The organism is Streptomyces sp. NPDC025793, assembly GCF_055558375.1.
In genome coordinates, this window is record NZ_JBVHMR010000034.1 from 1 (window position 1) to 57,116 (window position 57,116).

A 57,116-nucleotide genomic window follows, 5' to 3' on the forward strand; every position below is an offset into this window, starting at 1 on the left:
CGTCGACATCGAGGATGAGGCCTACACACCCGGCACCGCGAGCATCGACCGGCGCGTCCCCAGCACCCCGGCAACGTTCGTGGTCAACGCACTAGCCGCAATACGCGCGACACGACGGTGCAATCCGTCCGCGCATGGAGACGAACGCCGGAGCGATTCCCCAACGCATACCTTTCCGCCGGCCCTCGAACGACGAATTCCCGCGGCAAGGTTTGCGGAGCCTTCGAATTCAGGCGGGGTGGAGGTGGCCTCGGGCCCGGCGGGTGATGACGCAGCGTGTGCGCAGGCGTTGGTTGGTGGGGTTGGGCAAGCCGTGGGCGGCTCGCGCGGCGAGCTCCCGGTTCGGTGCCGGTCGGTGGCGCGGGAGCGTGCGAGCAGGTCACGCAGCTTCTCCTTGGCGATCCACGCGGTCAGCAGCGTCGTGCCGATGTCGCCGGTGCCGATGAGCTGGTTCCACATCGTGCTGAACTGGGTGTCGGTGGGTTCGCGGTTGTGCAGCAGGCGGCGCCGGGCCTTCCATTCCGGGTCGCCGGCCCGGCCGCGCAGGATGGAGATGGCGCGGCGGCGCACCAGGTCGAGCCTCCTGTTCGCCGGCTGGACGACGTGGAAGTGGTCGACCACCACGGTGGCGTGGGGCAGTCCGGTACGCACGGCGGCCCGGTAGCCGGGGGACATGTCGATGGCGACGTAAGCCCTGTGCTCACGCCAGGGCTCGGGGGTGGTTGCCGGCCAGGCCAGCACATCGCTGGTGGCGCGGCCTTCGACCTGGCCCAGCAGGGCCTGGATCCCGGTGGCGTCCACGAAGCCGGTGTGCCGGCGGTGCACCGGCCGGGGCCTGGCGAACCTGCTCGGGCGATGTCACCGGTGTCGCCGTCCGCCACGAGGCCGGGGGTGTGGGTGTAGGTGTCCCAGATATACAGAGCGCGGCCGTCCTCCCGGGTCGCGCCCTCGACCGGGTACGAGGCGGTCACGGCGCCGAAGACGAAGCCAGGCGGGAAACACGGGGAAGGTCACTCATGCGTGGGCTCAGCTCTGCCGGTGGACGCGGGTCATTTGACGGAGCCGCCGGTGATGCCGGCGGCGATGTACTTCTGGGCGACGACGAGGAGGATCGCCGCCGGTACCGCGGAGAGGACGGACGCTGCCATCACCGAGCCCCAGTCCCCGACGTGCGCGCCGATGTACTGGTAGATGCCCAGCGTGACCGGCTTGACGTCGTCGGTCGTGTTCAGGGTCAGCGCGAACATGAAGTCACTCCACGCGAACAGGAAGGCGAACAGCCCTGCGGTGATCAGTGAGTTGCGGCTCATGGGAACCACCACCCGCAGGAACGTCCGCACCGGGCCGGCACCGTCCAGCTGTGCCGCCTCGATCACCTCGCCGGGGATCGAGACCATGAAGGACCGCATCAGCACGATGGAGAACGGAATGCCGAGCGAGGCGTCCGCGAGCATCAGGCCGAAGTACGAGTTGACCAGTCCCAGGTCGACGTAGGAGGTGTACAGCGCGTTCGCGATGACGATGCCCGGGACCATCTGCGTGATCAGGGTGCCGAACACGAGGGTCCGTGTGCCCCGCAGCCCGAACCGGGCCAGCCCGTATGCCGCCGGGGCGGCGATCGTCAGGCAGATGACGACGGCGCCGAGCGCGACTACCAGCGACGTCAGCAGGTGACCGCCCTGATCACCGAGGGCCTTGGAGAAGCCAGACAGGTCGAGGCTGCCCGGCACCGGGTCCACCTCCAGCAGACCCGACCCCGGCTGGAGCGCGGTGTTGAGCATCCAGTACAGCGGGAAGAGCATCACGCACAGGATGAGCACGCCGGTGACGGTGGAACCCCAGCGGCGCTTGGCTGTCGTGGGCGGGTGTGGGGCCATGGACGTCACTTCCCCTCGGTGCGGTTGGCCCGCAGGTAGAACACCGCGAAGACCGCGGAGACAAGGATGAGTACGTTGCCGACGACCGCGCCCGCGCCGAAGTCCAGTTGCACGAAGGAGTTCTGGTACGTCAGCGTGCCCAGGGTCTGGGTGGCGTCGGCCGGGCCACCGTCGGTGAGGGCCAGGATCAGGTCGAGGATCTTCACCGTCGACATGAATCCGAGCACCAGGACGACCGTGATCACCGGCCGGAGCATCGGCAGGGTGACGGAGCGGAAGGTCCGCCAGGCGGAGGCTCCGTCCAGGGAGGCCGCCTCGTACAACTCCCGGGGTATCTCCTGGAGACCGCCGTAGAGGATGACCATGTTGAACGGGATGCCGATCCAGATGTTGACCAGGATCACCGACAGCAGGGCCATGCCGGGGCTGGTCAGCCACGGGGGGTGGCCGCCCGCTCCGAGTGTGTCCAGGAACGAGTTCAGCACACCCGTGTCCTCGTCGAGGATCCGCCGCCACACGATGCCCGACACCACCATGGGTACCAGCCACGGGAGGAGCACGAGTGATCGCAGGACTCCGCCGAGGGGGAACCTCCGGTTGAAGAACACCGCGAGGGCGAGGCCGATGCAGAACTGGCCGACCAGTGATCCGGCGGTGAACACGAACGTGTGCCACAGCGCCTTGGCGAACAGGGCGTCCCGGAAGACCTTCGACCAGTTGTCGACGCCGTTGAACGGCGCCCTGCCGGTGAAGAAGGTCTTCGGCGTGTAGTGCTGGAAGCTCATCACGACGTTGCGGACGAGCGGGTAGCCGAAGAACAGCAGCATGAAAACGACGGCGGGCGCGACGAACCCCCACTGCGCGAGGCGGCGCCGCAGACGGAGCCGTCGGGGATCGGGGGTGCCGGTGGCCTGCCGGGTCGTGGAGCGGACCGGGACGGTGGCGGTGGACATGGTCATGGGCACTTACCTCAGTTCCCGCTCGTGGCCCGGTGCTGGGCGCGCGTCAGGGCGGCCATGCTCGACTCGCCGGTCAGAGCCGACTGGAAGGCGCTCTGGAGGGCGAGCGACACGCTCGACCATCCGGCGCCCAGCTCTGCGGTCCGGGAGCGGGCGGTGGCCACCTGGCCGGCGAGGGCGTCCAGTTCGGGCACGCGCTTGCGCCACACCGCGGCGGCCTTCTCGTCGGCCGGGACCATCCAGCTGCTGAGCGCGTAGGTCAGCTGCTCCTTCTCGCCGGCCAGACAGCCGATGATCCGGGCGGCCTCCTTCTCGCGGGCCCGGTCCCCGGTGTTCGGCACCGTGAGGACCGCACCGCCGAGCGGGCCCACCGACTTGTCGCCGGGCTTCGGCACGGGGATCCGCGCGATGCCCCAGTGCAGCGACTTCTTGGTGTCCAGCGTCTCGACCTGCCACGGGCCGTTGATCATCATCGCCGCGTTGCCCGCCATGAACTGGTCGTTGACGTCCGCCTGCGTCCAGCTGACCGTCGACTTCGACAGCGAGGCGTCCTTCAGCAGGGCCTTCCAGAAGTCCAGGGCCTCGACGACTCGCGGTCCATCGAGCCGCCTCTCGTCACCCCCGTTGGACCACATGAACGGCGTGAACTGGAAGACGCCGTCTTCGGCACCGCCCGCGCTCAGCGCCAGGCCGTACCGCCTGCCGTGGGTGAGCTTCTTGGCGGTCTCGCGCAGTTCGGCCCAGGTGGCCGGGACCTTCAGGCCCGCCTTGGCGAGGACGTCCTTGTCGTAGAACAGCGCGAGCGTGTTCACCGAGCGGGCCGCGCCGTAGTAGGTCCCCCTGTAGGAGCCGAAGTCGACGATGCCCTGGGGGATGTCGTCGGTGCCCAAGCCCAGCGTTCTGAGGTCGATCAGCCCGCCGGCCTCGGCGAACGTCGGCATCTCGGAGGCGTCGAACTGCACGATGTCGGGCAGCGACTCCGAGGACGCCATGCGCAGCGCCTTGGTCATGACCTGCGCGGCAGGGACGCTCTGCTGCTCGATGGTGACGCCGAGCCGCTTGCCGCAGCGGGCCATCGCCTGCGCGTCCCAGCGGTGGTAGGAGTCGTCGGTCGAGGAGTTCAACACGGTGTACACGGCACTGTCGCGCTGCTGGCCGCAACCACCCAGGGCCGCCCCGGCGAGCAGGACGGCCACGGTGGCGAGCGGCACCGCGGCCCTGCGGGGGCGTCGGCTGCCTGCGGCAGACGGAGCGGGTTCTGCGGCGGGTAAGTTGAAGCGCTTCGACATACTGCGGTCCTAGCTGTCATATCGCCCGGCACGTCATCGGGAAGATTTGTTTGTTGGGATGACTAATACGTCAATCGCCGATACCGCGCCACCCTCTGGACGTGTCCACCCGAACACGCTGGAAGTTCAACTGGACTGGGGAGGTGAAATAACAGCAGATCAGAGGATGTCTACGCGCCATGACAACGACCACGGCAGCCCACGCCCCGCAAATCAACCCGCTCCCCCGAGGACCCCATGACGTTCACCAACGGGTTCCGACGCATCCGTGGTGGCGTTCAGGTGGCGTGCGCCATCGAGACGCGTGGGGTGCACGGTAATCGAATCGCTTCACCGCCTATGTCACGGTGCAGAAGGTGTACGCGGAGGGACGCGCTAGACGCGCGCGTCCCAGCGTCGACCGAGGGCGTGCGTGACGGCAGTCCCGTCACGTCATGAGACCTGTGCGTACTCGTGGTCAGGGAGGCGAGATCCTCCGGTCGAAGCCGGAACGGAACCGTGATGACGAGGTGTCCGTTGAGGAGGGAGCGGACGCTGCGGTGGTTTCCCCTGCGGCGGCAGAGCCGGCGGTTCGACAACCTCGATGGACAACTCCTTGCTCCATGACTGCGTGTTCAGGCTGTTCGCCGTCCTGGCGGACAGGGGCGTGGGGCCGGAAGAGTCTGACCGGGCGGCCATGGTCAGGGCCTGGTGCGGGCTCTGGTGGTTGTAGGCGTGCACTCAGCCGTCGGTCGCTTCCCTGGCTGCGGCCAGTGACTCGAACGGCACCACGTGATCGAGGAACTGCTCCCGCAGGGTGCGACGGAAACACTCGATCCTGCCGATGGTGGGGGGGCGAGCGGGGTTTGGTCAGCCGCTGCGTGATGCCGTGCTCCCGGCAGATGCGCTCGAACAGCACCTCGACGGGCTGAGGTCGGGTAGGACGGCCGGTGAACTGCTTGCCATTTGTCCGTCAGCGCCTCTAAGGGCACGCTGTAGCGGCGCATCGCGGCGGTGAAGGCCGGAGCACACCGCGCGGGCGCTGGGCACAGCCACGACGGAGGCGAACCCGACGCACCGGCAGTGGTCGTCGATGCCGGCGACCATGGTTTGGCCGAGACGGCCCCTGCCGTGGCCGCCGCGGCCGGCCCTGCCCGCGTGGACGGCCTCCCTGCTCAGTTCCGGCCAGTCATCGCGGACATCAGTGGCGAGGGCATAGCCCTGTTCTGGGCGCCGGCCCCAGGACGGGAGTCGGGGGACCGGTTCGTGCCGTTGGACGGGGCCCGTTCGGCCCGGAGGACAGCCGATCGTGCGCCGTACCCTGCAAGGGCGGCGGGGACGGGCTGGAAGAAGGTCTGGCCGCCGTTGGTGCAGTCGCCGCTGCCGCCGGAGGTGGGGCCGAGGGCGCTGTCGCCGTCGAAGAGGGCGCCGCCGCTGTCGCCGGGCTCGGCGCAGACGTCGGTCTGGATCAGTCCGCTGACCGTGCCTTCCCGGTAGTTGATGCCGGCGTTCAGCGCGGTGACGGTGCCGTCGTGGACCTGGGTGGTGCTGCCGCTGCGCTGCACCATCCAGTGCACCGGCCTGGAGGACGGGACCAGCGGCAGCCCCTGGCTCGCCGACTACGACTCCAAGTGCCACACCGGCACGGTCATCCGGGTCTTGGGCGGCCACGAGAGCGGCGGCGACCAGGACGACGTCTCCTACGCCTCGTACTTCGACGATGACATCGCCCAGCTCTACCAGCGCACCCAGAACGCGGACTGAACCCGTCTCATCCGCACCCGCTCACGCCGAAGGGCCGTGACCGCGAAGCGTGCCGGGGAGGGGTCAGGGCTTGTGTCCAGTTGTGATCAAGCCGGGGCGCGACACCTTGTGTCTTCAACTCCAGAAGCCAGGAAACGATCCGCGCCGCGCATCTTGTCAAACATTGAACGGACTCCTAGAGTCCGGCGTTGAAGGGAGTGTGGGACCGCTCCCCCGCCTCATGTCATCCGAGCAATGGAACCGCGATGTCATCTGCACTTCTCAGGCCGGGACGCCTGATGGTTGCCGCCCTGGCGGCGCTGTCCCTGCTTCTCCTGGGACAGCCGCAAGCCCACGCGGCGTCCTGGGGAGCCCCTCAGACCATCAACTCGTGGAACACCATCAACGGACGGTGGACCGCCAACAACGAGTTGGAGACCTACACTCCCGATTGCGTCTGGTACGAGGGCAGCACCCTCGTCATCAAGACCTACAAATCGGGCAGCACATACTACTCCGGCCGCGTGGAGTCCAAAGCCCTCTACGGCTACGGGACTTACAGCTTCACCGCGAACATGCCCAACGGCCAGGGCCTCCTGCCTGCGGTATGGGCGGCCTACCTGAATCCGTGGCTGCCCGAGTTCGACGCCGCCGAGATCGTCGGCCAGAACCCGAACTCCGTCTACCAGACCTCCCACGACTCCAACAACGCCCAGACCCAGTTCTCGAAGACGAATTCTGCGGGCTGGACCAACGCGTACCACACGTACTCGTTCACCTGGTGGCCCGATCACATCGACTTCGCCGTGGACGGCACCATCACCGGCACCAAGTGGTACACCACGGCACCGGGTGTCGGGATGCACTTCATCGTCAACACCGCCGTCGGCGGCGACTGGCCGGGCAACCCCAACGACTCGACATGGGCCACAGCAGACGGCGCGAGGTACCTGAAGGTCTCCTCGATCACGTACACCCCGTACCAACCGTAAGGGCTCCGCTTCAGGACCCGAACTCGGAGGATTGCCGAGAACGTGCCTGCCGGGCCGGGTCGCAGAGTTTCACTACGGCGACTCGGTCCAACGGGAGTGCTCCCAACGTCAGTCTGCGGCCCTTCCGGTGTGCGTCCCGGCGGAAGCGCCCTCGGCACATGAGGGCGTCGTACCACCGCATTTCCTCAGCGCGTCGCACGCTCGGGATGAGCCTGCGGCGCATCCCTGTCAGGAAACCGAGGACCCGTCATGCGCTGGCCGGCACCATCTCCATCCGGCATCAGACCGGCTCCAGCCCTACTGGTGCGGCATCCAGGCGATCGGCCACCTCAATCCGGCGGCCGCGCTTGAGGTCCGCACCGCGGATGGCCGGCGGCAGCTGCCGCGTACCGACTACGACCACTTCCTCTCCGCCGACGGCGGCGAGTGCGGCGGCGCGTTCAGAATCACGGACATCTACGGTGAACGGCCGGCCGTCACCGGGATCGCGCCGCGGCCGAACCTCGTGCAACCGACCGGGGTCCAGTTCTCACGGCACTGATCGCACCGTCGTCACCTGGCCGAGCGGTTCGACTGGTCGCTTGCCGCAGGCACGGCGACCAGTCGGCGACGCATTCCCGGAAACCCGCCGGTCGGCCGCACACCGTCCGGCGCCGGGCCGTCAGTCCTCGCGAAGCTCCGCGAGCTTCTCGAAGAAGAACTCGTGCTTCAGAAACGACACGTCGTACTCGTGCCCCGGATACGGCGGGATCAGCTGGGACGCCTGGATCAGGCGCCAGCCGTCGCACAGGGCGGCCACGCCCGTCGCGTAGGGAGGCTCGTCGCTGTCGCCCGTGGTAGGGCACGTGCGGCCGGTACCGTCGTAGAGTGCCCAGCCGATGACGTCGGAGTCCAGTGCGGACGTGCCCAGATACAGCACCAGAAGTTGCTGGCGGACGACCGAGGAGGTCGGGGCGGGGGCGGGGTCGATCGCGGTCATGCGGGCACCTCCTGCGGTCGGTTCGAGACGCGGGTGACCCAGTGGTCCAGGTCGAAGTCCGCGTCGCCGGTCAGCGCCCGCCACAACAGGACGCGGTTGTAGAGCTCCAGGCGACCGGTCGCCCCCTCGTACCAGGGGAAGCCGGTGTTCAGTTCCGACGCGACGCCCGGGTCCGCCAGGTCCGAGGTGTCCCACAGCCGCCGCTGCCGTACCGTCGGATTGAAGCGGATCTTGAACATGTAGCGCAGGATGTCGCTGTCGTTGCGCCGGCCGCCGTGCCAGAGACCGTGGTGCAGAAACACCACGGTGCCCGCCGGACAGACCAGTCGGTGCTGGCCGCGCAGATTCTGGTACCGACCGGTGTCGCTCTCGTTCGTGCGCCGCAGATGACTGCCGGGCACGCTCAGTGTGCCGCCCATCTCCAGGGTCACATCCTGCGGGTAGTACATGAGCTGCACATCGAACGCGTCGGTCCGTGCGTCGATGATCGCGTCCGCGTGCAGCGGCTGCGCGCGGCCCTCGCGTGGCTCCCGGACGTGGACGAAGTGGTGGTCGATGTTCGGATCGGGGCCGACGAGACTGTGCAACGCGCCCGCGACCTCAGGCAGGTCGACGAGCCTGCGCATGAAGGAACCCTCGGGATAGGCCTCGGCGACCGGCGTGCCGTACGGTACCGGAGGAATGCCGGCGCCGAAGACCTCCATGGCCTCGGCGTTCATCTCCGCGGGCACCACGGCGTCCAGGCGCAGCGATCCGTGGGCGACGAAGTGCGCCATCCGCACCGAGCTGAGCAGATGCTCTCTGGTTGTCGTCATGTGCACCACGCTAGGGAAGTCATGGCGTCCGACGCGTGGGTCCGGCTCACCACCGCTGGTAGGTTTTCACCATGCTTGAGGTGGGGGTGTGCCTGGACGAGCCGCCGGTCGTGGCGAACGTCGGCGTCGGCGTCCACGGCCCGGCCGGGCACACCGACGTCTTCCGCCTGCCCGACCTGTGGCAGCTGCACCTGTACCGGTACGAGGCCGACCTCACCGTCGACGGCACGCCCCATGTCATCCGACCCGGCCGGGTCAGCCTCGTACCGCCCGCCACGACCGTCCGGTACCGCTACCGGGGCCGCTCCGAGCACCTGTACGCCCACCTGCGCCTGTCCTCCGGCGGCGCGCTCCGCTCGGTGCCCGTCGTACAGGACGCGGGTCCGGAGCTGTCCATGCTGTCCGCCCTGATGCTCCAGGCCATCGCGGCCTGGCCGAGCGCCCCGGTCCGGGCCGCGGCCGAGGTCTGGGCCGCGCTGTGGCGCGTCGGCCATCTCACCCCGCCGGCCCCGCAGGGCCCCCGGGACGGCCCGCACCAGGCCGTCACCGCCGCGATCTCCTACATCGAGTCCCGGCTGACCGACCCCCTCACCGTCCGGGAGGTGGCCCGCGCCGCCGGGATCTCCCACAACCACCTCACCCGGCTCTTCGGTGCGGCCACCGGCGAGACCGTCGTCGCCTACATCCGTCAGCGCCGCCTGGCACGCGCCCGTCACCTGCTGCGCGAATCCACCCTTTCCATCTCCGCGATCGCCGCCGCGGTGGGAATCCCCGACCTCCAGGCCTTCAACAAGGCCTGCCGCCGAGAGCTGGGAGCCTCACCCCGAGCCGTTCGCGAGACAGCGAGACCTGTCCACAGGCGATCATCTGGATGGCCCGTGGGGTGAACTGACCCGATCTGTCGAAGCGTTGTCGAAGCGCATCGACGCATCCCGGGACGGACCCAACCCCTCTCGCAGCCTGCTGCCATGACGCCCTCTCAGAGGGCTCTGCTCCGGTGCGAGCCGCACCTTGCGGAATTCGGCGAGACGGAGCCGGGGTGCCTCGTAGCGGGCATCGACCGCCCGGACGTAGAGCTGGACCACCTCGCTCCCGGACCGTGTGCCCGCGTTGGCCAGGGTCACGGAGACGCCACTGCGCCGTCCTGGGCCATGGACGGCGTGGACAGCCGCAGGTCGCGGTAGGTGAAGTCGGTGTATGACAGGCCGCGTCCGAAGGAGCACAGGGGTGCGGACCGGTGGTACTGGTACGTCCAGCCCGTCGAGGAAGCGCCCTGCAACCTGGTGGTGCTAGCACTGCTTTGAGGACCACGCCTCCTCCCACGCCGCCGCGCTGAAAGCCGGCCGGGAGTGGATGTCGGACTGAAGACAGATTGCCGAAGCGCATCGACGCTTTCATCGTCATGACGGACTGTCAATGGACCTGCGAAGAGAACCTTTCTTTATGTTCGCACTCTTGTTTCGCACGAAACATGTCCGTTAGCGTCGCGAGTCAGGTGAAGCGCTTCGACACTCCCGGCGGAAGGGGCCGGCACCATGCCGCACGCGTTGCACCGCAGAAGCTTCGTCGGCGCGGCCGCCTCGTTCCCGGGAGCGGCCGCACCGGCTCCGCCGCTGTCCGCCCACGGGGGTGGCGGACAGCGGCACACGGATACGAACACGAAGGCGGGTCCGAAGGCGGCGCTGCCGGCCTGCCCGAAGGGCATCACGGACGTGCCCCCCGCAGCGGAACTTCCGCAGCGGCCTGCGCACCGGCGCCGTCAAGGGCTGAAGCGGTACCGCGCCGACGGCACATCCCCGGACCGGGAGCGGTCCCGCTCGCCCCTCCCCGCCGACTGAAAGGGACCGCTCCCCCACCACGCCACGCCGGCCTCCACCTCTTGCGCCGGTGCCGGCCACCCGCGAGAGCACACCACACCCGACTCCCGTACCGGAGGAACACCCATGACCGCCCGCAGCGTCACCGACCGTCTGGGCGGGCTCGCCTTCGGCGGGGACTACAACCCCGAGCAGTGGGACGAGCCCGTCTGGAAGGAGGACGACACACTCATGCGCCGGGCCGAGGTCAACCTGGTCACCGTGGGCGTCTTCTCCTGGGCCCTGCTCGAACCGGAGGAGGCACGCTACGACTTCGCCTGGCTCGACGCCCACCTGGAGCGCCTGCACGCGAACGGCGTGGCCGTCGACCTCGCCACACCGACGGCCTCGCCGCCGCCCTGGTTCACCCTCGCCCACCCCGACGCGCTGCCGGTCACACCCGACGGCACCCGCCTCACCCACGGCAGCCGCGACACCTACTGCCTGGCCGCACCCGCCTACCGGAACGCGGCCCGCAGGATCGCCTCGGCCCTCGCCGCACGGTACGGCGACCACCCGGCCCTCGCGCTGTGGCACGTGCACAACGAGTACGCCACCCTCTGCCACTGCGAGCACGCGGCGGCGGCCTTCCGGGTGTGGCTGCGCGCCCGCCACGGCTCACTGGACGCCCTCAACGAGGCCTGGGGAACGTCCTTCTGGAGCCAGCGCTACACCTCTTGGGAACAAGTGCTGCCACCACGCGCGACGCAGTGGCACAAGAACCCGGGCCAGAGCCTGGACTTCCGCCGCTTCTGGTCCGACGAGACCGTCGCCGCCTACCGCGAACAGCGCGACGCGATCCGCGCGCACAGCGACCGTCCGGTGACGACCAACCTGATGCTGCCCGCCTACCAGAACCTGGACCTGTGGGCGCTGGCCCGCGAACTCGACGTGGTCACCTCCGATCACTACCCGGGGTCGCCGGGTCTCGACGCCGCCGCCGACGCCGCATTCCACGCCGACCGCGTCCGCTCCCTGAGCGGCGGTAGCCCCTGGCTGCTGATGGAACAGGGCACCAACACCGTCTACGACGGCGACCGGGTGCTGGGCAAGGAACCCGGGGAGATCCTGCGCCACACCCTCGGCCACATCGCGCGCGGTTCGGAGGGTGCCCTCTTCTTCCAGTGGCGGCAGTCCCGGGCCGGTGCCGAGACATGGCACTCGGCGATGGTCCCGCACGCGGGCCCCGACAGCCGTATCTTCCGCGAGGTCGCACAGGTCGGGGAGGCGGTCGCCCGGCTCGGCGAGCTGGCGGGTTCGACGGTCGACGCGTCCGTGGCCGTCCTGCACGACGCGGACGCCTGGTGGGCCTTGAGCGTCGACGGCCTGCCCTGCGCCGACCTCGGTTACCACGAGGAGCTGAGCCGGGCACACCGGGCGTTGTGGGACGCCGGCGTGACGGTCGACTTCGCCCATCCCGAGCACGAGTTGAGCCGCTACGCGCTCGTCGTCGCGCCGGCCCTGTTCCTCCTGTCCGACGCGGGCGCCGAGAACCTGCGCCGCTACGTCGCCGACGGCGGGACGCTCCTCGTCCAGCAGGCGAACGGATGCGTCGACGACCGCATGCACGCCCGGCTCGGCGGCTATCCCGCCGGGCCACTGCGCGAGGCCCTGGGCATCCGTGTCGAGGAGCACCGCCCCCTGCGGACGGATGAGCGGATCACCCTGTCGGACGGCTCGTACGGCTCGGTATGGAGCGAGTCCGTGCGTGCCGAGGGCGCGGAGACGCTCGCCGCCTACACCCACGGCATGCTCGCCGACGGCCCGGCACTGACCCGGCACCGCTACGGAACCGGGCAGGGCTGGTACGTCTCCACCCGCCTCGACGACACCGACTATGGCGCGCTGGTCGGCCGAGTCCTGCACGAGGCCGGTGTCGAGCCCGAGGAGTCGCCGGGTCTGCCGGACGGTGTCGAAGCCGTCACCCGGCACGCGTCCGACGGCCGTCGCTGGCAGTTCCTGCTCAACCACCGCGCGGACACCGTGCCGCTGCCGGATCCCGCTCACGACCTGCTCACCGGCGCCAGGGTCCGCGAGCTGCCCCCCGGTGGTTGCGCGGTGCTGCGCAGGACCTGACTCCGAGACCCCACCATGACCGAGGAACAGCACACGATCCCGCTGGGGTCACGACGCCCTTCGGCGCCAGATCACTCTTGATGACAACGGCAGCCCCCTCCTGACGTACCTCGGGCCGCCCGTCGGCGGTGACGCGAATCCTCATGCCTCCCTGCCCCTGGTGGAGGTGACGGCCGCGGGGCACGGCCGTGGCTGGTCGGGCAACCGCCTCGTCGACACCACGATCGGCGGGCCGCTGCGCCACCGGGACCACCACACGGCGCGCGAGGGCGACTGGCACACACTGACCGTCCAACTCCACGATCCGCGGAGCGGGTTGGTCGTAGACGTGACGTACCGTTCGCCCGACGGTGTGCCCGTCGTGCGCGGCGAGGTGACCCTGCGCAACGAAGGCCGGGAGACCGTGTTCCTGGAGTCGGTCCGCTCTCTCGTGGGCGGCCTGACCGCGGCAGGTCCGGCGGCCATCGACGCCGCGGACCTTCTGTGGGCGGACAACGACTGGCTCGCGCAATGCCGGTGGCAGCGCCGTCCGATGCGCCTTACCTCACCCGTCCTGAGCGGACGCGTGCAATTCGGCAATGGCGGAGGAGGGTTCGCTCTGACCGGGCGGGGCAGTGGTCCAGCTGCGGGCATCTACCCGTGGGTGGACTGACGGACCGTCACTCCGGCCTCACCTGGGTGTGGCGGATCGAGCACAACCGCCACCGCGCCCTACACCATCGACGCCACGTTCATGAACCGCGTCAAGCAGGTGGTCGACTGGGCGCTGGCCGCCGGCCTTTACGTCGTGATCAACGTCCACCACGACTCGTGGCAGCGAGGGCGGTGGACGGTTCCACCCCGACGCGGTGGTGCGCGGCCGACGGCGGCACCGGCCACTGGCTCGAGGTCGACCTCGGTTCGCCCCGGCCGCTGACCGGGACCCGCATGGCCTGGGAACTGGACGGGACCAACTACCGCTACACGATCGAGGGTTCCGTCGACAACCGCAGGTGGAGCACGCTGGCCGACAACACGGCCACCGCAAGCACCAGTCAGGTCCAGGTGGCCCTGTTCCGGACCCGGGCACGGTATGTGCGGGTCACGGTCACCGGGTTGCCTTCCGGGGCATGGGCCTCCATCCGCACCTTCGAGGTCTACGACCGGCCCTTCTCCGCCGAGCTGGGATCGTAAGCGCCGGCGAGCCGGCCCAGGGGGCTTCGGCCGCGACAGCCGAAGGCCCGACTCCCGGGAACACCATCAGGAGGTGACGAAGACCCGGACGTCCCAGGCGCCTAGGCTCACCGGTGTGCCGACGGCGATCGCACTTCCGTCGAGGACGTCGGTCAGCTCACCGGGTGCACGGACGGCGGCCTCCTGCCAGCTCCAGTTGTGCACCACGTGTGCGCGTCGCCCGTCGGGGCAGGTGCCGGTCGTCACGGTCACGGACGCGGGCAGGGTGCCCCATCCGCTGCCGGGCGTGGGCACCAGCCACTCGGCCAGTGCCCGGGCCGTGCCGCGTCCGGGCACGGTACCGACGCAGGTGACACGGCCCGCGCCGTGGCGGCGGGTCGTGATCGCGGGCCAGCGGCCGAAGTGCGGGTGCTCGTACTCGGCGAGCACCTCGGCGTCGACCACCGTCAGTCCGTCCACCCAGTGTGTCGCGGTCCCGCCCTCGGGCAGTGCGAGCGGGCTTCCGGGCACGGCGCGGAGCGGCAGTTCGGCGGGCAGGTTGCCGACCTCGTCGTACCAGACGCCGGCCGCCGCCACGAGGCGTGCGGGGGCCTGCTCGTGCCGCGCCCGGGCCTCGTGGTCGGCGTAGCCGGTACGGGGGCCGAGGACCAGGTGGCCGCCGGCGTGCGCGTACTGCGCGAGCCAGTCCAGGGTCGCGTCGTCGGCGATGTACAGCCCGGGGACGACCAGCACGGGGTGAGCGCGTGCGGCCTGGTCGGGTGCCATGCCGTCACTCCCCCAGCCTTCGGTCGGGGGTACCCCCACGCCACGGGGACCGTGCAGCTGGCGGACGTGGAAGATGCGCACCTGGCGGCCGGCGTCGAACGCACCCCGGTAGAAGGGGTCGAAGATGCGCTGGTACGCGGCGGAGTCCGGGCCGCCGTCGGCGGTCGCGAGCGGCGGGTACTTCTGCATCAGCCATTTGGTCGGCATCGAGTAGACCATGGCGATGTCGGCGTCCGGCTCGATACCGGCGACCAGCGCCCCGGCGGCGTCGAACTCCGCGCCGAGCCGGGCGAGTTCGCCGTACACACGCCCCGGACGGCCGCTGTGCGGCAGGATTCCGCCCCAGTGGGTCTCCGCACCGAAGTGCAGCGTGTGCCAGTGCCAGTACTCGACCATCCGCGCCCCGCGTGCGACCAGCGCCCAGGCCGCCTGCCGCCACTGGCCGTCGTAGGCGGGCTTGTTGTCCCAAGGGGCGCCGATGGCCTGGGCGTTGGTCTCGGTGACGAGGAACGGGGCCTGGCGGGAGGAGAACATCCGGTCCCCGCTCTGGAACAGCGCCCAGACACCTCTGGTCTTCCACTGCTGCTCGTGGTCGTCGGGTGTCCGGTCGGGCAGGGCGAGACCGTCCTGCATGTCGTAGTACGGGTTGCCCGCCGTGACGTCCAGGCTGTCGGTCAGCTCGTCGTCCTCCATGGCGGGGTGGCCGTAGGAGATACAGGTGGTGACGAACTGGTCGTCGCGCGCGTAGGCGCGCACGATGTCGGCCTGCCAGGCGACGAACTCGGTCGTCTGGCGCGCCTGGAACGCGCGCCAGGCGAGGTCGTACTGCGGCTGGGCGTTGCCGTCCGGTGTCCACAGGTCGGCCCAGGTCGAGAGCCGGTGCGACCAGTAGACCAGCCCCCATTCGCGGTTCAGGGTCTCCACGTCCCCGTACCGGGCGCGCAGGTGGTCCACGAACCGCTGGAAGACACCGTGGTTGTGCGGCAGCCGCAGGCCCGGCTCGTTGTCCACCTGGAAGCCGATGACCGCCGGATGGGCGGCGTACCGGGCGAGGATCTCGCGGGTGACGCGCTCGGCGTGGAACCGGAAGGCGGGGTGGGTGAAGTCCACCTCCTGGCGGGCACCCCAGCCGATGCGCTGCCCGGTGGCCCGCTCGGCGGCGATCTCCGGGTACTGCCGGGACAGCCACGGCGGCACGGCGTAGGTCGGCGTACCGAGGACGACCGAGATTCCGCGTTCGTGGGCACCGTCGAGAACCGGCCGCAGCCAGTCGAGGGCGAACGTCCCGTTCTCCGGCTCCCAGGTCGACCAGACCGACTCACCGACCCGGATGACGGTGAACTTCGCCCCGGCCATGAGATCCAGGTCGGCCTTGAGACGCTCATGGGGCTGGTACTCGTGGTAGTAGGCGGCGCCGAACAGGACGCGGGCGGGCAGGGCGGGCATGAACAGCCTCCGTCGGTCGAAGCGCCTCGACTGCAAAGCGCAGGCAGTGGAGTCGACACTAATGACGGGTTTTCCTGTGCCGCAAGGTCTCACCGAAGGAAGTGGCCCCGGGATTCGGACAGTTGGCATGTCCTTACGCGCATGGCAGCGTCGATGCGCTTCACCACCCGTCGCAGCCCGGTCCCGTCCTCGTCAGGAGGACCACCATGCCTCTGTCCGATCGAAGCTCGGACGAACTCCTCTCCTACCGGCCGGAGGTGTCCGTGCCGGAGGACTTCGACGCCTTCTGGCAACAGAGCCTGGCCGAAGCACGCGCCCGAGGCGGAGCGGTGAAGGCCGAGCGGGTCACCGAGCGGTATCTGCTGAGCACCGTCGACGTGGACGACGTCCGCTTCCCGGGCCGGAACGGCGAACCGGTGGCCGCCTGGCTGCTGCGCCCGCGCGGCGCGGAAGGGCCGCTGGGGTGCCCGGGAGGACGCGGTCCTGTCCGGTGAGACGAACGGCGCCTTCAGACCCTACGGCGGCCGTCCGGAAGAAGGCGTGCTGCTGCGCAAGGCCGGCCGGTTGGCCGGTATCCCGGGAGTCCCGGTCCACGGCCGTCAGGACATGGGCAGCTCTCTCGGCACCGCGTGGCGGCTCCATCGTGCCCGGCGCGGCCCCGAGTTGGCCGTCGTCGAGGGCGCGGGGCATCCGGGCAGCGCGACGACACGCGACCATGTGCTCCAGGCCCTCGACCGGTTCGCGGCCGTGAACCGACTCCGGCAGCGGACTCGTGCCGGCCGTCAGAACTTGCCGGAGAGTCGCCAGATCTGGTTCTTCTTGGTGCTGAGGGCGTCGGCCGGGTCGCACGTCCATTGGTGGATGAGGGCCCCCGGAGCGGTGGAGACGTCGCTGACGTCGACGCACTTGCCGCTGTGGGCGGCGACGAGTTGGTAGTCCTTGCTGTTGCCGAGTGCGGCGACGGGGTTGAGGGTGAACTGCTGGTTGGCCGCGCCGTTGCAGGTGTACTGGATGACGGCGGCGCCGTCGGCGGTGGACGCCCCTGAGACGTCGAGGCACTTGCCGCTCAGCTCGTTGACCACGGCGTAGGTGTTGGTCTTTCCGCTCACCGGCTTGAGGTCGAGCATCTGCTGGTAGCCGCCCTCGCAGTGGTACTGCTGGTACTGGGCGCCGTCGGCGGTGCTCAGGTTGGTGTCGTCCAGGCACTGGCCGCTGTTCTCGCTGACGGCGACGGTCGAGACGGTGGTGTTGGACGGCGGGAGCAGGGTGACGGTGTAGCCGTCCTTGGCGTTGTTCCAGGGGATGCTCACCGAGGCCGCGTTGTTGCTGACGCTCAGGGTGGTGTCGGAGATCGTCTCGGGCCCGGTCACCGCGGCGCCGCCGTTGTAGGGGACGCGCTGGACGACCGCACGGACCTTGCCGCTCTCCACCACCGAGGTCGTGTTCAGGCCGGTGAGGTTGACGGTGACATTGCCGGTGTTGCCGTTGCTGCCGAGCAGGATCTTGGCGTTCTTGGCGGTGTTGTCCTTGGTGGCGAGGCCGTCGGTGTTGGCGCCCGGATTGAGGCTGACGATGTTGCCGGTCTGTGAACCGTAGTAGCGGTACGTGAACCACTCGCCCAGCGGCAGGTACTGGCCGGAGCTGTTCTTCGTGAGCAGATTGGCCTCGTCGTCGTGCAGGTGCGTACCGGAGGCCCAGTTGCCGCGCAGGCCGTCGGCGCCGGCCCGCTCCAGACGGCCGATGAACCACGCGCCGCCGCCGGGGTTCTGCTGGGAGAGCGCCGCGTACTCGTTGATCTGGTACGGGCGGGTGTTGGTCAGGCCTGCCGCGGCGAGGGTGGAGTTGGCGCCGGCGACGCCCGGGACGGGGTCGGCGGGTTCGTCGTGCCAGCTGTAGATGTCGGGGGCGACGTTGTGGGCCTTGACGTAGTTGAGGTAGGTGGTCCACCAGGTGTTGGAGGAGGTCGGCTGGCCCGCCATGCTGGGGCCGACGATGAGCTGGCCCGGGAAGGCCGCCCGCACCCGGGCGTAGAAGCGCGACCACATCTGCAGGTACTGGCTCTGCGAGGGAGCCCAGAAGCCCCTGCCGTCGGGCTCGTTCCACAGGTCCCACTCGACGGTCATGCGGTTGGCTCTGACGTCGTTGATGAGCTGCGTGACGAAGTCGTCGAACTTCGTCCAGTCACCGTTGTCGCCGGGCCAGCCCTGGCTGGTGGTGCTGTCCGCGCCCCACAGGTCGTGCGGCAGCAGCACGAAGGTGCCGCCGAGGGCCGCGGTGCGCTTGTACTGGGCGAGCGTGGCGTTCCAGCGGGTCTGGTAGTCCGCGAGGCTCGTGCCGTAGCCCCCGCTGTTGAGCTGGGCGCCGCCGGCCCGCATGAAGTGCCACTTGATGTCCTTGAAGAAGTGGTCCTGCGGCAGTGACCCGTCCGGGGTCATCCCGTAGATCATGCCGGAGGCGCGGTAGGTGGGCGCGCCTCCGGCTGTCGCGAAGTCCACCGTGACGCCGGTGTCGGCGGCCTGTGACGGGGCTGCGGGCACCAGCGTCGCGGCCAGGGCGGTCAGCAGGACGGCGACGGAGGGGACCGTTCGGCGTCCGGTGCGGGTGGTGGGGCTGGGGTGCATCCGGGGCGATTTCATGATGCGGCTCCTGCATGAGTGTGCCGGCCCCCGGACGGTCCGGGGGCCATGGGGGGGGAGGGAGGCAGCCGGTCAGCGACTGTCTCGGTGTGCGTGTGCTTCGGCCAGCAGGAGATAGCTGCTGGCGGTCCAGGTGTAGGCGCGGTCGCGCAGGCCTGTGCCGGTGAGGGCGTCGAAGTTCTCGGCGAAGCCGTGGGTCTCGCACAGGGCACGGAAGCGGGCGCTGATGTCGTCCGCCAGCCGGTGGTGGCCCGCGCGGCGCAGACCGTCCTCGACGAGGACGGTGGCGGGGGCCCAGATCGGGCCGCGCCAGTAGCCGTCGGAGAGGTAGTGCGGTGAGGTGGTCAGTTCGGTGGCGAGGCCGTACGGGGTCAGATGGGCCTTGATGTGGTCGGCGAGCGCGCCGGCGACCTCGCCGGGCAGGTGCTCGCCCAGCACGATGGGCATCAGGTCGAGGAGGCTTGAGCTGCTCCAGGTGCCCCCGCCGGCGACGCCTTGGGCGACGAATCCGTCCCCGCTCCAGAGCTGCTCCAGCAGTGCCGCCTGGGTCTCCTCGGCCGCCCGCGTCCACCGGCGCGCCTCGTCCTGCCTGCCCAACTCGATGGCCAGTTCGGCGAGTTCATGCTGTTGGAGGACGAGGAAGGCGGCCAGGTCGGCGGTGACGACGACCCGCTCGGGGTCGAAGGTGGTGGCGTTGTCCCAGCCGCTGTCGTTGCCGTGCTGGTAGTGGGCCAGTTCGGCGCCGGGGGCCCGTCGTGCGGTGAGCCAGAAGTCGGTCCAGCGCTCCAACCGGCCGTACACCTCTGCCAGCTCGGTCGCGCAGGGAGGTGTCGGCAGACGGCGGCGCAGGTGGCCGAAGGCCCAGCCGTGGATGGGTGGCTTGACGAAGTTGTAGAGCACCTCGGAGTGGGTGACCGAGTCGGGCAGGGCGCCGCTGTCGTCCTGGTGGTCGAAGGGCAGTGCGAACTGGTCCAGGGCCAGTTCGGGACAACCGGGCGCCAGGGCAAGGGCGTTGAAGCAGTGGTCCCAGCTCCAGACCTTGTCCATCCAGTGCTTTGACATCAGCACGGCGGGTCGGGTGACCAGGCCGGTCGGTCGTACGGTCGCCGACCAGACGACGTAGGCGGCCAGCTCGGCGGCCGGGGTGGCGGACGAGCGCCAGGGGGCCACGGCCTCGACGAAGTCCCTGAACCCTCTCTTCGCGGCCTCCACGATCTCGTCGAAGGGCGCCGAGGACGCGTAGGGCGGACGAGAGGTGTCGAGTTCCTCGATCACCATCTCCCAGGTCCCGTCCGCCGCGGCGGTCACGGCGAGTCCGCGGTCGCCGCCGCCCAGGGCCTGGGTTCCGGTCGGGTCGGCGAGGGTGCCGGACAGCACGGTGACGCGGTACCGGCGTCCGGTCTCGTACGAGGTGAACACGTGCCCGTTCGCTGCCGGGTCGTGGAAGAAGTACGTTCCGCTGAACGGGGTCAGGGTCTGCGTGGCGGCGAGGACGCTGATGCCCAGGCCGCTCCCCCGCAGCCGCACGGTGTCCGGCGACTCGTAGGCGAGGCCGACGTGTCCGCCCTCGCCGGTCCAGCTGAGCAGGCCCGGTGTCGCCTCGACGCGGGCCGCGGCCCGCTCACCCGTCGCCGGGTCCAGCGGGACCAGGCGCAGGACGCCGTGCATGCCGTTCTGGTGCGAGACGAGGTGGAGGTCCTCGGCGTACGTCCTCTCCGCCACCACGGGCGAGATGTCGAACCAGGAGCCGTACGTGCTGAACGGTATGTCGCGGACGGAGAAGGCCGGGCCGGTAGGGGCGGCGGTCATGTGGTGTGACTCGTTTCTCGGGCAGGGGGAACCGGCCGGCTGGCGTGCAGCCGGAGCGGTCGTGACGGGAGGGAGGGGCTCAGTCCTTGACGGCGCCGGCGGTCACGCCGGCGGCGACGTAGCGCTGGGCGAGGACGAGGATCACGGCGGTCGGCAGCGAGGCCACGACGGCGGTCGCCATGATGGCGTTCCACTGCTGGTTGTTGTTGCCGATGTAGTGGTAGATGCCGAGCGTGATCGGCTCGTGGTCGCCGCCGCCCGCGAGGGTGCTGGCGAAGACGAAGTCGGACCAGGACCACAGGAAGGCGAACAAGGAGACCGTGACGACGGCGTTGCGGCTCATCGGCAGCACCACGGCCCAGAAGGTCCGCAGGGCCCTTGCGCCGTCCATCTGCGCGGCCTGGATCAGCTCGCCGGGGATACCGGACATGAACGCCGTGAAGATCAGGACGCCGAAGGGGACGGCCAGGGTGGAGTCGGCGACGATGAGGCCGGGTACGGACTGGAGCAGGCCGAGCTGGAGGTAGATGGCGTAGAAGCCCATCGCCATGATGATGCCGGGGATCATCTGGGCGGCCAGCAGCACGAAGCTCAGGATGCCGCCGCCGCGCGGGCGCAGCTTGGCCAGGGCGTAGCCGGCGGGCGCGGACAGGACGACGGTCAGGACGACGGTGCCCAGGCCGATGACGAGGCTGGTGCCGAGGTAGGGCAACTGCTCGTCGAGGACGGTGCGGTAGCCGGACAGGGTGGCGTGCACAGGGAGCAGATCGGGTGGGCTCTTGCGCATGTCCTGGTCGCGGGTCAAGGACACGTTCAGCATCCAGTACACCGGGAAGAGCATGAGCGCGGTCAGCAGGACACCGACGGTCGTCTTCCACCACGTTCGGCTGGTGCTCCGGTTCATGACAGCGCCTGCTTCCGCTGGACCCGGACGTAGACCAGGCCGAAGACGAGGGCGGCGACCACGAGCAGGTTGCCGACGGCCGCTCCCGGGCCGAAGGCGGGCAGGAGGTTGCCGAAACCGAGCTGGTAGGACCAGGTGGCGAAGGTGGTGGACGAGTCCGCGGGACCGCCCTTGGTCATGATCCAGATGATGTCGAAGACCTTGAGCGTGTAGACCAGCCCGAGCAGCAGGGTGATCGCGGACACCGAGCGCAGCAGCGGGAAGGTGACGCGCCGGAATCGCTGCCAGGCGTTCGCCCCGTCGAGGGCGGCGGCCTCGTACAGGTTCGCGGGGATGGACTGCAGGCCGCTGTAGAGCACGACCAGGTTGAACGGGACGCCGATCCAGATGTTCGCGATGATCACCGAGGTCAGCGACCAGGACGGTGAGGTCAGCCAGTTCACCGGCGCGATTCCGACGGTGCTCGCCAGGGCGTTGACGATGCCGGAGTCGCTGTTGAGCATCCACGACCAGGTGGAGGCAGAGACGATCAGCGGCAGCAGCCAGGGCACGAGGAACAGGGCGCGCAGGGTGGCCGACAGCCGGAAGTGCTGGTTGAAGAAGACCGCGAGGGCCAGGCCGATGGCGTACTGGAAGACCAGGCACACGGCGGTGAAGAGGGCCGTGTGGAGCAGGGCCGGGGCGAAGGTCGGGTCGTCGAAGACGGTCTGGTAGTTCCTCAGGCCCGTGAAGGGCGCGTTGCCGTGCACGAAGGAGCGCACGGTGTAGTGGCGCAGGCTGAGGTCGAGGTTGCGGTACAGCGGATAGGCGTAGAAGACGGCCAGATAGGCGGTCACCGGGGCGAGGAATCCCCAGGCGGCCCACTGCTGGGAAGTCGGACGGCGGCGTGTCCTGGTGCGGGCCGGGGGCGGGGCGGCGGTGGCCGCTCCGTCACGGACGCGCGCGGACCGGGGGTCCGGCGGATGGGTGGTCTGTTTCATCGGTCCCACCTCACTTGACCGCGTCCTGCGCCGAAGAGAGCGCGTCCTTGGGCGACTTGGATCCGCTGAGGGCGGACTGGACGGCCTTCCACATCTGCTCGGAGATCTTCGGGTACTTGGTGCCCAGGTCGTCGCTCGTGCGCCCCTTGGCCGACTTGACCGCCGCGACCCATGGCTTCAGCTCGGCGTTCGCCGCCACCTGTTTGTCCTGGACCTCGCTGCTGGGGGCCACGTAGGACAGGGCGGTGTCGGTGTCGTAGGCGTTGCCGTTGCTGGTCAGGCAGGTGGTGAGCTTCTGGGAGGTGGTGTAGCGGGCGGTGTCGTCCTGGACCGGGATGGTGACGAACTCGCCGCCGGTCGGGGCCGCCGCGTTGCCCCCCGTGGCGGCGGGAATGGGCAGCACCCCGTAATCGAGCCCGGCCTTCCTCGCATTGGCGAGCTGCCAGGTACCGTTCTCCGCGAAGGCGTAGTCGCCGCCGGCGAACTCCTGCCAGCTGGTGGTCTGGGTGTTGTTGAGCACCGAGTTGGGGGCGTATCCCTGCTTCAGCCAGTCCGTCCAGAGCGACAGGGCGGACACGGCCTGCGCGGAGTCGAGCCCGGTCAGCTTGGCGCCCGCGCCCCAGAACCACGGCAGGAACTGGAAACTGCCCTCCTCCGTACCGATCGCCGAGAACGTGACGCCCTTCTTGCCCGCCTTCTTGACCTTCGCCAACGCCGCCGTCAGCGACGTCCAGTCCTTGACCGAGGCGATGTCCACCCCGGCCTCCTTCAGCACCTTCTTGTTGTAGTAGAGGGCCAGGGTGTTGGCGCCGATCGGCGTGCCGTACGTCTTGCCGCCCGACTGGCCGGCCGCCAGCAGGTTGGGGTCCACCTTCGAGGTGTCCAGCCTGGTGGCCTCGGTCGTGGTGAGCACGCCCGCCTCGGCCAGGGTCGACACCACCGGGTTGTCCACGATGAGGACGTCCGGCGAGTTGCCCTGCTGCGCCGCCAGCAGCGTCTTGTTGCCCAGGTCGCTGGTGTCGAAGGCGGTCCGCTTGATCTTCACCCCGGCCTCGGTGCCGCACCGGTCCAGCAGCTTCGCCCAGGCCGAGCCCTTGTCGAACTGGGGGTACGGGTCCCAGACGGTGTACGTGCCGCTGCCGGCACCCTTGGCGTCCGTGCTGCCCGAACCGGATGAACAGGCGGTGACACTGACGGCCACGGCCAGGGCGGTCAGGGCTGCGGCGGTCAGACGACGCTGTCTGGAGGAGTGGTTCATCGTGAGTCCTTTGTTCTGAGCATGACAGTATCGGGGCCACGGGGTGACGAGGAGAGACGGGCACGGCGAACGGCACCGTTGACCGGTTCGAGCGCCCGATGGTGTGACGAGGGTCGAAAGGGGGTTACGTGGGCGCGGTCAGGGCATCGTGCCGGACGCCGCGTCCGCGGTGGGCGGGACTCCCGCGGGCCCGGTGCTGGCTCGCAGAGAGATCGGCGGCGTGAGGAGATGGTGCCGGGGCGGTGCGTCGGGATGGTCGAGCCGCTCCACCAGCAGGTCGACGGCGCGCCGACCCATCTCCGCCGCCGGTACGTCCGCCGCGGAGAGCTGCGGGGTCACCGTCTCCGCCCACCGGCCGGCCACCACCCCGGTGACGGAGAAGTCGCGCGGCACATGGCGGCCCGCCCGGGCGAGCCCCCGGTAGAGGCCGCCCAGAGCGGCCTCGTTCAGCGTGACCAGGGCCGTGGTGGCCGGGTCGTCGCGCAGGATCCGCTCCACGCATGCCTGCCCCGACGCGGCGTCGTCCCCGCAGCAGTACGTCCGCACCGTCAGCCCGCGCTCGGCCGCGGCCTTGGTGAAGCCGTCCAGGCCGCGGTGCGCGGACTCGTACCCGGCCCGCAGCAGCTGCTCGGGACGGTTGACGAAGGCGACCCGGCGGTGGCCCAGATCCGCCAGGTGGTGCACGCACGCCGCCGCCAGCGCGGTGTGGTCGAGGCCCACCCACCAGCCGTCCTCCGGGTGGGCGGTACGGCCGATGGCGACGGAGGGGAAGTCCAGCGCGGCCAGGTGATCGACCCGGTCGTCCTCCAGCCTGATCTCCATCAGGATCGCGCCGTCGACCCGCCGCTCGCCCAGCAGCCGCTGGAAGGAGCGGTCGCTGTCCACACCGCTCGGGGACAGCAGCACGTCGTAGTCGTAGGCCGCCGCGGCCTCCACCACACTGCCGATGAAGTCCAGCTGCATCCCCGTGTAGTGGTTCCCGGCCGGCGGGAAGACCAGACCGATCGTGCTGGTCCGGCCATTGGCCAGCGCGCGGGCACTGGCGCTGGGCCGGTAGCCCAGCTCGTCGACGACCTGCTGGATCTTCCGGCGGGTCTCCTCCGACACCGGGCGCTTGCCGCTGAGCGCGTACGACACGGTGCTCCGCGAGACACCGGCCCGCTTGGCGATCTCACCGATGTTCACGGGAACTCCTTGCTCGAACCGGTTCGCTGCTCCGGGAGGAACATAGCGCCGGGCGCCTGAGGCTGGGAACGGTGAAGAGGCGATCTCCGGATCGTCGAACCGGTTCGCATGAAGTGAAGGTAGGAATCGCGCGTAGGGCCTGTCAACACCCCCGACACAATCCGGTAATCCCGGGTCGGAGTCGGATCGGGAGCCGGTAGATCGCGTCGAGGGGATTGCTGGCCCGGTTGCCCGGTGCTAGCTTCGCCGAACCGGTTCGACGAGGTGTGGCGTAGATGATCTGTCGGTTCGACGTATACCGGTACTGAAGGATTGAGGACGCGATCCATGCATTCCGCTGACGGATCCGCCCGGTGCCGCGCACCGGGCGCCGTGACACCGACTCCCGGCGCGGGCCTGCCGGCCGCCCCGGCCGTCCCCGCAAAGGCGGCCGAGGCGCCCCAGCCCGCCGCCCACTACACCTTCGACCAGGGCGATCTCGCCTCCGGCGAGATCGCCGACACTTCCGGCAACGGCCTCACGGCGACCCTGGTCAACGCCTCCACAGCCCGGTCCGTCGCGGGCACGGACGGTGGCAAGGCGCTGGCCCTGCCCGGCGGAGCACTCACCTCCGACGGCGCGTACGTCCTACTGCCCCCCGAAATCCTGGACAACGCAAGCGACTTGACGGTCTCCGTCCGTGTGAAGTGGGGCGGCGACAAGTCGCCCTGGCAGCGGATCTTCGACCTGGGTACCGACACCACCCGGTACCTGTTCACGACGCCGTACGACGGCAGTGTGCTGTGCACCGCGGTGACCACAGGCGGAGGGGGCGCGCAGGCGCAGGTCTGCGGTCACGCGCCGCTCCCTGCCGACGGTTGGCGGACGCTCACCGTCACCCTCGACACCGCCGCCCGGCGAATCACCACCTACCTCGACGGTGTGGCGGTCTCCTCCGCCGAGACGATGGTCAAGGCCAAGGACCTGCTCGGCAGTTCGGCCACCACCGCCGGCTGCATCGGCAGGTCCTTCCACCAGGACCCCCTGTTCCAGGGGGCGATCGACGACTTCACCGTGTGGCACGCGGCGCTCAGCCCCGAGCAGGTCGCCGGCATGGTCGGCAACGTGCCGATCCTCCAGCAGCTCTCGCAGGTGTCCTTCGACGCCCGTACGACGACCGGGACGGCCCCGTCGCTCCCCGCCCCGATCCGCTCCTCCTTCTGCGACGGCCACGACCGCGACACACCGATCACCTGGGACGCCGTTCCGCCCGGGGAGTACGCCCGCCCCGGCAGGTTCGCCGTTGCCGGAACGGCGGCCGGGCGCGCCGTGAAGGCGACCGTCACCGTGGTCCGCGAGGGCGAACTGACCGTCGGCCTGCACTCGGACACCGGCGCGTTCCACGGCGGCGCCTCCGGCACCCTCTACGGCGTGTACGGGCCGGGCGTCCCCACCGGCAACCTCATCGAGGGCATGGGCCTGCGTACGGTCTCGACGAAGGCGCAGGACGGCCCGCAGCACCCCGGTGCCGACGCGCTGGAGGTGGTGAAACCGCTGGCCGACTCCACCGACGGCGACGTGTACATCTACATGACCGACATCCACCGCGGCTTCCCGTACGAGTGGCCGGGCGCCACCCCGCAGGAAAAGCTCAACCTCTACAAGGAGAAGCTGACCAAGCAGGTCGACCAGGTCCTGCGACTGCCGGAGCCGTACCAGGACAACATCGTCTTCGTGCCGTTCAACGAACCCGAGGGCAACATGTTCGGCACCGGTGAATGGAGCTACGACAAGGTCAGCTGGCTCGACGACGCGAATGCCTACTTCGCAGCATGGGACGACATCTACAAGCTCATCAAGGGCAAGATGCCCGGCGCCCGCATCGCCGGGCCCAACACCAGCGTCCTGTACGACCAGGTGAAGAGCTTCCTCACGCATGCCCTGGCGTCCGGCACCCTCCCGGACGTCATCACCTGGCACGAGCTGAGCCACCCGGAGGCGGTGCGCCGGAGCGTCGCCACGTACCGGGCGTGGGAGAGGGAACTGTTCAAGGGCACCGCCAAGGAGGGAACCCGGCTCCCGGTCAACATCAACGAGTACGCCTTCAACTACCACACCTCCGTCCCCGGCCAGATGATCCAGTGGATGTCCGCGATCGAGGAGTCCAAGGTGGATGCCGACATCGCGTACTGGAACGTCGACGGCAACCTCTCCGACTCCGCTGTGCAGTCGAACCGGGGGAACGGCCAGTGGTGGCTGCTGCACTCGTACGCCTCGATGAGCGGACACACGGTCAAGGTGACCCCTCCGTTCCCGGGCGAGAACTACACCATGCAGGGTGTCGCCACGCTGGACGAGACGAAGCGACAGGCCCGGCTGATCTTCGGCGGCTCCACCGGCAAGGGCCACATCACGTTCGCGGGCGTCCCGGACAAGGTCTTCGGGGACCGCGTGCACGCCTGGGTGAGGGAGATCGAGTGGAGCGGCCAGATCGGCGACAACTCCGGCCCGAAGCTGCTCGCGGAGACGAACCTGCGGGTCGGTGACGACGGCACGGTCCTCGTCGAGTTCGGCGAGGGCGGGCTGCCGGCGCTGAAGGAGTCCTCGGCGTACGAGATCGTCCTCAGCCCCGCCGGGAAGGCGAAGAGCACGCAGTCACCGCCCGTGCGATGGAAGGGGGCGTACGCGGCGGAGGACGCCGCCCACACCGGGTCCGGCTACTCGAAGAACGGCCCGGAGGGGTCGCCGCGCGACGTGTCGAAGTTCTACACCTCCGGCGGCTACGACGTGGGCGGCCTGCGCACCGGCTCGGACCTCACGCTCGACTTCACGGTGGACGTACCCGAGGACGGCACCTACGACCTCAGCGTCTTCGCCAACTCCCTCAACACCTGCGACGAGGTGCGGGAGCAGGGCCCCACCAACGTCTTCCTGCGGGTGGACGGCAAGGCGGACAGCGAGCAGGAGCTTCATCTGCCGCTCGGCTACAAGTGGGTGGTGTGGGACCACACCGGCACCGAGGTCCACCTCACCAAGGGCGAGCACGTCCTGACACTCGCTGCGAAGAGCGCCGACGGCACCCGCGCCACCAAGGGCGACGCCGTCATCGACCGCCTCATCCTGTCATTGCCCGAGGCTTCGGCCGCCACGCAGGTGTACGAGGGCGAACTGGCCTGGCTGGGCGACGGCGCGCAACCCGTCTACGGCCTGTCGGAACACGCCACGCTCCCCGCCACCGGCTCGGGCGCGGCCCGGCTCCCGGAGAAGGCAACCGCCACGTTCTGGGTCTACTCACCCGCCGATCGCGAGGCCACCCTCAAGGTCGACACCCTGGGCGGCTCGGACGCCCGGCTCGCCGTCAACGGTCATGATGTCCTGCGTCTGGACAAGGCCGGCGACAGCGTGGCGGTCTCCCTGTCCGGTGGCCTCAACAAGGTGATGGTGACGGGAGGTTCGTCCACCACCCTCGTCGACCGCCTCACGGTCACACCCACCGAGGGCACCCTCAAAGCACGTACGTACACGGCTCAGGACGCCAAGCTCACCGGCTCGGCCACGCTCACCCCGCTCTCGCTGGCCACCGACGGCACGGCGATCACCGGCATCGGCGGCGACCCGGGCAACGGCAACACGGCGACGTTCACCATCGCCGCGGACCGGGCCGGCCTGCACGCACTGCGCATCCGCTACTCCAACGCCGAGCAGTCCGAGGCCACCCACTACAACCCGGACCCACTCGCCCGCCACGCCGACCTCACCGTCAACGGCGGTGACAGGCAGCGCGTGAGCTTCCCGCACAGCTTCCATCAGAACAACTTCTGGGAGCTGACCGTCCCGGTGAAGCTCAAGAAGGGACAGAACACGATCACCTTCCGCTCCGAGGAACTCCCGAACTTCGACGGCACCACCTACGCCTCCGACACCTTCCCCGGCGTCCTGCTCCGCTCCCGCTACACACCGCTGATCGACCGGATCACCGTCGCCCCGTTCGCGCGACAGGTGCGATGAGGTGATCACCACCGGCGACACGGTGACACGCAGGGAGCGCGGGTGGGCCAGGACTCGCTGTCGAGGGCTTGGCGGGCGGCAGGGCCTGCCGCGGTGAGAGGGCCGGTGTTTCGCGCGCCCTCGATGGGGTCAGCCTCCCGATCGGATCAGTCGGACCGCGTCAAGCAGGGTCTTGTGGGCGGCCGTCGAGTCGTCCAGGTAGCCGGCTGCCACCGCGCCGTCGTAGAGCATCAGCAGTGCACCGGCGGCCGACTTGGGGTCGGTGTGGCCGAGCCGGGTGAGCAGGTCCTGGAAGAGGGTGCGGATCCAGTCCCGGTGAGCCGTCACCAGGCCGCGGACCGGGTGGGTGGCGTCCGGGTACTCGGCGGCAACCTTTTCGCTGCCTGCGGCCACTGGACGGTGCACCATCGATTCGATCTTCCGAACGGACGGACATGAAGACACCGAGGCAGGCCGCGCGGCAGCGCAGGCACAGACAGAGGCTGATGCTGGGCACCACAGTGGGGCTGACCGCCGCGGGCGTTCTCGCCTACCTGCTCATGGGGCTGCTTCCCGACCGCAAGGCGGATGCGGCGCCTGCCGCGGCCACTTCCGCCACCACCGCCCAGGTGAGAGCCGGCAACACGGCCGACGAGGACACCCCGTCCACGTCGGCGACCGCGACCGGCACCACGACGCCGACGGCTGGTGCGAGCACCACGGCAGCACGACCATCGGCCAAGGCCACCCCGCGGCCCCCGCGGACGGCGTCCACCGAGGCCGCAGCACCGTCGACGGGACGGATCCGCCCCGGGGCCACCTACCGAGGGGTCGCCACCGCCTACGAGGCCGGCGACGGAAACGGCGCCTGTCTGTTCGGCCCGAGCAGCGACCTCATGATCGCCGCGATGAACACCACCGACTACGAGACATCCAGGGCGTGCGGCGCGTACGTGCGCGTCCGCACCGACAACGGCGCCTCCATCACGGTCCGGATCACCAACGAATGCCCGGCTCCCTGTGCACCTGGTCAACTCGACCTCAGCCAGCAGGCGTTCGCCAAGCTCGCCCCACTCGAAGTCGGCCGGATACCGATCACCTGGAGCCTGCAGAGCCCCAGCACGTCCGACACGATCTCCGTCCGGTACAAGACCGGCTCCAGCCCCTACTGGTGCGCTGTCCAGGCGATCGGCCACCGCAATCCGGTCGCGCGGCTGGAGGTCCGCATCGGCAACGGCTGGCGGCAGCTGCCCCGCACCGACTACAACTACTTCGTCTCCGCCGACGGTCGCGGCTGCGGCAGCGCGATCAGACTCACGGACATCTACGGAGAGCAGCTGACCATCAGCGGGATAGCGATACGGCCGAACGTCGTGCAACCGACCCAGGTCCAGTTCGCCCGGCACTGATCCCGCCACCCACGTCCGATCCGTCATCCCGGTGACAGCCCGGCCCCTGGTCCCGGACCGGGGCCGGGGCCGACTACCGGGAGGCTCCGCCTGCGCGGGTCGCGCGCCCGGCAGATCGCCCGGGTCCGCGCGGAGCACGGGACGAGCCTGCCCGCCGCGGCCATGGCCGTCCCCGGCACGCATCCCAGTATCATCAACGTCACCCTGGGCATGCGAAACCTCGAACAGGTCGAGCGGAACGCGGAGCTTCACCATCGGCCCGTTCCCGACGGTCTGTGGGCCGGCCTTCGCGCTCGGGGCCTGACCAGGGCGGACGTGCCGGCGCGTGCCGGTCGCGGGAGGAGTGCATGGTGTCTTTGACCGACAAGGCCATCGAGCACATCCGTGAGCTGATCCGCAGCGGCGCGTTGCCTCCGGGCTCGAAGCTGCCGCCGGAGGCCGACCTCGCAGCCCAGCTGGGTCTGTCCCGCAACCTCGCCCGTGAGGCCGTGAAGGCACTGGCCGTCGCACGCGTGCTGGACGTCCGGCGAGGCGACGGAACGTACGTGACCAGTCTGGAGCCCAGTCTGCTGTTCGAGGGCCTCGGCGGAGCCGTGGAACTCCTCCAGAGCGACTCGGCCGCACTGCTGGACCTGATGGAGGTCCGCAGGCTGCTGGAGCCGGCGGCCACCGCGCTGGCCGCCACCCGGATCTCCGACGAGCAACTGGCCGAGGTCAAGCACCATCTGGACGCCATGCGCGAGGCCCGCGACGACGTCGAGCAGCTCAACGCCCACGACGCGGCCTTCCACCGGGCCGTGATCTCCGCGACGGGCAACGACTCGCTGCTCACGCTCCTCGAAGGCATATCGGGCCGTACGCTGCGTGCCCGGATCTGGCGCGGCCTGGTCGACGACCAGGCCGCGGGCCGCACACTCGCCGAACACGAGTCGATCTTCACGGCCCTCTCCACCCGCGACGCCTTCCTGAGCCAGGCCGCCGCACTCCTGCACGTCCACAACACCGAGCAGTGGCTGAGGGAACACCTGCACTCCTCGGAGTCACCGGTCACCGGTTCAGCGGGGCGTCGACGGGGTGCTCCGGCGAAGCCCCGCCACCGGGAGGGGTGAGGAGCTCCCAGGCGCGGCCTCCCTGCGGACCTGCTGCCAAGCCATGCGGTGCCGGGTTCCTGCCGCTATCGGTGGTGCGGCGGGTGGGGTGGCGGGGCCGGGATGGTGTCGATGCCGGGTGCGGGCTCGGGCCACACCAGCAGGACAGGGCACGGGGCGTGGTCGACGATGAACCGGCCGGCATGCCCGAGGCTGCGCGGCCCGAGATGGGTGCGGTCACCGTCGCGGGCGAGGATGAGCAGGTCGGCGCCCTCGGCCGCGGCGACGACCTCCCGCTCGACGCGGCCGGTCCGCTCGACGCGGGCGCACGGGCGGCCCAGACGCTGTGCGGCCTCGGCCAGGAATGTCTCGGCGGAGGCAGCGGCCAGCTGCTCCACCTGCGTGCCGGGGTCGCGTTCACCATGGCCGCGGCCGAGCAGACCGGCGAAGGCTCCGTGCGCCGCGCCCGGGACGTCGGCCGGGGTGACGTGGAGCAGCACGATGTCGGCGTCGTCGGGCGCGTGGGCGCGGGCGGCGTCGATGCCGGCGGGCCAGGTGCCCTCGGTGATCCAGGCGATGACTTTCATGACGGTCAGCCTCCGATGAGGGTGAGCGAGGTCCACAGTGCCACCACCGACAGTCCCAGGGCGGCAGGCACGGTGAACACACCGAGCCGGGTGAACTCGCCGAGTTCGACGTCACTGTCGTGTTCGTGCACGATGCGCCGCCACAGCAGCGTGGCCAGGGAGCCGGCGTAGGTGAGGTTCGGGCCGATGTTCACGCCCAGCAGGACTGCCAGGACCGCGCCTGGCCCGGACGGGGCGGTCAGCGGCAGCAGCACCAGCACGGCGGGCAGGTTGTTGATGAGGTTGGCCAGCACGGCGGCCAGGGCTGCGATGCCGAACAACGCCGCCAGTCCGGTGCCGCCCGGGATCAGGTGTCCCAGCCCCGCCGCCAGCCCGTTGTCGACGACCGCGCGGACCACCAGTCCCAGGGCCAGGACGAAGGCGAGGAACGGCACCGCAGCGGCCCGCAGGATGGCGGTGGGCGTGGTACGGCGCTGGGCCAGAGCCCGCACGGCGAGCACGAGGGCGCCGGCGAAGGCCGCCCACGCGGGGTTGACGTCCACCATGGACGTGAGGACGAACCCGGCCAGCGTGCAGGCCACTGTGACCAGGGCGAACACCGGCAGTTCGCGTTGCCCGGGGGTGCGCGCGGCCTGAGCGCCTGCATCCAGGTCGGTGGCGAAGAACCGGCGGAAGACCACGTACTCGGTGGCGATGGCCACCAGCCAGGGCAAGGCCATCAGGGCGGCGAAGCGCGTGAAGCTCAGCCCGCTGGCGGCCAACGCGAGCAGGTTGGTGAGGTTGGAGACCGGCAGCAGCAGCGACGCGGTGTTCGACAGATGGGTGCAGGCGTAGACGTGCGGTTTCGGCCGGGCGCCGAGCCGGGCGGCGGTGGCGAACACCACCGGCGTCAGCAACACGATCGTGGCGTCCAGGCTGAGCACCGCGGTGATCACCGACGCGGCTGCGAACACCTGCACCAGCAGGCGGCGCGGGCTCCCCGCCGCGCTACCGGCCATCCACGCCCCGCACGCGTGGAACAGTCCTTCGTCGTCACACAGCTGGGCAAGGACCAGGACGGCCGCGAGGAACCCGATCACCGGCCCGAGCCGCTCCGCCTCCTCACGGGCGTGTCCCAGCGAAAGCGCCCCGGTGGCGATCACCACGCCCGCAGCCGGGACGGCGACCACCGCCTCCGGCCACCCGAACGGGCGAACGACGGCGCACGCCAGCACCGCCAGCAGCAGAACGACGGAGACGGCCTCCGCCACGGATGAGTTCACCACTTGATCTTCCCCTGCCCGCGACCGCCCGCGCGACCTGGCACGGGCGGGGCCGCCTGGTGGGCAGCGTACGGCAGCGGACGTCCCCGCGGATGGCGTCGGCCCCCTTCTGCTGTGTGCGCAGCGAGCGACGCCCGGTCACAAGGAACGCCATGTCCGACGGTCCCGCCCCTGCGCAGTCGCCGGGAACCAGCCGCAGCACCTCGGCGACCGTCCCGCCGAACGTATGCTGGACGAGACGATCACGGGCTCGGCGGAGCTGCGGGTCTCCTACCGTCAGGGCAGTGCCGTGGTCCGGCGTGCGCTGGAGCTCACCGGTGACGCTCACCTGGGCCTGCGGGTGGGTGCCGCGCAACACCTGACCTCCTGGGGCCTCCTGGGGTTCACCCAGATGGCCGCGGCGACGCTGCGGGAGGCCATCGAGACGGGCGTGCGCTTCCAGAACCTGGCCGGGGCGATGGTGATGTGGTCGGCAGGGCAGGGGGAAGCCGGCTACGCGCTGCGGGCCTGCCCGGTCCCGCCTTCGATCCGGCGGTCGCGGTCTTCCTGGCCGAGGAGGCGTTCGCCGGCGTCGTCGCCCTCACACGGCTGAGTTCCGGGGAGGAGTTCGCCCCGCAGAGCGTCGAGTTCGCCTTTCCCGCCCCCCGCGACAGCGGTCCGTTCACCGCATTGCTCCGCTGCCCGGTCCGGTTCGACGCCGCGGAAAACCACCTGGTGTTCCCCACGGCATGGGCCGGGCGGCCGATGCCAGGCCGCGACCAGGTCACCTACGCCGCCGTCAGAGCCTGCCCGACGTGCCGTCCTTCGTCGAGCAGGCCCGACGGCACGCTTCCAGCGAGCGGGGCGAGCACCTGCTGCGCCGCCCCGGGCCGACCCTGCGTGACATCGCCCGGCAGGCGGGCTTCTCCGACGTGCGAGCGCTGCGGCGGGCTGTGCACCGCCGGCACGGGGTGACCCCCCGCGCTGCTGACTTCTCAGCACCACCGAACCCTGACTGCTTCCAGCCGCCGAAACCGAGGCGGCGAGCCCGTATTCGGTGGCGTTCGCCAACCGCACCGCCTCCTCCTCGGTGAGCACGTCGCCGCCCGCCGGGGCCCGGCTGATCACAGTGGGCGGGTGGTAGGCACCGCGCGGCGGCAGACCGTGCGGCAGCACGGCGGTGTGGATGTGAGCTCCTGCGGAGCGGGCCGCGTCCACCGCCACCGCGGCCCGGCCGTTGCTGCCGGCGACCTTGTACACGTTGGTCGCCTCGAACAGGTTGTTCTTGGTGTCCGGCATCACCATCTGCGTGTTCCCGAAACCGTTCGAGAAGTTCGCCAGGCTGGTCTCGGCACGGTAGAGGTGGCCGTTGTCGTCGCTGAAGAACAGGTGACAGTTTGCCGAGTCGCAGATGACCCAGAAGTCGATCCAGGTGCCGTTGCCCTAGTTCTGAGTGACGATCGGCGGCTCCTGGTCGATGAAGGTGCGCGGCGCGGACCACGACTTCGGGTCGGCGGGGTCGGTGCTGGTGGAGTAGGTGGGCGCAGGGGTCTGGTAGACCATCTACCACAGGTTCTGCGGCGCGAAGCAGAACACCTGGGGCGCGGCCCGGTAGCCCGGTCCCATCGGCGACTGGTCCAGGTACGAGGTCGGTGCCGACGCCGCCTGTGACCAGTCACTGAACCTGAACTGCTCCAGCCCGTAACCGTGGTTCGGGCCCACGGCCGAGGCGTAGACCACCCACTGGCCGTTGTTGCGGATCACCGGGAAGTCCTTGATGGCCACGGTGCTGTGCTGTGCGTCCGGCTTCGGGCCCGCCAGGACACCGCTGGAGGACCACCGGAACGTCGACGGCAGTGCGCCGCCGCTGCCGTTGCCGACGCGGACGAGTTGCCCCTGCTGGTTGGCCCCGCCCCAGTCGGTGAACTGCACGCCTTTGGCACCGTCCGCGGTCGAGCCGTTGTCCACCTCGACCGCCTTACCGCTGTTGCGGTTGATCAGACGGACGTAACCGTCCGACGAATCCGCCGGCCGGAACTGCTGATTGGCACCGTTAGCGTCGCTCCACTGCGCGATGTCCGCATGGTCGGCAGTAGTTGAGCACGTCCAGCACCTTGCCGGTGAGCTGGCGCTACCCCGACTGCTACGACGTCACCGGCACCAACCGCCCGCCCAGCACGTGGGGTTACACCACCGATCCCGCGTACAAGGAAAACGCGCGGATCGTGAGGGCCTGGTGCGCGAGCACCAGCCCGACCGGGATGATGGGACGGCGCATCACAGTGCCCCGCCCCGCGCCAGGCCGGGTTCGCGCTCACGCACAGCGGCCGGCATCGGAGTCGCGACAGGCCGGCAATACGCCCGTCACGGATACGCCCTCCCCCTTGGTCCCCCCCTGGGTCGATACCAGTACGGGAAGGAGGAGGGCGGGACGGCGACAGCCGATGGTCAACGGCTGGGCGGCGAAGGTGCGGCGCGGGCTAGAGGGGCGTCGACTCCGACGGCACGAACGGTGCCCCGTGTCCCGGCACGATCAGTGCCGGGCCGAGGGCCAGGACCTTCTCCCTGGCCGCCCGCAGCTGCTCGCGGTCGGGCGCGAAGGGGTCGTCGGCCGGCCCCTCGGCGGTCCACCACAGATGGGTCAGGACCACCAAGCCCTCGGTGGCCGTGACCAGGGTGCTGACGTCCTCGGCGGTATGGCCGGGGGTCGTCATGAGCGTGATCGACGGCGACAGCCGGTATCCGTCGGCATCGCGGTCCTCCCAGATGTCGTTCTGGTAGATCGCCATGTGGTCGTGGAAGCGGGCCTGGGGGAACAGGGCCGCGTTCAGCGTGTGGTCCGGGTGGTGGTGGCTGAAGATCACGTCGGTGACGTCTGCGGGGTTCAGTCCGTGCTCCGCGAGCGGGTCCAGGATGAGTCGGCGGTCCGCGACCATGCCGGGATCGACGACCGCGACCGTCTCGCCGTCGACGAGCAGGGTGACGGTGCCCGCTACCCGCGTGTCGGCGTAACCGGTGGTCAGGACGTGGAAGGCAGCGGTCATGAGGGGGCTCCTCGGATGATGGGTGGGTGCGAACGGCTGAGGGCGACCCCGGCCTCCACCGCACCCGGAGCTGGAGGTGGAGGCGAATCGGTCTCGTATCCCGGTGGCGTTTTCCAGGCGTGCCGCTGACCGGGCCGCACGCCGTTACGCCCCGGCCGCCTCGATGAACTCGCGCACGGCAGTGCGCGGGTCCCCCGAGCGGACCAGTGCCTCGCCGACCAGCACCACGTCGGCTCCCCAGCCGCGGTACTCCGCCACATCCCTGGGGCCCGTCACTCCGGATTCCGCGACCTTGACGGTGCCTTCCGGAATGGCCGTCACGAGCTCGGCGAACACCTTGCGATCCACGTCCAGCGTGGTCAGGTCCCGCGCGTTGATGCCGAGGAGCTCGGCTCCCGCAGCGACGGCGCGCCGCACCTCGTCGGCCGTGTGCGCCTCCACCAGCGGCGTGAGACCCAACTCCTTGCACAGCCCCATCAGATCGGCGAGCTGACCGTCGTCCAGCGACACGACCATGAGAAGCGCAAGATCGGCGCCGTGCGCGCGGGCCTCCCACAACTGATAGGGATCGACGATGAAATCCTTGCGCAGGACGGGCACGTCGACCCGGGCACGCACGGCGTCCAGATCGGCGAGAGAGCCGCCGAAACGCCTGCGCTCGGTGAGCACGCTGATCGCAGCTGCACCGCCGGCCGCGTACTGGGCCGCGAGGGAGGCGGGGTCGGGGATGTCCGCCAGCGCCCCCTTGCTGGGACTCTTTCGCTTCACCTCGGCGATGACGGACACCCCCGGCGCCCGGAAACCGGGCAGCGGGTCGAGCGCGGGTGCCGCGTCCGCCGCCCGGGAGCGCAGCTCCGCCAACGGCGTCGCATGCTTACGCTCTTCCAAGTCCTGGCGAACTCCCTCAAGGATCCCGTCCAGAACGCTCATCGTCATCTCCCTGTCGAATCGTCTGCGGCTTCGGACGTCCCCCGGTTTGGGTGAGGCCGTGCATCACCCACATCCACGTCGTACTCGAAGAAGTTTATTTGGGATTGATCACGGCTTGCGTACCGGCTTGCCACGGGGCGCGGAAGTTGAACTTCTCGCGGATGACCTGTGAAGTGGCAATACGGACGGGACGGGCCGAAGCGAGGTCGTATGTCTGTTTCGCTGCCCACCGGGGGGGCGGACGGCCACCGATGTCAGGAGCGTTCGTCGGTACAGCGGGCCGCCCTCGAACCCTTCAGAGGTGCCGCCGAAGGCATCTGGCATCTGCTCGCTCCTCACCCGGCGGCTCGTCCCGGCCGCCGTCGCCCGGCATGTTGAGTGATTAACGCCTTAACCGCAAGCCGTGACAGGGCGTTGGGGGGCACATGACGAACTCCGCCGCCCACGCAGGTCGGTCGCGATGATCCAGTACCGGATCCCGTCGGGGGGGGGAAGAGCACCAGGGCGGGGTCGCGTACTCCGCGCGTGCCGACAAGACGCGACAGTCGTCGGGAAGCTACGACATGGATGGCCAGTGATCTCGTCCGTGCATCCGACACCGGAGAACGGCACCGTGCGGACAGGGTGAGCGCAGGCGAACGCGGGCATGGCCAGACGGCGCCCGCACGTCACTTCCCCGCTGCCGCCCCGAAGGGGAGGGGTTCGCCCGAGGGGAGAGTCTCGTTGCCCGTGGCCGAGACGACGGCGCGGTGAAAGGCGGCATCGTGGGCGTTGAGCCGTTCGACGTCGTCGCGAGCCACACGCATGGCGTCCAAGTGCCGCTCCACCTCGGCCAGTTGCCCATCGGTAATGCGCGCCGCGGCAAGGGCCGTGGCCATCGATTCGAGGAGTCGCCGTACCTCCATGAGGTCCTGCAGGGCGACCGAGTCGCCCTGCAGCATCTCCACCGCACCGCCGAGCCCCTCCAAGAGCAGACTCGGCTGCAGGCCGGTGACATAGGTGCCGTCGCCGCGCCTGTCCTCCAGGACCCGCGCCACGGCCAGTGCCTTGACCGCTTCGCGGGCAAGGTTGCGGGACAGGCCCAGCTGCGCAGCCAGGTCCACCTCCGGTGGGAGTTTCGAACCGGGAGGCAGCGCACCGGTCCGGATCAGCTCACGGATCTACTCGATGGCCTTGTCCGTCAGAGGCATCGCACATCCCTCCCCCACTGTGCCCCGCGAGGACGTCCGACCTGATCAACCCCTGCGCGCGCAGATCGTCCCAGAGGCCCTCCGGGACGCGCTGACCATGGAGTTCCACGTTTCGTCCGACCTGTGCCGGAGTCCGCATGCCGAGGGTGACGTTGACGATACTGGGATGCGTGTGCGGGAAGGCGATCGCGGCGGCGGGCAGGCTGGTCCCGTGCGCCTCGCAGACCTCGGCGATCGCCCGGGCGCGGACGACCAGAGCCGGCGGGGCGTCCTGATAGTCGTACTTCATGCCCTCGGCGGGCCGGTCACGGGAGAGCAGTCCCGAGTTGAACACGCCCACCGCCACCACGCTCTTGCCGAGTTCCCGCGCGGCGGGCAGGACGTCGTCCAGCGCCGACTGGTCCAGGAGCGTGTAGCGGCCGGCGAGCATCACCACGTCGGCGGCCGTCTCGCGCAGGAAGCGGGCGAGCATCGCCGACTGGTTCATGCCGGCGCCGATCGCTCCGATCACACCCTGGTCCCGCAGTTCGGCGAGCGTGGGCATGGCCTCCCGGGCGGCCTGCGGCCAGTGGTCGTCCGGATCGTGCAGGTAGACGACGTCCAGCCGGTCCAGGCCGGTGCGCTCCAGTGTGTCCTCGACGGAGCGGAGTACGCCGTCGCGGCTGAAGTCCCACTGCCGGCGCAGATCGTCCCGTACGACGAAGCCTTCGGTGTCGACGCCACGTGGCTCCTCGTTGGGCACGAGCAGCCTGCCCACCTTGGAGGAGATGACGTACTCGTCGCGGGGGCGACCTCGCAGGGCGGCGCCCAGGCGGCGCTCGGAGAGGCCGAGGCCGTAGTGCGGTGCGGTGTCGAAATACCTCAGGCCGGCCTCCCAGGCGGCATCGACGGCGGCGGTCGCGTCGGCGGCCGGGGTGACGCGGTAGAGGTTGCCGATCACAGATGCCCCGAAGCCGAGCTCGGTGAGTGAGACGGACGTGTTCTGGATCTTCCTCTGGTGCAAGACGTGCTCCTGGGATACGGGCGATGGGGCGCCGGTCAACGTCTGACGTGGGGCGACCCGCCCGCGATGAGCGCCTCGACCTCGGCGAGCGAGGCCATGGAGACGTCTCCGGGCGTGGTCATGGTGAGCGCGCCGTGGGCCGTGCCGTAGGCCAGGGCCCGCTCCAGGCCGGCGTCGTCGAGCAGTCCGTGGATCAGCCCGGCGGCGAAGGCGTCGCCGGAGCCGATGCGGTCCAGGACCTGCAGGCCGGGCATCCGGGGGCCGGCGATGAAGCCGGTTTCGACGGACCAGGCGGCCGAGGACCAGTCGTTGACTCCGGCCGACGGTACGCCGCGCAGGGGCGTCGCCAGTACTCTCGCCGCGGGCAGCAGGTCGGCCACCTCGGCGAGGGCGTCCGCCACTTCGTCGCCCCCGATGCGCGCCTGCCCCGGGTACGTCCCGGCCAGGCCCAGGGCGCCCACGACGACGTCGGCGTGCCGGGCGAGCCGCAGGTCAGCCTCGCGGGCGGCGTCGGCGCCGCCTCGGCCGACCCAGAGGCTGGGACGGTGGTTGGGGTCGTACGAGACGGTGACGCCGTGGCGGCGGGCCGCGGCCATGGCCTCGTCGGCGACGTCCACCGTCGTGTCGGACAAGCCCGCGAAGATGCCGCCGGTGTGGAACCAGCGCACACCGGCCGAGAACACCGCGTCCCAGTCCACGTCGCCCTTGCGTAGCTGGGAGACGGCGGTGTTCGCGCGGTCGCTGACGCCCAGCGCGCCGCGGATGCCGTAGCCGCGTTCGACGAAGTTGAGGCCGTTGCGGGCGGTACGGCCGATGCCGTCGTCGGGCACCCAGCGGATCAGCGAGGTGTCGACGCCGCCCTGGAGGATCAGGTCCTCGACGAGTCGGCCCACCTCGTTGTCGGCGAGGGCGGTCACGACGGCTGTGCGCAGCCCGAAGCAGCGGCGCAGTCCGCGTACCACGTTGTACTCGCCGCCGCCCTCCCAGACCTGGAAGGAGCGGGCGGTGCGGATCCGTCCCTCGCCCGGGTCGAAGCGCAGCATCACCTCGCCGAGGGCCACCACGTCGATCACGTCATGCTCCTCTCCACCGCCTCGGCGGTCAGTCGGCGGATCTGCTCGTAGTCGCCTCGCTCCAGGTGGGTGGCGGTGGCCATCCAGCTGCCGCCGACCGCGAGGACCGCAGGGTCGGCGAGGTAGGCGGCCAGGCGGGACGAGTCGATCCCGCCGGTCGGCACGAAGCGCGTCCCCGGAAAGGGCGCCGCGAGCGCCCGCAGCGTCCGCAGGCCGCCGAGCGGCTCGGCGGGGAAGAGCTTGACGGTGTCGAGGCCCGCCTTCAGGGCGTGCATCAGCTCGGTGGCGGTGGCGATACCGGGCACCACGGGCACCCCCAGGTCGCGGCACTTGGCGACCACCTCCTCGTCGAAGCCGGGACACACCACGAAGCGGGCCCCGGCCGCCACCGCCCGCTCCGCCTGCTCGGGTGTGCGGACCGTGCCGGCGCCGACGGTGAGCCCGCCATGGGCGGCCATCGTCTTGAGCACCTGCTCGGCGTCCGGTGTGCGGAAGGTGACCTCGGCGCACCGGGCCCCGCCCGAGGTGAGCGCGTCGGCGAGTGGGCCGGCTGTGGCCGCGGACGGCACGGTCAGTATGGGCAGGAGACGGGCCCCGGCCAGTGCGGTGGCCGGGTCGGGGCCGCTCATCGGCCGAGCCATCCGCCGTCGACGGGCAGGACGACGCCGTGGATGTAGGCGGCGGCGTCCGAGGCGAGGAACACCGTGGCGCCGGCCAGGTCGTCGGCGTCGCCCCAGCGGCCGGCCGGGATCCGGTCCAGGATCGCCCTGCTGCGCACCGGGTCGTCCTGCAGAGCCTGGGTGTTGTCGGTGGCGATGTAGCCGGGCGCGAGGGCGTTGACGTTCACCCCGTGCGGGGCCCACTCGTTGGCCAGGGCCTTGGTCAGACCGGCGATGCCGTGCTTGGCGGCGGTGTATCCGGGCACGGTGATGCCGCCCTGGAAACTCAGCAGCGACGCCGTGAAGATGACCTTCCCCTCACCGCGGGCCACCATCGACGCGCCGACCGCCCGGGTCAGCGCGAACTGCGCGTTGAGGTTGACCTGCAGCACCAACTCCCAGTCAGCATCGGTGTGTTCGCCAGCCGGGGCACGGCGGATCGTGCCCGCGTTGTTGACCAGGATGTCGACCGGGCGCTCGCGTCCGGCGAGGTCCGCGCCCAGGGCTCGTACGGCGGCGGGGTCGGCGAAGTCGGTCCGGATCGCCTCGAAGGAACGGCCCGCGGCGTGCACGTCCTTCTCCACCGCGCTGCCGGACTCCTCCAGCGCGGCGCTCACCCCGATGACGTCCGCTCCGGCCCCGGCCAGCGCGCGGGCCATGGCCCTGCCGATACCGCGCCGGGCCCCGGTGACGACAGCGAGCCTCCCGGTGAGGTCGAAGGCGGTCATGCGGCCACTCCCTCGGTGCCGTCGGTGCAGTCCACGAGGATCTTCATCACGTCACCGCCGCCCTCCAGGGCCTCGAAGGCGGCCGGCGCCTGCGTGAGGGGGACGACCTTGCTGATGAGGCGCTCGGCCGGGATCGTGCCGTCCGCGACCAGGGTCACCGCGCGCTCGAAGTCACCACGGTCGTACAACCGGGCGCCCACGAGGGTGAGTTCGCGCCAGAAGAAGCGGTGCAGGTTCACCTCGCGGGGGCGGGGGTGGATGGCGACGAGGCAGAGACGGCCGCGTACGCCCAGCACGTCGACGGCCGTTTCCACGCCGCCCGCCGCGCCGGACACCTCGAAGGCGACCTCCGCGCCCGCGTCCTGCGTCCACTCGCCGACCAGGGCGCCGATGTCGTCCGCGGCCGGGTCCCAGACGGTCAGCCCCAACTCCTCGGCCAGCAGCCGACGGTGGGCGCTCGGCTCCACCACCCGCACCTCGGCACCCGCGGCCCGTGCGACCAGCGCGATCAGCACTCCGACCGGCCCGCCACCGACCACCACGGCCTTCTCGCCCTCGGCGACCTTCGCCCGGCCCACGTCGTGCACGGCCACCGCCGTCGGCTCGACGAGCGCGGCCCGGTCCAGGGCGAGGGAGTCCGGCAGCCGGATCAGGGTGGAGACGGGCACCGTCCAGCGCTGCTGCATCGCGCCCGGGGAGTCGATGCCGATGAAGTCCAGGTGCTGGCAGACGTGCTGATGCCCGGCGCGGCAGGCCGGGCAGCTGCCGTCCCAGCGCAGCGGCATCACGGTGACCGCGTCACCGGCCCGCCAGCCCTCCACGCCCGGCCCGACCCGCACGATCCGGCCGGACATCTCGTGCCCCAGAACGGCGGGCGTCCGGACCCGGGCGTCCATGTCGCCGTGGAAGATGTGCAGATCGGTACCGCAGATACCGACGTAGGCGGGAGCCAGCTCCACCTCACCCGGACCGGGGGGCGCACCGATCGCGGGAGCCGTGTCCAGGGTGCGGGCGGAGGTGTAACGGACGGCGAGAGTCATCGTGTCGTCAGGGTCCCTTCAGCGCGTACGCCGATGGTCAGCAGCAGGTTGGCGTAGGTACGGGTGTCGGCGGTGACGATCGCCAGCGCGAGGTCGGGCGAGCGGGCGGCGTCGTAGAACTCGAAGCGGCCGAGCGTGTCGACCGTGAGGGGCGCCAGCATCGCGCGGTACTCGGCGATGGCGGGCGGTTCCGGTTCGCCCTCGGGCGGCACCATGACGTGGGCCGCCTCGACGGGCAGGGCGCGCAGCAGGACGTCGAGGACGGTGGTGACGTCGAGCAGGCCGGGGGCCAGGTTGAGGTGGACGGTCCGGGCGCGCTCGCCGGTGGCGGTGCTCGCGGGGTAGTGGCCGTCCGCGAGCAGGACACGCGATCCGTGGCCGGCTCCGGCCAGGGATTCGAGGATCCCGGGGTGCAGCAGTTCCGTCAGGAGCACGGTGAGCCCTCCTTCGCTGGGGCGGGGGTCAGGTGGTAGAAGGCGGTCGCGGTGCCGGCGAGCACCGCGTGGATCTCGGTGCCGGAGCAGCCGTCCAGGAGTTCCTCGACGGTGGCGGCCCACCGGTTCCATCCGCCGGCGAGGAGGCAGACCGGCCAGTCGGAGCCGAACATCAGCCGGTGGGGGCCGAAGGCGGAGAGCAGGACGTCCCACACGGGGCGGATGTCGCCAATGGTCCACTTGTCGTGGTCGGCCTCTGTGATCAGGCCCGACACCTTGCAGCGGACCTGGGGATGCCTGGCCAGTGCGCGCACCAGCCGGGTCCAGTCGGTGAGATCCTGCCTGGCGAGCGGCGGCTTGCCGGCGTGGTCCAGGACGAGCGGCAGCTCGGGGAGGCGCTCCGCGAGACGGATCGCCTGCGGGAGCTGGTGGCTGCGGATCAGCACGTCGTATCCGATCCCACGCCTGCCGACCGCTGCCAACCCCCTTTCCACGTCCGGTCGTTGGAGCCAGTGTGGATCGGACTCGCCCTGCACGACGTGGCGCAGGGCCCGCAGGTACCGGCCCCCGTGCCCGGTCCGCAGGTCGTCGAGTACGTCGCCGATCGCGGGGGACGTCAGGTCCGCCCAGCCGACCACGGCCCCGATCAGCGGGTCGCTGTCGGCCAGGGCGAGGAGGTCGCGGGTCTCGGGAACGGACGCGATGCACTGGACGACCACCGTGCTCGTCAGTCGTCGTCCGACGATCGGCCGGGTCGCGGATGATCGCAAGGCGTGCGAGCTGAAGCTGCGGCGGATCGGCTCGTGCGCGGGTTCGTCCAGCCAGGGCTGCGGCCGGACCTCCAGGTCCCAGATGTGGTGGTGGGCGTCGACGAGGGCCTGGGCTTCAGACACGTGCGGTCCAGACGGGGCCGTCGGGGTAGGCGTACTCCTTGAGGGACTCGGGGTGCATCTGTGCGCTCAGCCCGGGCAGTGTCGGCGCCAGGTAGTGGCCGTCGACGATGCGCACCGGGTCGACGAAGTGCTCGTGCAGATGGTCGACGTACTCGATGACGCGGTCCTCGACCGTGCCGGAGACCGCGACGTAGTCGAACATCGACAGGTGCTGCACCATCTCGCACAGGCCCACGCCACCCGCGTGCGGGCAGACCGGCACGCCGAACTTCGCGGCGAGCAGCAGGATCGCGATGTTCTCGTTGACACCGCCGACCCGCGCGGAGTCGATCTGCACGATGTCCACCGCGCCGGCCTGGAGGAGCTGCTTGAAGACGACGCGGTTGGCGATGTGCTCGCCGGTGGCGACCTTGATGGGGCTGACGGCCTTGCGCACGGCGGCGTGGCCGAGGATGTCGTCCGGTGAGGTGGGCTCTTCGATCCAGTACGGCTGATAGGGGGCCAGAGCGCGCATCCAGTCGATCGCGGCCTGGACGTCCCATCTCTGGTTGGCGTCCACCGCGATGCGGATGCCATCGCCGACCGCCTCGCGCGCGGTGCGCATGCGCCGTATGTCGTCCTCCAGGTCCGCGCCGACTTTCAGCTTGATCTGGGTGAAGCCGTCGGCGACGGCCTCGCGGGCCAGGCGGGCCAGCTTCTCGTCGGAGTAGCCGAGCCAGCCGGGGGTGGTGGTGTAGGCGGGGTAGCCCTGGTCGAGCAGGCGGCCGATGCGCTGTTCGCGGCCGGGCTGGGCGCGGCGCAGGATCTCCAGGGCCTCCTCGGGAGTGAGGGCGTCGGACAGCCAGCGGAAGTCGACCTGTGCGACCAGGTCCTCGGGTGACATCTCGCCGAGGAAGCGCCACACGGGCTTGTCGGCCCGCTTGGCGGCCAGGTCCCAGGCGGCGTTGACGACCGCGCCGGTCGCCATGTGGATGGCACCCTTCTCCGGGCCCAGCCAGCGCAGTTGCGGATCGTGAACGAGGGACCGGGAGAACGTGCCGAGGTCGGCACAGACTTCGTCGACCGAAAGGCCCACCACGTGCGGGGCGAGAGCGGCGATGGCGGCGGCCTGCACGTCGTTGCCGCGTCCGGTGGTGAAGGCCAGGGCGTGGCCCTCCAGCCCGTCGCCGGCGTCGGTGCGCAGGACGACGTAGGCGGCGGAGTAGTCGGGTTCGGGGTTCATCGCGTCCGACCCGTCGAGGTGCTCTGACGTCGGGAACCGCACGTCCAGCACGTCCAGGGCGGTGATACGGGCAGAGGCCTCAGAAGGGGACAGGGCGGATGACATGGCGGCGACTCCTGTGAGGTGCGGGGGCGATACGGCCCCTTGCGGCGAGACGGGGGTGCGGCGGAGGGTGCCGGGCGGCCTGGAGGGCCGCCGGGCTCACTCCTGGACCTTGCCGCCGGTGATGCGCGAGATGGTCAGGGCGACCAGGATGATCAGGCCGTTGAGGGCGCCGATCCACTGGGCGGGGACACCGGCCAGCGTGAGCACGTTCTGGATCATGAAGAGCAGCAGGATGCCGCTGAACGCCCCGAACATGGTGCCCTTCCCGCCGTTCAGGCTGATCCCGCCGATGACGGCGGCGGCGAAGACGGTGAAGATGTAGCCGTTGCCCTGCGCCGAGGCGACCGAGGCGAGGCGTCCGGAGAGCATCAGTCCGGCGAGGGCGGCGAGGACGCTGCCGGTGACGATGACGATCCACAGCACCCGGTCGGTGCGGATGCCGGCCGCCTTCGCGGCGTCGACGTTGCCACCGATGGCGTACAACGAGCGGCCGAAGCTGGTCCAGCCGAGCACCACGATCGCGACGGCGAACAGCACCAGGCATACCCAGATGGACGCGGGCATCCCGAACCATTCGGCAGTGCCGAGGTAGAGCATCGACGCGGGCAGCTGGAAGAAGGTCTGGCCGCCGGAGATGCCGGTGAGGACGCCGCGCAGGACGATCAGCATGCCGAGGGTGACGATGAAGCCGTTGAGGCCGAAGCGGATGATCAGCAGGGCGTTGATCACGCCGACGAGCGCGCCCACCGCCAGGGTGACGGGAACGGACCACGCGCCGGGCAGCAGTCCGAGTCCGTGGCCCGCGCCGACCGGCACGACCAGCCAGGCCGCGACGCCGGGGGCGAGGCCCATGGTGGACTCCAGCGACAGGTCCATCTTCTTGACGATCAGGATCATCGTCTGGGCGAGGACCAGCAGGGCCATCTCGGACATGGTCTGCAGGACGTTGAGGAGGTTGTCGGCCTGCAGGAAGACCGGGTTGACGATCTGGCCGACGATCGCGATGACCACGATGGCCGGGACCAGCGCGAGGTCGCGCAGCCGGGCCAGGGGTATCCGGCCACCGAGCAGCACGGTCCGACCGGGCGCCGGCTCCGTGCCCTTGGCGGCGGATGTGTCCGCGAGGACGGTTTCAGGCATCGCATCAGGCATGCAGGTCCACTCCTTCCATCGCGGCCACGAGGTCGTGGTCGTGCCAGCCGCGGGCGATCTCCGAGGTCACACGGCCCTGAAACATCACCAGGACCCGGTCGCACATGTGCAGGTCGTCGAGTTCGTCGGAGGCGATGAGCACTCCGGTGCCGGTGGCCGCGGTCTCCTCGACCTTGCCGAGGAGGAACTCCTTGGAGCGCACGTCCACGCCCGCGGTCGGGTTGATCAGAACAAGCAGCCGGGGGTCGTCGGCGAGGGCGCGGGCCAGGACGACCTTCTGCTGGTTGCCTCCCGACAGTGCGGAGACCGGCAGTTCGGGACCGGGAGTCTTGATCGCGAGGTTCTCGATCATGCCCTCGGCGAGCCGGTCCCGGCGGCTGCGGCTGAGGAACCCGCCCTGGCCGAGCCTGCGGGGAACGGACAGGGTGGCGTTGTCCGCGATCGACATGTCGGGAACGAAGCCCTGGTGGTGCCGGTCCTGAGGGACGAACCCGGCACCTGCGGCGAGCGCGGCGGGCACGCTTCCCGGCCGGGGCCGCCTCCCGGCGATCTCCACCTCGCCCGCCGCTGCCGCCCGAAGTCCTACGACGGTCTCGGCGACCTCGGTACGACCGCTGCCGGCGGCACCCGCGAGGCCGACGATCTCACCGGCCTCGATCCGGAAGCTCACGTCGTCGAACGCGTCGCCCCGCAGAGCGCGAACGCTGAGTGCGGCCGTGGCACCGGGGTCGAGGACTCTCGTGTGTTCCTCGCGCCGGCCGGCCGCCGCCTCGCCGGTCATGGCGGCGACGAGGTCGGCGCGGGGAAGGTCCGCGACGGGTGCGGTCACGATGTGCCGGGCGTCGCGGAACACCGTCACCATGTCGCAGATCTCGTAGATCTCCTGGAGATGGTGGCTGATGAACAGGAAGGTCACGCCCTGGCGTTGCAGGTCGTGGATGCGGCCGAAGAGGCGGTTGATGGCCGCCCCGTCGAGCTGGGCGGTCGGCTCGTCGAGGATGATGAACCGGGCCCCGAAGGACAGCGCGCGGGCGATCTCGACGAACTGCCGCTGCTCGACGCTCAGATCACCGGCCGGAGTCCGCGGGTCGACGTCCACCGCCCAGGTCGACAGCAGATCCTGTGCGCGACGACGGGTGGCCTGCCAGCTGATGAGCCGGCTCTGTCCGCGGTCGTGCCGGTTCAGGAAGAGGTTCTCGGCGACGGTCAGTGCGGGGATGATCGTCGACTTCTGGTAGACGCAGGCCACGCGTTGCCGCCAGGCGTCCCGGTCGCTGGGCCGGGGGGCCGGCTCGCCACCGAAGGTCACCCTTCCCTCGTCGGGGGCCTGAAGGCCGGTGAGGACCGACACCAGGGTCGACTTGCCGGCTCCGTTGCGGCCGACCAGCGCGTGGGTCTCGCCGGGCCGGACGGTGATCCTGGCGCCGTTCAGAGCCACCGTCGAACCGAATCGTTTGACTATGCCCGTCGCCTCGACGACGGGCGGGCCCGAGGGGGACCGTCCGCCGTCCGCCTGGGCGGGCGCGGGGGTGACTGCTCGCTCCCCGTCGCTCATCTCAACCTCCTTGTCCTCGTGCGCCGTTGCGTCACTGATGTGGAATCACCGATGCGTCCCGATGAGAAATCAGAGGCATCAGCCGAGGTTGTTGCCCCACAGCGCCTTGTCGTCGCTCTTGACGCTGGGCACGCCGCCGTAGGTGCCTCCGTCGGCGGTGACGAGCGGGGCGGGGAGCTGGTCCTCGAGCACGCCGTCGCGGACCTGGATGATGGTGCTGTCGTGGTCGGTCTTGCCGGGCTTGAACGCCTTCCCGTCGATCGCGGCCTTGACGTAGTACAGGGCGTACTTGGCGTAGAGGTCGGCCGGCTGCGAGACCGTGGCGTCGATCTCGCCCGCGGCGATGGACTTGAGCTCCTCGGGGATGCCGTCGTTGGACACGACGAACACGTGCTTCGTGTCCTTCGGACCCACCAACAGGCCCTTCTGCTTGAGGACTTGGAGCGTGCCGGACAGCGCGAAGCTGGCCTCCATGTAGACGCCCTTGATGTCCGGGTTGGCCGTCAGGTCGGTCTGCAGCTTCTGGGCGGCGACCGCGCCGTCCCAGTTGGTGGCCTCGCCGAACACCTTGATGTCCGGGAAGTTCTTCTTCATGCAGTCGTTGAACGCCTCGGTGCGGTCGCGGCCGTTGATGGAGGAGAGGTCGCCCTCCAGCATGACGACCTTGCCCTTGCCGCCGAGCTTCGCGCCGAGGTACTGGCAGGCTTTCTCGCCATAGGCGCGGTTGTCGGCCCGTACGACCATGTAGACCTTGCCGGTGTCGGGGCGGGTGTCGACGGTGACGACGGGGATCTTCTTCGCCTCCAGCTGCGCGAGGGTGGGCGCGATGGCGGCGGTGTCCTGCGGGGCCATCGCGAGACCCTTGACGCCTTGGCTGATGAACGTCTGTGCGTTGGCGGTGAGTTTGGCGACGTCGTTCTGCGAGTTGGTCGTCTTCAGGTCCAGGCCAAGCTGCTTGCCGTACTGGGGCGTGTACTTGATGTAGGAGTTCCAGAAGTCGGTGTCGGAGCGCGGGTAGTCGACGCCGACCAGCGGCGCGCCGCCGGACCCGGTGCCGGAGCCACTGCTGCAGGCGCTGAGCAACGTCAGGGCGGACAGGACGGATACGGCTGAACACAGGGCGGTTCTGACTCTCATCGGTGCTTCCTCGCGCCGGTCCCGTAGCGGGAGATGTTTCGCCTCGACGACATCTGCGTATCGCCGTGCCGTAAGAGATGGGATGTTTATAGGCGCGCCCTCGCCGCCCTGTCTACCCCACGATCGAATGAGCATCAAAATGTCAGCTCACAGCTCGTCCGAGATTTCGGCCTCGGCACCAAGGTGGCAAGATCCATCCCATCAATACTCGCATCTGACTGATCCAGATCAGCCATGAAGCCCTGACAGACATTCCATGTCTGGTCAGTCGCAAATCGTGTCAGACCATCATCAAGTACAGCCAACTCTCTGGCCGCTCAGCGCTTTTCATCCCTGCACACCCGTTGACATCCCAGGGAGACATGGCCGACCTTCATGCGTAACAAGCGGCGCCCTGTACTCCCCTGCCCCCTCTGCACCAGGGACGTATCCATGTCGAGTTCGATCAACAGACGCCACTTCCTGGCCAGTGCCACCTGCGTCGCCGCGGCGGCCGTTGCCGGAGGCGTGTTCGATGCCGGAATCGCCCGGGCCGCACCCAGCACGTATACGCCCGACTGGAACTCGGTCGACCAGCACCCGCCGGCCCCGGAGTGGTTCCGGGACGCGAAGTTCGGGATCTACTTCCACTGGGGCGTCTTCAGCGTCCCCGCCTACGACAACGAGTGGTACCCGCGCAACATGTACCAGGCGGGCAGCAACGCCAACCAGCACCACATCGCGACCTACGGCCGGCCATCGGCATGGCCGTACCACAACTTCATCAACGGGGCGAAGGACCTGGCGGGCGACTTCGTGAAGTTCGCGCCGAAACTGAAGTCGGCGGGCGGGAAGTTCGACCCCGACGAGTGGGTGCAACTGTTCGTCGACGCCGGCGCCAGGTTCGCCGGCCCGGTCGCCGAGCACCATGACGGCTTCTCCATGTGGGACAGCCAGGTCAACGAGTGGAACTCGGTGAAGAAGGGCCCGGGGCTCGACCTGCTGCGGCTCTTCTCCACGGCCATCCGCGCCAAGGGCCTCAAGCTGCTGGTGGCCATGCACCACGCGTACCACTTCAACGGCTTCTACGAGTTCGTCCCCGCCCAGACCGACCCCAGCCTCAGGAAGCTCTACGGGCAGCTGGGCTCGGCCGCGGAGAACCAGCTCTGGTTCGACAAGCTCAAGGAGGTCATCGACCGCAGCCGGCCCGACATCCTGTGGCAGGACTTCAAGCTGGACGCCGTGGACGAGACGCAGCGCCTGAACTTCCTGGCGTACTACTACAACCAGGCCAACAGCTGGGGCCGTGAGGTCGTCGCCACCTATAAGGACGGCATGAACGGCAAGGGCGAGGTCTTCGACTACGAGCGCGGCGGTCCGGGAGACCTGACCTCCCCGTACTGGCTGACCGACGACAGCATCTCCAGCAGCAGCTGGTGCTACACCCAGGGCATCGGCTACTACACCATCCAGCAGATGCTGCACTCGTTCATCGACCGGGTCAGCAAGAACGGCAACATGCTGCTGAACATCGCGCCGATGGCCGACGGCACCATCCCCCAGACGCAGAAGGACATCCTGCTCGGTATCGGAGACCACCTGAAGCGCTTCGGCGAGTCGGTGTACTCGACCCGCGCCTGGACGGCGTACGGCGAGGGCCCGACGAAGATGGGCGGCGGTGCCTTCACCACCCCGCACGCCGGCACGCCGCAGGACATCCGCTTCACCCGCGACAAGGCAGGCACCGTCCTGTACGCCACCGTCCTCGGGTGGCCGGGCAGCTCGCTGACGATCAAGACGCTCAGCCCGGACCGGATCAACCTCTCGTCGCTGACCTCGGTGAAGCTCCTCGGCACCACCGCCGGCACCTACATCGACCTGCCCGCGCCGGCCCAGAATTCCTCCGGCCTCACGGTCACCCTGCCGTCCTCGGCCCCGTACAACGCCAACGCCTACGTCCTGAAGCTCGCCTTCTCCGGCACGATCCCGGGCCTGCGGCCACTGGCCGGTGCCCTGGCCTCCACGGACGTCAACTACAGCGGCAACTCGGCCGTACTCACCGTCGGCGACTACACCACGGCCGACCTCACCTCGGCCGGGCTGGGCGCGGGCGGCATCACCTCCCTCCGGCCGGCCTCCGGCTACCAGGTCATCGGCTACTCCGGGGACGACTTCACCGGCACCTCCTGGACGTTCACCACCGAGAACCCCGACCTGCGGGTCACCGGCAACAACGACCGGATCGCCTCGCTGAGAGTCCAGTTCAACCCGGCGGCGTACTTCCGGCTCACCAACGCCACCGACGGACTCGCCCTGGACAGCGGCGGCGGCGTGGCCTCCGGGTCCGACCTCAAGCAGTGGACGTGGAACGGCAGCTCCAACCTGCAGTGGCAGGCGGAGGCGGTCGGCGACGGCTACTACCGACTGGTCAACCGGACGAACGGCATGGTCGCCGACGGCTGGGGCGCCACCGACAACGGCTCTCCGGCCCGACAGGCTCCCTGGAACGGCGGTACCAACCAGCAGTGGAAGATCACTTCCCAGGGCGGCGACGCCTACTCGATCGCCAACCGCACCACCGGCCTGGTCCTCGACGGCGGTGGCAACGTCGACTCGGGCTCCGTCGCCAAGCAGTGGGCGTACGGCGGCAGCACCAACCTGCTGTGGACCTTCACGGCCGTCTGATCCCTGTTTCCGCGGCCCCCACCCCACCCGGATTCCGTCCCACGTCGGCCTGGCGGCGGTGGGTGCCCACGACTACGGGTCACCGCTCCACTCCCCCACGACCACGCACCGCCGACCGGACACAGGAGTCCCCTCGACGGACAGCTCCATCGACCGCAGGCGTTTCCTCACCGTGGCCGCACTGACCGCGGGAGCCTCGGCCCTCCCCGGCGGCCTGCTCCCGGGCAGGGCGGTGGCGGCCGTCCCGCCGCAGATCACCCTCCCCGAGCGCGGCATCCACGACACGTCCCCGGCCTTCTCCTGGACCGACGGCTTCCTCACCGGCAACGGCGAATACGGGGACGTGCTGTACGGCGGTCCCGCCTTGGAGAAGGTGGTCTTCAACTATCAGCGGCTGGTGCTCCCGAACGGCACCCGTGTGAACCCGCGGGTGATCTCCGACCGTCTGGAAGGCGCACGCCACAAGGCTCTCGCGGGTGACTACGCGGGGCCAACCGGGACTTCGCCGCGGGCTGGTCGCTGCGCTGGACGCAGGCCTACCCCCCCCGCGCACGAACTGCACATCGACACGCCCGGCAAGACCACGGTCGACGACTACGCGCGGGTCACCGACTTCCGTACCGGGAGGGTGAGTTCGAGCTGGACCGACCAGTTCGGCTACCTGGACCCGGCGGGCGTTCGTCTCCCGGGCCGACAAGGTGATCGTCCATGAGCTGTCACCCGCTCCCGGCCGGACGGTCGACACCACGCTGAACGCCTACACCGCACTCACCGGGATGCCCAGCAGCATTGGCTTCACCATGCGTGCCACCGTCACCGGCGGCTCCGGCTATCTGAATCTGCGCGGCACCTACCCCTCGGGGCAGGTGAACCGGCCTGCCACCCGAGCGAAGACGGGCTCCAACTCCGCAGTCCAGCACCCGACTTCAGTGATCCCCTCCATGACCGGACAACGAGAAGATGCGGCTCAGGACACGATTTCTGACTGGAGTACGGCAGCCATGTCGAGGTCCACCTCATCCGGCCGCCTGCTCACCCTTGACGATGGTGAAGCCGATGCCGCCCAGCTGCGAGGTGAGGTAGCGGCGCAAGGCCGCTGAGGCGCTTCCTGCCTGGCTGGTCCGCAATTCGATGCCGGAATCGTCCGTGGCCGGACCGATCTGGTAGACGGGGAACCCTGCAATCGTCGGACGATTGTGCGCCATCAGGCCGCGAACGGCCGCGTGTAGTGTCCGCTCGGAGTAGCGGCAAGGAAAGATGTCGAGCCGGTTGAGGTCGACGGTCGGGTGGGCGCGTTTGGCCGCCTGCGCGAGCAGCCTCCCGCGTGCCGCGTCCGTGACACACAGCGCCACCCGCCCCTGGGTGTAGCCGTCGATCACCGTGCCGAAAATATCCGAGTACTCGGAGTTGAACTCCTCATCGCCGACGGCCTGCGCAAGTGCCTGTGCCTGCACCGTGTCGGCAGAAGTACCACTGCCCGCAGCGGGTGAGGCCGCGCTCTGGCCCTGCACGCCATTCGGGCAGGATGCGGGCACCCTGCCGCTCGCGCTTCTGCTGCTGGCCGAGGACACCGACGTGGCGCCGACAGACGGACTCTGCGGCGCCGCCGAGTTCCCCGGCGATGACCCGGCACACGCCGCAGTGGCAGCCAACATCCCCGAACAGAGCGTCAGAGCAACGGCACGCCGCATGGTTCCTTCTTCCTCCGTAGTTCCACCAAGCACAGCCGCTCCCCACCAGCACCGAAACGCCGCGACACGATGGCGCGGAGTGTAGCGAGTCGGGAGTGGCTCAGGGCCGCCGCGAGGACCCGCGGTCCCGTGCTGTCAGCCGGGGGCCGCCGGACGGTTTGTCCGTCCTCCGACGCGCACGGCCCCGCCGACGCGCGCGGAACACCAGCGGCGCCCGAACCCTCGCCCGCCGCCTGGGACCTGTCCCACCCACTTCCTTCTTCCTGCTGTGAGGCGTGGACTCGGGGGGCACAGAAGGGACGTCGACCTCCCGAGCATCGCAGGGCCACCGTGGTGACCTGCGGGTTTGCGGGCGGATACGGAAGTGGGTGCGGACGGTTGTCGGCCGGGTTGTCGGCGTGGACGTGGGCGGCGCGGAACGGATGGCGCTGGGCGTGCTGCCGCGGTGCCGGATGGCCACCACCGAGCAGATGCACCGGGTGATCACCCCCCTCGGTGCGCATCGAGCAGGCCAGGCGCAGGTTGGCCAGGCTGCGTGCCGAGGGGCTGGTCGACCGCATCACCCTGCCGCGGGCCGGACAGACCCGAGCGTGCTTCCCCCACCCGAACAGCCTGCAACTCGCCTGTAAGCGGCCGGAGATGCGCGGGCAACGGCCCTCCAGGACCGTGTCCGACCCGACCGCCGTGCGGCTGAAGGCCGGGCCACACGCTGACCGCGCCCGAGGACCCCGCCGGTGCCGAGGACCGCGGTGTCAGGGCCGGTCGATCTGCGCGGCGGCCTCCTCCAGGTCGGCGACGGAATTGCCGCCGTGCCGATGGGCGTTGGGGCATCCCTGCCGGTTCCGTCCGACTCGGGCTCGGACATCGCCGAGCACACGCGGCACCTGATCTCCATGGCACTGCATTGGGGGATGCCGGTCACCGGGCTACTCCCCTTCCCCCTCAGGCTGATGACCGTGCTCCCGCGCATGCTCGACACGCAGGGACGGGCTGGGGATCACCGTCAACTGCGTCGGGCCCAGGACCACTTCATCCTGCCGTCCGAACTGGACACCGATGCTTCAGAGCTGCCGGCCTGCGCCCAGAAGGCCGCCGGCACCGTCCTGGGGCACCGCCGTACACGAGAAGGACTTGATCGGCCACCAGCACAACGACCTGGCCCTCACCCCCGCTCCACAAGCCCTCCGGCACACGCCGAGCCCGCCTCGACACGATCAGGCAGGGAATCGACCGCCGGGTCGCCGCACTGGAGGAATACGCGGACAAAGACGCCGAGGCAGACAAGTGCTACACAGAAGGGGAGCAAGCCCGACAGCTCGCGGCGGGCGACGATGACGTGCTCACCCTGCTCGCCGCCACCGCCACGGACGACCTCGCCGTGGCCGAGATACAGGGAATGACCACACAGGCACGCGCCGTCGCCGGAGCCCTGCACAACGCGGTCGACGCAGCGGGGCGAACGCCGCCGCGGGTTCCGGGAACCCACAGGCGCGCGTCAGTTCGTTTCGAGGCAGTCGGTGAAGGCCGCGACCAGGGACGGGTCGTTGAAGGCGGTGATCCGGGCGATGTGGTCCGCGCGCAGGGTCAGGACCTGGATGCCGTAGGGCTCATACCGCCCGCCGCCCGCGTGTGTGTGGACGACGAGGGCCGGCTGACCGTTGGCGCGGGTGGGGGCCATCCGCCACCCGCCCGGGCGCAGGACCCGGTCGGACAGGAAGCCGATGACGGCCTGGCGGCCGGTGAACCAGGTCGGGGTCGGGGGCATCTCCAGCTCGACGTCGACGCGCAGCAGATGCACCAGCGCGTCGGGGTCGGCGCGGGTGAAGGCGTCGACATAGTCGTCGAGGAGGCCGCGCTGGGTCTCCTCGGCTGGCTCGGCCAGGTCGTCGGCGACCGGTCCGGCATCGGCCAGGCGGGCCCGGGCGCGGCGGAGCGCGCTGTCCACAGCAGCAGCCGTGGTGTCCAGGATCTCGGCCACCTCGGCCGTCCGGAACCCGAGCACGTCGCGCAACGTCAGCACGGCGCGCTGGCGGGCTGACAGGAGCTGGAGTGCGGCGATGAATGCGAGGCGTACCCCCGTCCGCGTGGCCACGATCGCCGCCGGGTCACCGGCGCCGAACCGTGTGTCCGGCGCCGGCTGGAGCCAGGGCACTGTGGGCTCGCGGGGAGCCACCGCCACACGGTGATCGTCCGACGGCGCGCCCAGTCCCGATGGCAGTGGCCGCCGGGACCTCGTTTCCAAGGCCGTCAGGCAGGCCATGGTGGCGATCTTGTACAGCCACCGCCGCACCGAGGAACGGCCTTCGAAGCCGTCGAACGCGCGCCACGCCCGCAGATAGGTCTCCTGGACGAGGTCTTCGGCGTCGTGGATCGAGCCGAGGAGCCGGTAGCAGTGCGCGAGCAGTTCCGGCCGGAACTGCTCGGCCAGAGCGTTGAACTCGGCGTTCGACGGCATCGTGGGTTCTCCTCGGAGTAGCGGCGGGGGCCGCCGTAAGAGATGGATCAGTCGATCGGGTTCAGCCCGGCGCCGCGGACCCGGTACTCCGGGCCGCTGTCCGGGGCCCCGGCGAGCTCCACCACGGCCGTGCCGATCTGTTCCAGGGTGAGGATTGGCTGCCGCCCTTCGATGAAGGTCTCACGGTCGACGCCTGCACGCGCGGCGTAGCCCGTGACCCCGGCATCGCCCACCCCGCCGACCGGAGTCATGTCCGGCAGGAGCGTGATGAACCGAATGCCCAGCCCGGCCCGCTGCGACTCCTCGGCGCCGTACTGGCGCAGGTACCGGATGGCGGCCTTGGCGCTGGCGTATCCGCCGCTGAGCGGGGAGCCGCCCAGCGCGGCTCCGCTGGACATCGAGATCACGGCGCTGCCGGGAGCCAGCGGCGCTCGCAGGGCAGCCCCCGTCCAGGCGAAGACGTGCCGCGTGTCGACCTCCCAATTGCGGCTGAAGGTCTCCCAGCTCTGCTCATGCACGGGCGCCATGTGGGGCGTTGCCCCGGCGTTGAGTACGAGCAGACCGGGCCGGTGGGTACGGATCACCTCCTCGGCGAGGGCTTCGGCGGTGGCATCGGCGGCGAGGGGCGTGAACGCCGGGCCGAGCTCGTCGCGTACGCCGCCCAGTTCCTGTTCGTTGCGGGCGATACCCGTGACACGGGTGCCACGGGCCACGAGCGCGGCGGCGATCGCGCGCCCGAAGCCGCGGCTCGCACCGGTGACGACGGCGGTCTGGAGGTGATCTGGCATCGGAGGCTCCACATGCTGGTCGGGTTCGGTCGCCAATAAAGACCAGCGGGAGGACGGAAAACCGTCGCCCCAGCGGGGGAATCTTGAGTCGACGCGTACGGCACACCTCCCGCACCGTCCTCGAACCGGATGCCGCCCGAACGGCCCGGACGCCGGTGACATGACTGCGGGCCTGGGGGGTGGCGCGCAGGTGAGGGCGTTCCTGAGGCTCGCAACGTGCCGCGGGATACGGGCTCATCGAGGTTGCCCATGTGCAGGGCGTCGACGTGCCTGAAGACGGAGAGGCAGGCGCCGCATCGGTGCTGTCGAACGTCCTGAGCATGCCGACTCGCTCACCAACG

At 70.0% G+C, this 57,116-nt stretch carries 47 protein-coding genes and 6 pseudogenes; 15 read left to right on the forward strand and 38 right to left on the reverse strand.

The window, feature by feature from the left end; genetic code table 11:
* Window positions 1-21: 21 nt before the first annotated feature.
* From ACZ4MF_RS37895 to ACZ4MF_RS37920, 6 genes and pseudogenes are all read right to left on the reverse strand, one after another.
* Window positions 22-825, reverse strand: coding sequence for an ISL3 family transposase (locus ACZ4MF_RS37895; protein WP_467497407.1), 804 nt, complete (start codon window positions 823-825; stop codon window positions 22-24).
* 26 nt (window positions 826-851) lie between these two features.
* Window positions 852-971: pseudogene (locus tag ACZ4MF_RS37900) on the reverse strand (family 1 glycosylhydrolase); the annotation flags it as partial.
* A gap of 78 nt (window positions 972-1,049) precedes the next feature.
* Window positions 1,050-1,877, reverse strand: a complete 828-nt coding sequence (locus tag ACZ4MF_RS37905) for a carbohydrate ABC transporter permease (RefSeq protein WP_467497409.1) — start codon at window positions 1,875-1,877, stop codon at window positions 1,050-1,052.
* Window positions 1,878-1,882: 5 nt separating this feature from the next.
* Complete coding sequence (locus tag ACZ4MF_RS37910; RefSeq protein ID WP_467497410.1) at window positions 1,883-2,836, reverse strand: carbohydrate ABC transporter permease; 954 nt, start codon at window positions 2,834-2,836, stop codon at window positions 1,883-1,885.
* An 11-nt stretch (window positions 2,837-2,847) separates the two neighbouring features.
* Window positions 2,848-4,125 carry an ABC transporter substrate-binding protein gene (locus ACZ4MF_RS37915; RefSeq protein ID WP_467497412.1) on the reverse strand — a complete coding sequence of 426 codons (1,278 nt, stop codon included), beginning with the start codon at window positions 4,123-4,125 and terminating at the stop codon, window positions 2,848-2,850.
* Window positions 4,126-5,279: 1,154 nt separating this feature from the next.
* Window positions 5,280-5,669: pseudogene (locus ACZ4MF_RS37920) on the reverse strand (S1 family peptidase); the annotation flags it as partial.
* Between ACZ4MF_RS37920 and ACZ4MF_RS37925 the strand changes: the two are divergent.
* The 3 genes from ACZ4MF_RS37925 (at window position 5,650) to ACZ4MF_RS37935 (ending at window position 7,380) form a co-directional block, all read left to right on the forward strand.
* Entirely contained in the window at window positions 5,650-5,868 is a 219-nt protein-coding gene (locus tag ACZ4MF_RS37925) for a hypothetical protein (protein WP_467497414.1), read from the forward strand. The pseudogene ACZ4MF_RS37920 and the gene ACZ4MF_RS37925 sit on opposite strands and share 20 nt — an antisense overlap.
* A 245-nt stretch (window positions 5,869-6,113) precedes the next feature.
* Complete coding sequence (locus ACZ4MF_RS37930) at window positions 6,114-6,839, forward strand: glycoside hydrolase family 16 protein (protein WP_467497416.1); 726 nt, start codon at window positions 6,114-6,116, stop codon at window positions 6,837-6,839.
* Between the two features lie 127 nt (window positions 6,840-6,966).
* Window positions 6,967-7,380: a hypothetical protein gene (locus ACZ4MF_RS37935; protein ID WP_467497417.1), complete on the forward strand. Its 414-nt coding sequence runs from the start codon at window positions 6,967-6,969 to the stop codon at window positions 7,378-7,380.
* A 120-nt stretch (window positions 7,381-7,500) separates the two neighbouring features.
* On the opposite strand, the gene ACZ4MF_RS37940 is transcribed toward ACZ4MF_RS37935, so the two are convergent.
* Together ACZ4MF_RS37940 and ACZ4MF_RS37945 are read right to left on the reverse strand one after the other, a co-directional pair.
* On the reverse strand, window positions 7,501-7,818 hold the full coding sequence (locus ACZ4MF_RS37940; RefSeq protein ID WP_402066438.1) for a hypothetical protein: 318 nt from the start codon (window positions 7,816-7,818) through the stop codon (window positions 7,501-7,503).
* Complete coding sequence (locus tag ACZ4MF_RS37945) at window positions 7,815-8,633, reverse strand: phytanoyl-CoA dioxygenase family protein (RefSeq protein ID WP_467497420.1); 819 nt, start codon at window positions 8,631-8,633, stop codon at window positions 7,815-7,817. Before ACZ4MF_RS37945 ends, ACZ4MF_RS37940 begins: the two co-directional genes overlap by 4 nt.
* Before the next feature lie 71 nt (window positions 8,634-8,704).
* Here ACZ4MF_RS37945 and ACZ4MF_RS37950 point away from each other — a divergent pair, with 71 nt between their 5' ends.
* On the forward strand, window positions 8,705-9,520 hold the full coding sequence (locus ACZ4MF_RS37950; RefSeq protein ID WP_467497422.1) for an AraC family transcriptional regulator: 816 nt from the start codon (window positions 8,705-8,707) through the stop codon (window positions 9,518-9,520).
* Here the strand turns inward: ACZ4MF_RS37950 and ACZ4MF_RS37955 are convergent.
* Both ACZ4MF_RS37955 and ACZ4MF_RS37960 read right to left on the reverse strand, forming a co-directional pair.
* Entirely contained in the window at window positions 9,497-9,757 is a 261-nt protein-coding gene (locus tag ACZ4MF_RS37955; protein ID WP_467497423.1) for a fibronectin type III-like domain-contianing protein, read from the reverse strand. The genes ACZ4MF_RS37950 and ACZ4MF_RS37955 overlap by 24 nt on opposite strands.
* On the reverse strand, window positions 9,754-9,912 hold the full coding sequence (locus ACZ4MF_RS37960) for a hypothetical protein (protein WP_467497425.1): 159 nt from the start codon (window positions 9,910-9,912) through the stop codon (window positions 9,754-9,756). Before ACZ4MF_RS37960 ends, ACZ4MF_RS37955 begins: the two co-directional genes overlap by 4 nt.
* 664 nt (window positions 9,913-10,576) lie before the next feature.
* On the opposite strand from ACZ4MF_RS37960, the gene ACZ4MF_RS37965 reads away from it, so the two are divergent.
* The 4 genes and pseudogenes from ACZ4MF_RS37965 to ACZ4MF_RS37980 all read left to right on the forward strand — a co-directional run bounded on the left by ACZ4MF_RS37965 (window position 10,577) and on the right by ACZ4MF_RS37980 (window position 13,738).
* Complete coding sequence (locus ACZ4MF_RS37965; RefSeq protein WP_467497427.1) at window positions 10,577-12,565, forward strand: beta-galactosidase; 1,989 nt, start codon at window positions 10,577-10,579, stop codon at window positions 12,563-12,565.
* Between the two features lie 160 nt (window positions 12,566-12,725).
* A complete protein-coding gene (locus tag ACZ4MF_RS37970; RefSeq protein ID WP_467497428.1) occupies window positions 12,726-13,217 on the forward strand; it encodes a glycoside hydrolase family 36 N-terminal domain-containing protein in 492 nt (163 codons plus the stop codon).
* 45 nt (window positions 13,218-13,262) lie between these two features.
* Window positions 13,263-13,382: pseudogene (locus ACZ4MF_RS37975) on the forward strand (cellulase family glycosylhydrolase); the annotation flags it as partial.
* An 8-nt stretch (window positions 13,383-13,390) separates the two neighbouring features.
* Entirely contained in the window at window positions 13,391-13,738 is a 348-nt protein-coding gene (locus ACZ4MF_RS37980) for a discoidin domain-containing protein (RefSeq protein ID WP_467497512.1), read from the forward strand.
* A gap of 66 nt (window positions 13,739-13,804) precedes the next feature.
* On the opposite strand, the gene ACZ4MF_RS37985 is transcribed toward ACZ4MF_RS37980, so the two are convergent.
* Entirely contained in the window at window positions 13,805-15,949 is a 2,145-nt protein-coding gene (locus tag ACZ4MF_RS37985; RefSeq protein WP_467497429.1) for a beta-galactosidase, read from the reverse strand.
* Between the two features lie 206 nt (window positions 15,950-16,155).
* On the opposite strand from ACZ4MF_RS37985, the gene ACZ4MF_RS37990 reads away from it, so the two are divergent.
* Window positions 16,156-16,443 carry an acetylxylan esterase gene (locus tag ACZ4MF_RS37990; RefSeq protein ID WP_467497431.1) on the forward strand — a complete coding sequence of 96 codons (288 nt, stop codon included), beginning with the start codon at window positions 16,156-16,158 and terminating at the stop codon, window positions 16,441-16,443.
* Between the two features lie 288 nt (window positions 16,444-16,731).
* Here ACZ4MF_RS37990 and ACZ4MF_RS37995 read toward each other — a convergent pair whose 3' ends face one another.
* The 6 genes from ACZ4MF_RS37995 to ACZ4MF_RS38020 form a co-directional block, all read right to left on the reverse strand.
* A complete protein-coding gene (locus ACZ4MF_RS37995; RefSeq protein WP_467497433.1) occupies window positions 16,732-18,585 on the reverse strand; it encodes an RICIN domain-containing protein in 1,854 nt (617 codons plus the stop codon).
* Between the two features lie 72 nt (window positions 18,586-18,657).
* The gene (locus ACZ4MF_RS38000) at window positions 18,658-20,394 is read right to left on the reverse strand and encodes an amylo-alpha-1,6-glucosidase (protein WP_467497435.1); all 1,737 of its coding nucleotides are present in this window, start codon (window positions 20,392-20,394) and stop codon (window positions 18,658-18,660) included.
* Between the two features lie 79 nt (window positions 20,395-20,473).
* Window positions 20,474-21,298 carry a carbohydrate ABC transporter permease gene (locus ACZ4MF_RS38005; RefSeq protein WP_467497437.1) on the reverse strand — a complete coding sequence of 275 codons (825 nt, stop codon included), beginning with the start codon at window positions 21,296-21,298 and terminating at the stop codon, window positions 20,474-20,476.
* Entirely contained in the window at window positions 21,295-22,278 is a 984-nt protein-coding gene (locus ACZ4MF_RS38010; RefSeq protein WP_467497439.1) for a carbohydrate ABC transporter permease, read from the reverse strand. The genes ACZ4MF_RS38005 and ACZ4MF_RS38010 overlap by 4 nt, the downstream gene beginning before the upstream one ends.
* Window positions 22,279-22,288: 10 nt before the next feature.
* Window positions 22,289-23,536 carry a sugar ABC transporter substrate-binding protein gene (locus ACZ4MF_RS38015; RefSeq protein WP_467497441.1) on the reverse strand — a complete coding sequence of 416 codons (1,248 nt, stop codon included), beginning with the start codon at window positions 23,534-23,536 and terminating at the stop codon, window positions 22,289-22,291.
* A 138-nt stretch (window positions 23,537-23,674) separates the two neighbouring features.
* A complete protein-coding gene (locus ACZ4MF_RS38020) occupies window positions 23,675-24,721 on the reverse strand; it encodes a LacI family DNA-binding transcriptional regulator (protein ID WP_467497443.1) in 1,047 nt (348 codons plus the stop codon).
* A 327-nt stretch (window positions 24,722-25,048) separates the two neighbouring features.
* On the opposite strand from ACZ4MF_RS38020, the gene ACZ4MF_RS38025 reads away from it, so the two are divergent.
* The gene (locus ACZ4MF_RS38025) at window positions 25,049-28,708 is read left to right on the forward strand and encodes a LamG-like jellyroll fold domain-containing protein (protein ID WP_467497445.1); all 3,660 of its coding nucleotides are present in this window, start codon (window positions 25,049-25,051) and stop codon (window positions 28,706-28,708) included.
* Between the two features lie 129 nt (window positions 28,709-28,837).
* Here the strand turns inward: ACZ4MF_RS38025 and ACZ4MF_RS38030 are convergent, their stop codons facing one another.
* Complete coding sequence (locus tag ACZ4MF_RS38030; RefSeq protein WP_467497447.1) at window positions 28,838-29,116, reverse strand: hypothetical protein; 279 nt, start codon at window positions 29,114-29,116, stop codon at window positions 28,838-28,840.
* Between the two features lie 77 nt (window positions 29,117-29,193).
* Here ACZ4MF_RS38030 and ACZ4MF_RS38035 point away from each other — a divergent pair, with 77 nt between their 5' ends.
* Both ACZ4MF_RS38035 and ACZ4MF_RS38040 read left to right on the forward strand, forming a co-directional pair.
* Entirely contained in the window at window positions 29,194-30,096 is a 903-nt protein-coding gene (locus tag ACZ4MF_RS38035; protein ID WP_467497448.1) for an expansin EXLX1 family cellulose-binding protein, read from the forward strand.
* Window positions 30,097-30,446: 350 nt separating this feature from the next.
* Window positions 30,447-31,205, forward strand: coding sequence for a FadR/GntR family transcriptional regulator (locus tag ACZ4MF_RS38040; RefSeq protein WP_467497513.1), 759 nt, complete (start codon window positions 30,447-30,449; stop codon window positions 31,203-31,205).
* Between the two features lie 65 nt (window positions 31,206-31,270).
* Here ACZ4MF_RS38040 and ACZ4MF_RS38045 read toward each other — a convergent pair whose 3' ends face one another.
* Window positions 31,271-31,771: a universal stress protein gene (locus ACZ4MF_RS38045; protein ID WP_356024939.1), complete on the reverse strand. Its 501-nt coding sequence runs from the start codon at window positions 31,769-31,771 to the stop codon at window positions 31,271-31,273.
* Between the two features lie 5 nt (window positions 31,772-31,776).
* The gene (locus ACZ4MF_RS38050) at window positions 31,777-33,033 is read right to left on the reverse strand and encodes an SLC13 family permease (RefSeq protein WP_467497450.1); all 1,257 of its coding nucleotides are present in this window, start codon (window positions 33,031-33,033) and stop codon (window positions 31,777-31,779) included.
* Between the two features lie 152 nt (window positions 33,034-33,185).
* Between ACZ4MF_RS38050 and ACZ4MF_RS38055 the strand changes: the two are divergent.
* Window positions 33,186-33,992: pseudogene (locus ACZ4MF_RS38055) on the forward strand (AraC family transcriptional regulator ligand-binding domain-containing protein); the annotation flags it as partial.
* Window positions 33,993-34,000: 8 nt separating this feature from the next.
* Here ACZ4MF_RS38055 and ACZ4MF_RS38060 read toward each other — a convergent pair.
* The 15 genes and pseudogenes from ACZ4MF_RS38060 to ACZ4MF_RS38130 all read right to left on the reverse strand — a co-directional run.
* Window positions 34,001-35,088: pseudogene (locus ACZ4MF_RS38060) on the reverse strand (non-reducing end alpha-L-arabinofuranosidase family hydrolase); the annotation flags it as partial.
* Between the two features lie 404 nt (window positions 35,089-35,492).
* Entirely contained in the window at window positions 35,493-36,056 is a 564-nt protein-coding gene (locus ACZ4MF_RS38065; protein ID WP_467497452.1) for an MBL fold metallo-hydrolase, read from the reverse strand.
* Window positions 36,057-36,200: 144 nt separating this feature from the next.
* A complete protein-coding gene (gene trpC / locus ACZ4MF_RS38070; RefSeq protein ID WP_467497454.1) occupies window positions 36,201-36,986 on the reverse strand; it encodes an indole-3-glycerol phosphate synthase TrpC in 786 nt (261 codons plus the stop codon).
* Between the two features lie 713 nt (window positions 36,987-37,699).
* Window positions 37,700-38,146: pseudogene (locus ACZ4MF_RS38075) on the reverse strand (FadR/GntR family transcriptional regulator); the annotation flags it as partial.
* A complete protein-coding gene (locus tag ACZ4MF_RS38080; protein WP_467497456.1) occupies window positions 38,139-39,179 on the reverse strand; it encodes an aldo/keto reductase in 1,041 nt (346 codons plus the stop codon). The pseudogene ACZ4MF_RS38075 and the gene ACZ4MF_RS38080, both read right to left, overlap by 8 nt.
* Window positions 39,180-39,214: 35 nt before the next feature.
* On the reverse strand, window positions 39,215-40,252 hold the full coding sequence (locus ACZ4MF_RS38085; protein ID WP_467497458.1) for a sugar kinase: 1,038 nt from the start codon (window positions 40,250-40,252) through the stop codon (window positions 39,215-39,217).
* Window positions 40,249-40,881 carry a bifunctional 4-hydroxy-2-oxoglutarate aldolase/2-dehydro-3-deoxy-phosphogluconate aldolase gene (locus tag ACZ4MF_RS38090; protein ID WP_467497460.1) on the reverse strand — a complete coding sequence of 211 codons (633 nt, stop codon included), beginning with the start codon at window positions 40,879-40,881 and terminating at the stop codon, window positions 40,249-40,251. The genes ACZ4MF_RS38085 and ACZ4MF_RS38090 overlap by 4 nt, the downstream gene beginning before the upstream one ends.
* A complete protein-coding gene (locus ACZ4MF_RS38095; RefSeq protein WP_467497462.1) occupies window positions 40,878-41,639 on the reverse strand; it encodes an SDR family oxidoreductase in 762 nt (253 codons plus the stop codon). Before ACZ4MF_RS38095 ends, ACZ4MF_RS38090 begins: the two co-directional genes overlap by 4 nt.
* On the reverse strand, window positions 41,636-42,679 hold the full coding sequence (locus ACZ4MF_RS38100; protein WP_467497464.1) for a zinc-dependent alcohol dehydrogenase: 1,044 nt from the start codon (window positions 42,677-42,679) through the stop codon (window positions 41,636-41,638). The genes ACZ4MF_RS38095 and ACZ4MF_RS38100 overlap by 4 nt, the downstream gene beginning before the upstream one ends.
* Window positions 42,676-43,113, reverse strand: coding sequence for an RbsD/FucU domain-containing protein (locus ACZ4MF_RS38105; RefSeq protein WP_467497466.1), 438 nt, complete (start codon window positions 43,111-43,113; stop codon window positions 42,676-42,678). The genes ACZ4MF_RS38100 and ACZ4MF_RS38105 overlap by 4 nt, the downstream gene beginning before the upstream one ends.
* Entirely contained in the window at window positions 43,104-44,006 is a 903-nt protein-coding gene (locus tag ACZ4MF_RS38110; protein ID WP_467497468.1) for an amidohydrolase family protein, read from the reverse strand. Before ACZ4MF_RS38110 ends, ACZ4MF_RS38105 begins: the two co-directional genes overlap by 10 nt.
* A complete protein-coding gene (locus ACZ4MF_RS38115; protein ID WP_467497470.1) occupies window positions 43,999-45,333 on the reverse strand; it encodes an L-fuconate dehydratase in 1,335 nt (444 codons plus the stop codon). Before ACZ4MF_RS38115 ends, ACZ4MF_RS38110 begins: the two co-directional genes overlap by 8 nt.
* Window positions 45,334-45,429: 96 nt before the next feature.
* On the reverse strand, window positions 45,430-46,473 hold the full coding sequence (locus ACZ4MF_RS38120; protein ID WP_467497515.1) for an ABC transporter permease: 1,044 nt from the start codon (window positions 46,471-46,473) through the stop codon (window positions 45,430-45,432).
* Window positions 46,474-46,477: 4 nt separating this feature from the next.
* Window positions 46,478-48,040, reverse strand: coding sequence for a sugar ABC transporter ATP-binding protein (locus ACZ4MF_RS38125; RefSeq protein ID WP_467497471.1), 1,563 nt, complete (start codon window positions 48,038-48,040; stop codon window positions 46,478-46,480).
* A gap of 78 nt (window positions 48,041-48,118) precedes the next feature.
* The gene (locus ACZ4MF_RS38130) at window positions 48,119-49,177 is read right to left on the reverse strand and encodes a sugar ABC transporter substrate-binding protein (RefSeq protein WP_467497473.1); all 1,059 of its coding nucleotides are present in this window, start codon (window positions 49,175-49,177) and stop codon (window positions 48,119-48,121) included.
* A gap of 432 nt (window positions 49,178-49,609) precedes the next feature.
* Here ACZ4MF_RS38130 and ACZ4MF_RS38135 point away from each other — a divergent pair, with 432 nt between their 5' ends.
* Together ACZ4MF_RS38135 and ACZ4MF_RS38140 are read left to right on the forward strand one after the other, a co-directional pair.
* Window positions 49,610-51,841: an alpha-L-fucosidase gene (locus ACZ4MF_RS38135; protein ID WP_467497475.1), complete on the forward strand. Its 2,232-nt coding sequence runs from the start codon at window positions 49,610-49,612 to the stop codon at window positions 51,839-51,841.
* Window positions 51,842-51,899: 58 nt separating this feature from the next.
* Window positions 51,900-52,553, forward strand: a complete 654-nt coding sequence (locus ACZ4MF_RS38140) for a glycoside hydrolase N-terminal domain-containing protein (protein WP_467497477.1) — start codon at window positions 51,900-51,902, stop codon at window positions 52,551-52,553.
* 304 nt (window positions 52,554-52,857) lie between these two features.
* On the opposite strand, the gene ACZ4MF_RS38145 is transcribed toward ACZ4MF_RS38140, so the two are convergent.
* From ACZ4MF_RS38145 to ACZ4MF_RS38155, 3 genes are all read right to left on the reverse strand, one after another.
* Window positions 52,858-53,352 carry a hypothetical protein gene (locus tag ACZ4MF_RS38145; RefSeq protein ID WP_467497479.1) on the reverse strand — a complete coding sequence of 165 codons (495 nt, stop codon included), beginning with the start codon at window positions 53,350-53,352 and terminating at the stop codon, window positions 52,858-52,860.
* A gap of 1,675 nt (window positions 53,353-55,027) precedes the next feature.
* Window positions 55,028-55,987: an RNA polymerase subunit sigma-70 gene (locus ACZ4MF_RS38150; RefSeq protein WP_467497481.1), complete on the reverse strand. Its 960-nt coding sequence runs from the start codon at window positions 55,985-55,987 to the stop codon at window positions 55,028-55,030.
* Between the two features lie 47 nt (window positions 55,988-56,034).
* Window positions 56,035-56,775, reverse strand: a complete 741-nt coding sequence (locus ACZ4MF_RS38155; RefSeq protein ID WP_467497483.1) for an SDR family oxidoreductase — start codon at window positions 56,773-56,775, stop codon at window positions 56,035-56,037.
* Window positions 56,776-57,116 lie beyond the last annotated feature (341 nt).

Bases quoted from the DNA above. Each gene is read 5' to 3' on its own strand.
- ACZ4MF_RS37905 (WP_467497409.1), bottom strand. From the start codon at position 1,877: ATGGCCCCACACCCGCCCACGACAGCCAAGCGCCGCTGGGGTTCCACC.
- ACZ4MF_RS37910 (WP_467497410.1), bottom strand. From the start codon at position 2,836: ATGACCATGTCCACCGCCACCGTCCCGGTCCGCTCCACGACCCGGCAG.
- ACZ4MF_RS37915 (WP_467497412.1), bottom strand. From the start codon at position 4,125: ATGTCGAAGCGCTTCAACTTACCCGCCGCAGAACCCGCTCCGTCTGCC.
- ACZ4MF_RS37930 (WP_467497416.1), top strand. From the start codon at position 6,114: ATGTCATCTGCACTTCTCAGGCCGGGACGCCTGATGGTTGCCGCCCTG.
- ACZ4MF_RS37940 (WP_402066438.1), bottom strand. From the start codon at position 7,818: ATGACCGCGATCGACCCCGCCCCCGCCCCGACCTCCTCGGTCGTCCGC.
- ACZ4MF_RS37945 (WP_467497420.1), bottom strand. From the start codon at position 8,633: ATGACGACAACCAGAGAGCATCTGCTCAGCTCGGTGCGGATGGCGCAC.
- ACZ4MF_RS37950 (WP_467497422.1), top strand. From the start codon at position 8,705: ATGCTTGAGGTGGGGGTGTGCCTGGACGAGCCGCCGGTCGTGGCGAAC.
- ACZ4MF_RS37965 (WP_467497427.1), top strand. From the start codon at position 10,577: ATGACCGCCCGCAGCGTCACCGACCGTCTGGGCGGGCTCGCCTTCGGC.
- ACZ4MF_RS37985 (WP_467497429.1), bottom strand. From the start codon at position 15,949: ATGCCCGCCCTGCCCGCCCGCGTCCTGTTCGGCGCCGCCTACTACCAC.
- ACZ4MF_RS37990 (WP_467497431.1), top strand. From the start codon at position 16,156: ATGCCTCTGTCCGATCGAAGCTCGGACGAACTCCTCTCCTACCGGCCG.
- ACZ4MF_RS37995 (WP_467497433.1), bottom strand. From the start codon at position 18,585: ATGAAATCGCCCCGGATGCACCCCAGCCCCACCACCCGCACCGGACGC.
- ACZ4MF_RS38000 (WP_467497435.1), bottom strand. From the start codon at position 20,394: ATGACCGCCGCCCCTACCGGCCCGGCCTTCTCCGTCCGCGACATACCG.
- ACZ4MF_RS38005 (WP_467497437.1), bottom strand. From the start codon at position 21,298: ATGAACCGGAGCACCAGCCGAACGTGGTGGAAGACGACCGTCGGTGTC.
- ACZ4MF_RS38010 (WP_467497439.1), bottom strand. From the start codon at position 22,278: ATGAAACAGACCACCCATCCGCCGGACCCCCGGTCCGCGCGCGTCCGT.
- ACZ4MF_RS38015 (WP_467497441.1), bottom strand. From the start codon at position 23,536: ATGAACCACTCCTCCAGACAGCGTCGTCTGACCGCCGCAGCCCTGACC.
- ACZ4MF_RS38025 (WP_467497445.1), top strand. From the start codon at position 25,049: ATGCATTCCGCTGACGGATCCGCCCGGTGCCGCGCACCGGGCGCCGTG.
- ACZ4MF_RS38030 (WP_467497447.1), bottom strand. From the start codon at position 29,116: ATGGTGCACCGTCCAGTGGCCGCAGGCAGCGAAAAGGTTGCCGCCGAG.
- ACZ4MF_RS38035 (WP_467497448.1), top strand. From the start codon at position 29,194: ATGCTGGGCACCACAGTGGGGCTGACCGCCGCGGGCGTTCTCGCCTAC.
- ACZ4MF_RS38045 (WP_356024939.1), bottom strand. From the start codon at position 31,771: ATGAAAGTCATCGCCTGGATCACCGAGGGCACCTGGCCCGCCGGCATC.
- ACZ4MF_RS38065 (WP_467497452.1), bottom strand. From the start codon at position 36,056: ATGACCGCTGCCTTCCACGTCCTGACCACCGGTTACGCCGACACGCGG.
- trpC (WP_467497454.1), bottom strand. From the start codon at position 36,986: ATGAGCGTTCTGGACGGGATCCTTGAGGGAGTTCGCCAGGACTTGGAA.
- ACZ4MF_RS38090 (WP_467497460.1), bottom strand. From the start codon at position 40,881: ATGAGCGGCCCCGACCCGGCCACCGCACTGGCCGGGGCCCGTCTCCTG.
- ACZ4MF_RS38095 (WP_467497462.1), bottom strand. From the start codon at position 41,639: ATGACCGCCTTCGACCTCACCGGGAGGCTCGCTGTCGTCACCGGGGCC.
- ACZ4MF_RS38100 (WP_467497464.1), bottom strand. From the start codon at position 42,679: ATGACTCTCGCCGTCCGTTACACCTCCGCCCGCACCCTGGACACGGCT.
- ACZ4MF_RS38115 (WP_467497470.1), bottom strand. From the start codon at position 45,333: ATGTCATCCGCCCTGTCCCCTTCTGAGGCCTCTGCCCGTATCACCGCC.
- ACZ4MF_RS38120 (WP_467497515.1), bottom strand. From the start codon at position 46,473: ATGCCTGAAACCGTCCTCGCGGACACATCCGCCGCCAAGGGCACGGAG.
- ACZ4MF_RS38125 (WP_467497471.1), bottom strand. From the start codon at position 48,040: ATGAGCGACGGGGAGCGAGCAGTCACCCCCGCGCCCGCCCAGGCGGAC.
- ACZ4MF_RS38130 (WP_467497473.1), bottom strand. From the start codon at position 49,177: ATGAGAGTCAGAACCGCCCTGTGTTCAGCCGTATCCGTCCTGTCCGCC.
- ACZ4MF_RS38135 (WP_467497475.1), top strand. From the start codon at position 49,610: ATGTCGAGTTCGATCAACAGACGCCACTTCCTGGCCAGTGCCACCTGC.
- ACZ4MF_RS38150 (WP_467497481.1), bottom strand. From the start codon at position 55,987: ATGCCGTCGAACGCCGAGTTCAACGCTCTGGCCGAGCAGTTCCGGCCG.
- ACZ4MF_RS38155 (WP_467497483.1), bottom strand. From the start codon at position 56,775: ATGCCAGATCACCTCCAGACCGCCGTCGTCACCGGTGCGAGCCGCGGC.